Here is a 57671-nt window from a genome sequence, read left to right on the forward strand (position 1 = left end):
CCCCGGCGCCCGGCCCCGGGGCTGCTGACCGCGCAGCCAGCGGGCCACGGAGGTCTTGTCGTACCGGAGATCGAGTCCCCGTTCCGCGCCGACCATGTTGACCCGGCGGGCGAGGCCCGCGTTGGAACAGGCCGCCTCCTGGATGAGCGTCTGGAGCCGTTCGTTCGGCTGTCGGGCTACGAGTGGTCTGGCTGCCATTTGCTCCCCCTGGAGGACGCGGTGATAGGTGGTGGCATCACTGCCCGTCGTCGGCGCAAGCAATGCGCTCATTCCTCTGCAATCGGTACGAGCGGCGCGAGAGCTGCTGTTTTCGGCCACTTCACGCAAAAGACCCGTGCGTCCCGCTCCGTCGCCCCGGAACAGCCCGGAGGCCGGGCCGACGCACGGCCCTGCCGTTCCCTACCCGCACTTCGGTGCCCGGCCCCGCACGCGCCCCCGCCCGTGCACCCGTGCGCCCCGCATGCGGTGCCGGTGCACCGCCACGGCGGCCCGGCGCGGCCGTAACCCCCGGTGGTCCGAAGAGTTGTGCTGGACGTGGAAAAGCCGATCAAAGTCACGGGAAATGTCCCGCTCCCCCCGCAGCGCGGCGAGCAACTGCTCGACGCCGCCGTCCGTTACGCGGAGGAACGCCACTGGGACGTGTTCCCGGGCAGCTGGCTGGAGGCGGTGGACGGGCACGAGCGGTGCTGCTGCGGTGAGGCGCACTGTGCCCTGCCCGGCGCGCACGCCCTGCGGCCCGACTGGGCGGGCCAGGCGACCGGCAGCGGGGCGGCGGCCCGCCGGATGTGGTCCAAGCACCCGTCCTCCGCGATCCTGCTGCCGACCGGGCGGAGCTTCGACGTGATCGACGTGCCGGAGTCGGCGGGTTTCCTGGCGCTCGCGCGGATGGAGCGGATGGAGCTGACGCTCGGCCCGGCCACCTGCACCCCCGACCGTCGCATGCTCTTCTTCGTCGCCCCGGGTGCCGCGGCCAAGGTTCCCGATCTCGTCATGCATCTCGGCTGGAACGCCGCGTCGATCGACCTCGTCGCCCGGGGCGAGGGCCACTACATCGCGGCCCCGCCGACCCGGATCGGCGGCCGGGGGGCGGTCCAGTGGGCCCGTCGCCCCACCGCCGCCAACCGCTGGCTGCCCGAAGCCGAGGAACTCGTCAGCCCCTTGTCGTACGCCTGTGCGCGCGAAGCGGCAGACGCACGGACGCGCCTTTCGTAGGCTGGCCCCCTTGTGGGGACAGCGAGAGGTCGTGCCATGCCTGAGCGGACAGATGCCGAGAACGTCCTGGACGCCGGGCCGGGTGACGTCCCGGTCGGGCCGCCGCCCGCCGTGCGGGTCCGGGGGCTGTGGAAGCGGTTCGGACAGCAGGTGGCGGTCTCCGGGATCGATCTGGACCTGCCGGCGGGCCGCTTCATCGGCCTGGTGGGGCCGAACGGCGCGGGCAAGACGACCACCCTCTCCATGGTGACGGGGCTGCTCCGGCCCGACATGGGCACGGTCGAGATCGGCGGCCACGACGTGTGGACCGATCCGATCGCGGTGAAGTCGCGGATCGGGGTGCTGCCCGAAGGGCTGCGTCTCTTCGAACGGCTCTCGGGAGAGGAACTCCTCGCCTACAACGGCCGGTTGCGCGGGATCTCCGGCGCCGAGACCGACAAACGGGCCTCCCAGCTGCTGGACGTGCTCGATCTGAGCGGCGCGCGGCACAAGCTCGTCGTCGACTACTCGACCGGGATGCGGAAGAAGATCGGGCTGGCCGCGGCCCTGCTGCACAATCCCGAAGTGCTCTTCCTGGACGAGCCGTTCGAGGGCGTCGACCCGGTCTCCGCGCAGGCCATCCGGGGGGTGCTGGAGCGCTACACCCGGTCCGGGGCGACCGTCGTCTTCTCCAGCCACGTGATGGAGCTGGTCGAGTCGCTCTGCGACTGGGTGGCGGTGATGGCGGCGGGCCGGATCAAGGCACAGGGCCCGATCGCCGAGGTGCGCGGCGAGGCGTCCTCGTTGCAGCAGGCGTTCCTGGACCTGGTGGGCGCGCGGGCGGCGGACGGCGCGGACGGCCTCGACTGGCTGGGCGGCGGCCGATGAGCGTCCTCGACGACCGGCCCGCACCCCTCGTGAGCACGGGGGACGCGGGAGCCGACGGGCTCGTCCCCCTCTTCCTGCGGCTCAAACTGACGCTGCTCCGCAACGGGTTGCGGCAGTCGGCCGGGCGGCAGGCCGCGTTCGTGGTGACCCTGGTCGTGGTGGGTCTGATCGCGGTGGGGCTGCTGCTGGGGCTGGTGGCGCTGCGCGGCGAGGGGCGTGACGCGGCCACCGTGGCGGTGCTGGCCACCGGGGTGCTCGCCCTCGGGTGGGCCGTGCTGCCGCTCTTCTTCCCCAGCGGGGACGAGACCCTGGACCCGAGCCGACTGGTGATGCTGCCGCTCCGTCCGCGTCCGCTCGTCCGGGCGCTCCTTGCGGCCTCGCTCGTCGGTGTCGGGCCGCTCTTCGCGCTCTGCCTGCTGGTGGGATCGGTGCTCGCGGTGGCGCACGGGGCGGCCGCGGTGGTCGTCGGGGTGGTCGCCGTACCGCTGGCGGTGCTGATCTGTGTGGCGCTGGCGCGGTCGGTCACCACGGCCAACGTCCGGCTGCTGACCTCCCGCAAGGGCCGTGATCTCGCGGTGCTGAGCGGGCTGGTGATCGCGGTGGGCATGCAGTTCGTGAACTTCGGCGCCCAGCGCATCGGTGAGGCGGGCGGGCTCTCCTCCCTGGAGCCGGCCGCCGGGGTGGTGCGCTGGCTGCCCGCCGCCTCGGCGATCGGCGCGGTGGACTCCGCCTCGGGCGGGGCGTACGGCGAGGCAGCGCTGCAACTGCTCGTCTCCGCAGCGGCGTTGGCCGGCCTGCTGTGGTGGTGGCGGTCGGGTCTGGTGAAGCTGATGACGACGCCGGACGGTTCGACGATCGCCGTCGGCGGACCGTCGCGGACCCCGCGGGGGAAGGGCCGCGGCGCCGGGCGGAGCCGGCTGGGCGGGCTGCTGCCCGAGGGCCGGACGCGCACGGTGATGGGCCGGAGCCTGCGGTACGTCCTGCGGGACCCGAAGACGAAGGCCGCGTGGATCACCTCGCTGGCGGTCGGGCTGATCATCCCGGTGCTCAACGCCGTCCAGGGCGGCGGCTCGGTCTACTTCGCCTGCTTCGCGTCCGCGCTGCTGGGGATGCAGATGTTGAACCAGTTCGGTCAGGACAATTCCGCCTTCTGGATGGTGGCGCAGACCATCGCCACGCCCCGGGACGCGTACGAGGAACTGCGGGCGCGCGCCCTGGCGCTGGGCGCCGTCACCGTCCCGTACACGCTGCTGGTGGGCGTGCTGACCGCCGCGCTGCTGGACTCCTGGGGGTCGCTGACGGGGGTCGCCGGGGTATCCCTCGCGCTGCTCGGCGGGATGTTCGGCACGGGTGCGCTGGGGTCGGCGTTCTTCCCGTACTCGATCCCGCAGAAGGGCGGCTTCCAGAACGTGGCGCCCGGACAGGGCGGGCTGGCCGTGCTGTCGGCCATGGTCGGCATGGTGGGTTCGCTCGTGGTGACCGCGCCGGTGATCGTCCTGACGGTGGTGCTGACCCTGACCGACTACGGGTCGCTGTGGCTGGTGGTGCCGGTGGGGGCGGTGTACGGCGTGCTCGTCGCCTGGGCGGGGCTGCGGTTGGCGGCGTCGCGCACGGCGGCCCGGCTGCCGGAGATCCTGGCGGCGGTCAGCAAGGGGTGAGACGGCGGACCCGCCCGCCCGGGAGCAGTCCTCGGGCGGGCGGATCCGCCGTCCCTCAGGACACCACGCGCTCGGGGACGGTGCCGGCGAACTGCTCCAGGAAGGGTTCGACCGCCGCGCGCCAGGCGTCCGGCCGGTCGTAGTGGACGAGGTGGCCGGCGTCGGGGATCTCTGCGTACTGCCCGAGCGGCAGCACCCGGACCATCTCCTGTGCTTCGGCGCGGCCCAGTTGACCGTCTATCCCGCGCAGCACCAGCGTCGGGCAGCGGACCTGCGCCAGCTCCTCCCAGTGCGCGTCCAGGACCCAGGTCGCCCGGGACTCCAGCATCTGCCGGCGGGAGAAGACCGGCCGCCAGCCGTCGTCGCCCTCCGCCATCACCTCGGCGAAGAACTCGCCGCGCGCCGGGTCGGGGCACTCCACCCACGGATCGTCCTCGCCGAACCACTTGTGTACGTCGGCGAGGGTCGCGAAGGGCAACGGCCAGGAGTCGAACCAGTCGCTCCACTCGCGCTGGGTGGCGGCTCCGGGCGCGGAGGCCCGCATGTCGCAGACGACCAGGGCGCGCACCAGGTCGGGGCGCTTCGCGGCGAGCTGCCAGGCGGTGAGGGCGCCCATGGCGTGCCCGACGAGGGTCACCGGGCCCAGGCCGAGCTGTTCGACCGCGCTCTCGACGTCGTCCACGTACGCGTCGCGGGTGTACGGGCCACCCGCGGGCTTCTCGCTGCGACCGTGGCCGCGCTGGTCGAGCCCGACCACGCGGTACCGCTCCGAGAGCCAGCGGGCCTGGGCGGCCCAGTGGGTGGCGCGGCCCATCAGTCCGTGCAGCAGTAAGACCCCCGGCGCACTCGTCTCGTCCGCGCGCCCCTTGGGCGGATCGGTGAACTCCCAGGCCGCGAGCCGGACGCCGTCCGAGCCCGTCACATCGATGCGCCGCACCATATGTCCTGGCATCCCCTTCTGGTTCTCGATCACGGGTGGCCCCACCGCCCACACTATCGAACCTTTATTCGAAAACGGCGGGATGGACGTACAACACCGCTCGTTCGGGTGACGGGTTTCCATGATTGACCGCCGCCGACCTGGGGAGATGTTCAGCGGGGAGCGGGCCGCTCGGGGATGACGGTCCGCGGGAACGACCCTGGGAGCTCGGGGCTCCGGGTCGGCACCGGGGAAGACGGCCCCCGGCGGCCATGGGGTCCATGGCCGCCGGGGGCTCCGGTCTCCCCCGCACCGTCGCCACCGCGGCGGGGGCGGGGGCGCACACGTCGGCGCACGCCCCCTGGGTGGCGTGCGGGGTGACGTCCGGGGCGGCCTGCGGGGTGACGCGGGCCCGTGGGAGGGCGGCGAGGACGGCGCAGGCTCGTGGGGCCGCCCGGTGCCGCTGCCTCCGGCGGCCGGGCGTCGGGCCCCTGGCCGCCTCCGCCGCACCCCTGGCCGCCTGCCGGACGGCGTCCGGCGGAGTCGTACGTGGGCGCACGGGGGGCGCGTACCGCTGCACATGCTGGTGCGTCGGGCGCATTCCCTGCTCCCTCCCTTGCCGCGCGGCCCACTCGGCCGGCGACCTCAGGTCATATGCCTGGCTTCAGCCTGGCACGGGAGGCGCCCGGCCGCTGCACTTCCGTACGGAAAAGAGAAAGCGGGCATCACGGTTCGACTGCCGTGACGCCCGCTTCTCCGGCCCCGTACGGCGGGACGCGGAGCGTGGTGCGTGTTCCGTGCCTGGTCGGAGCACGGTCGGAGCCCGGTCGCCCGGCGTACGGCACCCTGCGACGCTCTCCCGCGCCTTCCCGGTGCTTTTGACCCCCGGGGCGCGAGCCCGTCGCGCGTGCTCCCCGCCGTGCGCGGGGCCGCTCCGGCGGATGCCCCCGCGCCCGGGAAGCGGGCCCGGGGGCGCGGGGCCCAGGGCGCGGGGCCCGGGACGCTCGGCGCGGGCGGTGGTGGCCGGGCGGGCGCGGTGGGGGCCGGGCGGGGGCTCAGCGCTTGGCGACGAAGACGTGCGAGGCGACGTCGCTGCCCAGCTCCGCAGCCTCACCGCCCGAGCCGACGAGCACGCCGCCCGCCGCCGCCGTCACGCTGACGACGGCTCCCGGCTGGACCCCGGCGCGCCGGAGCGTGTACATCAGCTGGGCGTCGGTCTGGATGGGCTCGCCGATCCGGCGCACCACGACGGTCTTCCCGTCGCTGCCCGGGTCCAGCTCGGCCAGGCTGACCATGCCCTGCCCCAGGAACGGATCGGCCTCGGCGTGCTCGCCCAGCTCCTCCAGACCCGGGATCGGGTTGCCGTACGGGGACTCCGTGGGGTGGCGCAGCAGCTCCAGCACCCGCCGCTCCACGGCCTCGCTCATCACGTGCTCCCAGCGGCAGGCCTCGGCGTGCACCTGCTCCCACTCCAGGCCGATCACGTCGACGAGCAGGCACTCGGCGAGGCGGTGCTTGCGCATGACCCGGGTCGCCAGCCGCCGGCCCTCCTCGGTCAGCTCCAGGTGGCGGTCCCCGGCGACCTGGACCAGTCCGTCGCGCTCCATCCGGGCCACCGTCTGACTGACCGTCGGACCGGACTGGTCCAGACGCTCAGCGATACGGGCGCGCATCGGGACCACGCCTTCCTCTTCGAGTTCGAGGATGGTGCGGAGATACATCTCCGTTGTGTCGATCAGTCCGGACATTCGTGCCCCTCATAACTGTGACGGTGAGACGTCATGCTGCCGTGTTGCCGCCGTGCTGTGGCCCTCGACCAATTCTGACGCATCGCGCCGTCAACCGTGCCGGGTCGTCCCGGACCCGGCCCGGGGCCGGGCGCCGCACGGCGGGAGTGGCTCTTGACAGTGCGGCGGTCCGGACCGCAACGTGATCGGCGGCATCAGGGGGCTTCCCTCCGGATCAGGTCGGACCGGGCCCCGGGAGCGCGGCACGATCCAGACGGAAGACCCCAGCATCCCCCCACGACGGAAGGCTCCCCGATGAGCGAGAGCAAGCTGGCCGGCCAGTTCTTCGACGCGGCCATCGGGCTGCTGGCCCGGGTCCGCGACGAGGAGTCCGCCTCGATCGCGGCAGCCGGTGCGGCCGTCGCCGACACCATCGCCGCGGGGGGCCGGCTCTTCGCCTTCGGCGCCGGCCACTCCTCGCTCGCCGCGCAGGACGTGGTGTACCGGGCGGGCGGCCCCGCCCTGATGAACCTCCTCGCCGTGCCGGGCACAGTGGGGGTCGACGTGATGCCCGCGACGCTCGGCTCGGCGCTGGAGCGGGTGGAGGGGCTCGCCACCACGGTGCTCGCGGCCAGCCCGGCCACCGCGGGCGACCTGCTGGTGATCATCTCGCTCTCCGGCCGCAACACCCTGCCCGTCGAGATGGCCCGCGAGGCCCGCGCGCGCGGTCTCACCGTGATCGGGGTGACTTCGGTGGCGTACGCGGCCGCCACCTCGTCCCGGGCCGCTTCGGGCGGCTTCCTGCTCGACCACTGCGACATCGTTCTCGACAGCAAGATCGCGGTGGGTGACGCGGAGCTGACCACCGGCGGGGTCGGAGCCCCGTTCGCCCCCGCCTCCACCGTCGTCACCAGCGCGCTGATGCAGGCGACGATGGCCGCCGCGGCCGAGCAGCTGGCCGCCCGCGGCATCGAGCCGCCGCTGCTGCGCTCGGGCAACGTGGACGGCGGCCACGAGTGGAACCGGCGGGTGTTCGAGGAGAACCGGGACCGGATCTTCTACCAGCACTGAAGTGCCGTTCCGCAAGTCCTGGCGGGTACGCGACGACAGCTACGACACCTCGCCGCATGGTCGGAACGTCCGCTTACATCCCGCATGCGGACGCCCCTCCGCCTCGCGAGGCACCGCATCCGACGCCGCGCGCTGATCCACCAGGAAATACGGGACAACCCTTGGCTACTGCCGCCACCTTGATGTTCGCCCCGCGAGGAGTCGTGGTCGGTGCGTGCGAACGCAAGGCGGCGGGAGGGGGCGCGAGACGAACCAGGAAGATGACTTTCCGGCTACCACCGCGCAAGCCGCTCCTGTCTCCCTCCACCCTCCCCACCCGCGGTGGCGGGAATCGCCGTCCGCGCTGCGTCGACGGCCGCCCCGCCCAGGGCGAACTCCGCGTCACACCGAGTGCGTACGCCCGCGTCGTGAGTCGCGATCACCACCGCGCAACCCTCCTCGGCCATCTCGCGAAGTAGACCGACGACCAGGGTGCTGTTGGCGTCGTCGAGCGCGCCGGTCGGTTCGTCCGCGAGAACCAGTGACGGCCCCTGGAGAAGGAGCCGGGCCAGGGCCACTCGTTGCTGCTCCCCACCGCTGAGCTGATGGACGGGCTCCTTCTCACGCCCGCTCAGGCCGACCCTTTCAAGAGCGTCGCCCAGAAGCCCGGTGGTCTTGCCGCGCATGCTCCGCCGCAGTCGTACGACCACGTCCAGGTTCTCGGCGACGGTCGCGTTCTCGATCAGGGCATAGCTCTGGAAAAGGTAACCGAGAGTGTCGCGGCGAAAACGAACGGTGTCGCGTCGGCCAAACCGGGTGATGTCGCGCCCTTCGCAACGGACGGTTCCCGCGCTGGGCCGGTCCAGCAGCCCGAGGCAGTTGAGGAGGGTCGACTTACCCGACCCGCTTGGTCCCACGAGGGCGAGCATGTCACCGCGGGCCACGGTGAAGTTGACTTCGCGCCACACCGTCCGGGCGCCGAACGTCTTCGAGAGGTCTTCGACTGTGATCACAGCAGGTTCCGCCTTGCTGGAGAGAGGTCCTACAGGGTGAGGGCAACTGGTCAGAGCGTGGCCGCCGCCGTCCTGATGACACGGCGGTGGAAGAAGGCGAGTGCCACGAGCACCGCGCCGAACTCGAAAACGACCAAGCCAGTGATGATGCCGACATCGAGCGCGGTGATGTGCAGGGGTTCGTAGGGGGCAGGGGCTCCCGCAGCCGCGTAATGCGCCGCTTCGCGATGCTGCTGCCAAGCCACGAACGGAACCCGTGTGGCGAAGATGACCGCGATGGCGACTTCTGCAGCCAACACGAAACGATGAGTCGCTGTGTAGCTCCAGCCGCTGATTTGCTTGACGAAGATCCCTTGAGCATTCTTCCGCGCATAGATGAGGCAGGCGCCTGCTCCTGCTACGAGAAGGACGAGCACTGCTAGCACGAGGTTGAATACTTGTAGCCGAAGTTTGCTGACTGCACCCCTGAGGTCCTTAGCCGTTTTCTGACCGACAGGACTCACAGCATTGACGTAGTCCTGGAGGTTCCGCCCCTCTATTCCGTTGAGCGCGTCATGAGGGTCGAGGAAAATCACGCCTGCCTGGGTGGCAAACGCCGTGTAGGCGTCGTCGGACAACAGGGTGGACCCATTGGGCACCACAATAAGAACAGGGTCGCGCACCTCCGACCGGTCCTCGTCCGGACTATGACCAGAATGATATGCGTAGGAACCGCTGTTGTACCCGAACAGATCCTGCCCGTTTCTACTTTCCAGCACTTCGACAGCAAGATGCCGGCTGCGTTCGGGGTCAATTATGTCGGCTGCCGCCTTCTTGATCGCCACACTCTGCGCGCCGAGATGCTGGGGAATAATCACTGCAACCGGATTATTTTTCTGCGTGCGCAGGTTCCCTGAACGGAAGTCCAAACGCTTGCCTGCCGGGTCAACGACCTTCTCCCGACTGAGGTAAGTATCGTTGACGATAAAAATTTCACCCGTTGGGAGGGGCGCACCTGGGGTGGAGATTTGAAGGTCTCTGCGGCCGGCGACGATCACCTCACCCAGCTTGTCTGCTTCTCGCAGCCAGGGACCGACATGCTCGTTCACCTGGTCCATGTGCGGAGCGAAGCCTCCATTGATACGGATGGTGACAGCCTCAGAAACAGGGAGATACGCTTCGCGGCTCTCCTCGCGCGTTACGACATCGCGGCCGGCGATGGCGACACTCGTAGCGATGCTGAGGGCAAGCAGCAGAGCTGGGATACGGACAACATAAACAGCGATCGATGCAGTCCTCGAGGGCAGTTCTCCCTTCAGCGCACCCAAGATTTTCACCTTGAATGTAAGTCCCAGGACAGCTGCGTGAGTCATGACTGCCACAAGAGTCAGCAGGAGGTAGATCCCTGCTGCGACGGCACCGAAAAGCCCCAGCCAAGCGAAATGATTGTAAAAGCCCAGAAAAGACAGAGCCACCGCCGTCACGATGGTGACCGATGCCGCCCAGAAGGGGGCGAGCTGCCGGAGATCGCGCAAAAGGATACTGGTGAAGGACATGCCCTGAAGCCGCAGCACCGCGTACCCGGTGCCTCCGAGCAGCACACTTGCGCCCGTGGTGGTGAGTACGGCCAACGCGATGATGGCCAGGGCGCGCACGAGCGGATCACCCTGCAACTGGTCTGATAATTCGGTTCGCGAGAGGGGGTGCGAGACGCTCGCCGTCAGCCCGAGGGAAGCGAACTCGACGCGGAGAGCGTCGGCATCCGGCGCCGAACCGTATATGAAGTACGGCCCTCGGGGGTCCCGCTGTGCGCTGTCCACGAACGGGTGCACATGCGTTTTGTATTCATCACTGAAGGACGGGTAGCCCTCCGTGAGCCATGCCGCTGCCGCTGACTCGCTGTTACCGGGCGTCACATAGAGGTTCCGTACACCGTCCGGATTCCTTAAGTCGGTCATGTCGCGTGCGATCGTCACCCGGTTCTCGGTTGCGAACTGCGCGACAGCCTGAGCCACCCGCGGCGCGCTCACCGATTCATCGGAGTCGAAAACGTCAACAAGCGCCGCATTCCCCAGGGGGGTGCTCTCGTCCAGACCTCGAATGAACAGGAAGGCAATCAGGGCCGAAAATACCAAAATGGCGGCGTGGACGTATCGAATTCCTCGATGCAACATTTGATTACCCATGTCGAGGACGCCCGTTCAGGTACGTCCGAGAAAGTAAAGCGACTGATGATGGGAGCGGGACGCCACCCGCACAGGGGAAACCCCCTGTGCGGGTGGGCTGCTTCACACCCGCACAGGCGGCGCCACCTGCACGGACGTGAATTTCACCCTGCTACTGGGTCCTCAGCAGGTGGACTTGTAGTAGTAGCTGATCGCTCCGCCGTTCTTCGAGCCGGAGGCGAGCGACCAGTTACCGGCGGAGGTGCAGCCGCTGGCGAAGGTGACGCTGCCGATCTTCACCGATGAGGCGTGCGACTTACTGGGGTGCGTGTAGTTCGACCAAGCAGTGTTGGCGCCCTGGTCGTAGCTCCACTTACCGCCCCCGACATCCACGGTGACAGCCAGCGCCGGCGTCGCTGCGGCGAAAAGGAGACCTGCGGTGATAACCGCAGCCTTGATACCGGTTCGCTTGTTCATTAGCGCTCCCTCATGACGAAGTTTGTCTGTGACGAGTGAGAATCTTTATTGACCGCAGCACCGTCGCGCAACCCGGCAACGGTGTGAGCTATTCAACGACAGAGAAAATGTGCGTCCCTTATTTTTCCGCACATCCGGGTGATATTCGCGCATGCAAGCGCAATTAAAGGAACGAGCCCGGCAGCGCCACCGGCATTCTGGCCAATTCACCGCCCGGGGGCCGAATCTAGTCGATCGGGGGGCGCCGGAAGTCGCGCAGGCAAGCGCATTTAAGGGAACGAGCCCGACAGTGCCACCGGCATTTCGGCCAATGCACCGGCCCCGAGGGCCGAAACTAGTCGATCGAGGAAAACTGTGTGACAGGAGTGCACGTTGGATGGCATCCTCGACGTGCTGGTGCTGACCAAGCCGGCCTTAGCAGGGACCACACATCCGGGGGAGCTTGTGCTGATGGTGCGCATGGCGTGAGGCGGCTTCGTCTGAGAGCCGTGCCGCAATCTGCGGCACATCGGCGCGCGGGTATCGCATACAGCGCGTCGCAGGTGGAAAGGCGCCCGTGCGTAATGGATGTGTGCGGGCGTCCTGACTACGCGGCGAGATCGCAGCTGCTGTCGCCCGACCCGCCACCACTACGGGACGATCCTTGGTCCGCCCCCTGTCCGTTTCCCCTTCTGGAAGCCTGCTTTCATGCCGTTCGTGCCGTCTCTCATTTCTTCTTCCCACCCATCGACCAGTGCATCGGCGCTGCGATTACCGCAGGGCTCCTCGCAGACCCCTGGCCCTCTGTCCTCCCTCGTCTGGCTCGTGCCTGCGGTATGGACCACTGCGCTCGGCTTATGGGGGCTTACCCGGCGCAACAGCATGTGGCGGGACGAGGCCGCGACGTGGCAGGTGGCCCGGCGGCCCGCGGATGAGATCTGGCACATGGTCGGCAATGTGGATGTTGTGCATGCCGCCTACTACCTGCTGATGCACGCACTTTTCGAGTGCTTCGGCGCCGGTATCACGACGCTTCGTCTCCCGTCGGTGCTGGCAACAGCCCTCGCCGCGGCGTCCATAGCGGTGGTCGGCAGCCGTCTGTCCGGGGCCCGGGTGGGACTGACGGCCGGCATGGCTTTCGGCCTGCTGCCTGCCGTGCAGTTCTATCTCCAGGAAGGCCGCCCCTACGCCCTGGTCGCTGCATGTGCCGGCGGCTCGACCCTGCTGCTCGTCAACGTGCTGATGGGACGCGACCGGCCGGTCACCTGGATCGCCTATGGCGGGAGCGTCCTGTTGGGCGGACTCCTGAACTGGCTCTCCCTGCTGATTCTCTCGGCGCACCTGGTGACTCTGCTGTGGGTACGCGCCGGACAGCGGGTGTGGCGAAAATGGGTCGTGGTGGCGGCACTGGCCGCACTCTGCGTCCTGCCCTTGATCCTTTTCAGTCGTGGCCAGTCGGCCCAGGTTTCCTGGATACCACCGCTGACATGGCACATGCTGATCGGCCCAGGCGTCCTTCTGGCGATCGGCGGTGCCGGGCTGCTGGTCGAGGGGCCACACCGGCGTCAGCTGTCGGTATCGGCGGTGGGTATGCCCCTCTTGGCGCTGCCGCAGCTGATCCTCGCCGGTCTCTCACTGGTCCAGCCGCTGTTCCTGGATCGCTATGTCCTCTTCAGTCTGCTGGGCCTTGCGCTGCTCATCGGTTCGGCTGTCGATCGGGGCATACGAGTGGTTGGGCACCGCCACCCGCGTACGGCACCGTGGATCCTTCCGCTGGTCATCCTCGTGGCGACCATGGCGCTGCTTCCCCAACTGCTTGCCAAACGCTCTCCCGCCAGCCGAGTGGACGACGTTCTGGCCATTGCCTCGGTCGTGCAGACAGTGAAGAAGCCCGGCGATGCAGTCCTCTTCCTCCCCGCGGCACGCCGGGACACCGAGTCCGTCTCGCCGGCGGCCTTTTCAGGCTTGCGGGACCTGGCCCTGGCAGTGAGCCCGCAGGCCTCAGGCACGCTCAAGGGCATCGAAGCAAGCCCGGAGCAGATACGTGCCTCGATGCTCGCCCAACGGCGGATCCTGCTGGTGACGGACACTCCCGAGGCCGGTAGGCCGGTCACCGCGCGGCGCGACAAGGTAAAGCTACGCGTGCTGGGGACGGACTTCGTCGTCGTGTCGGACAAGCAGGTCCGGGGACGGCGGGTCACCGTTTACGAGCGGCCCGCGCGACAGGCCGTACCGCGAGCCCGGCGGTAAGCCGTCTCGGCGGGAGCCGAACAGGGGTCTGAACGCCCACGCCCGGTCAGCCGCCCGCACCGCCCTCGAGCAGCAGGGCCAGGTCCACCGCGGAGGCGACCCGGACCGCCGCGCTCTCCGCATGGGCGGCGTCCTCCCGCTCGAAGGCGGGGCGGTCGGCCGTACGCAGGAAGGTCACGACCCCGAGGGTCCGGCCCCGGCTGCGGAGCGCCACGCAGAGGGCGTGCGCCGTCTGCCGGGGCCACTGGCGTTCGGCCGCCCAGGACCCCGGGGCGGCACCCGCGCTCACCCGGACCGGGGCGATCCGGTCCAGCGTCTGGAAGGCCGGGTGGCCGGGGCCGTACCGGGCCGGGAGGGAGCCGGCCACCCGCAGGCAGGGGCCCGGGGCGTCCGTCGGGGTGGCCGCGGTGGGGATCAGCCGTTCGCCGGCGACCAGGTCGAGCAGCGCGTGGTCGGCGAAGCCCGCCAACGAGAAGTCGAGGGTGGTCGTCGCCGCCTCCCACGGGTCCTCGCACTCGGCGGCGGCCCTGGCGGCGCGGTGCAACTGGGCGGAGCGGAACCGCAGCCGGGCCGCCGCCTGCTCGGCGGTGCGCGCCTCGGTGACGTCCTGGAAGAGCCAGGCGACCCCGAGCGGCACCGCCTCCTCGGTGAGGGGCGAGGTGAGCCGCAGGAAGCCACTGCGCCAGCAGCGCCGCCGCTCGCCCTCGCGGCTGCGCAGGGTCACCCAGAGTTCGGCGGGGGCCGGTGGCGCCCCGGCGGCGAGCACGTGGTGGAAGGCGCCTTCGAGGTCCTCGACGCCCTGGAGGAGGACCTCCCCGAGGGGGCGCCCGAGCAGGGAGGTCCGGCCGCCGCCGAGCGCCCGCGCCGCGTGCGCGTTGACGACGGTGGGCCGCAGGTCGGCGTCGACCAGGACCACGCCCCAGGGGCCGTCCTGGAAGAGCGCCTCGCTCAGCGCGATGGAGCGTTCCAGGTCGATCTGGGCGTGCGCCTCGCTGAACGCGCAGTACACCCCGGCCGGTCCGCCGTCCGCGCCGCGCATCCCGGCGGCCTGCATACGGACGAGGACCCGGCCGCCGTCCTTGCGGATCAGGGCGAACTCGTGGACCTGGCGGACCTCGGAGCCCTGGATCACCATCAACCGCCGGCGCACCTCGTCCGCGTCGGGTCCGCGCACCGCCCAGCCCGCGAAGCCGTCCCGGCCGACCACCTCGGCGGCGGTCCAGCCGAGGACGCGTTCGGCCTGGCGGTTCCAGTGGGTGACGGTGCCCCCGGCGTCGAGGGCGAAGAGCGCGGTGTCCATGCCGTCGAGGAGCGCGGCGAGGAGTTCGGGCCCGGGGCCGGTCCCGGCACGGGGCGCCGTGGCCTCCGGGGCGCCGGCGGCCCCTGCGGCGTCCGACGCGGACGCGTCCGCCGTACCGCTGCCCGTGGAAGGACTCATTCCGTACCCCCGCAGAACGTGCCGTCCCCGCCGTACGCACCGCTGCACCGGCGGTGCGCGGTTCCACCCGCGGTCCCGCGCCCGTCTCCGCGCGCGTTTGCGCATGTCAGAAACCCATTGAACTCGACCGTGACGCGGCGCACATCCTCTTCCGATAAATAGGTTGTGCGGCCCGGACGCGGTTCTTAGGCTGGTGGCACACGCTGAAAGGAGGTGATCCGAAAAGTGCAGTCTTATCGGATTCGTGAGGTGGCTGCGGGCTGACAGCCCGTCGTCGCACGTCGTGCACCTCGGCAGGCTGCCTGCCGAAAACCCAGCAGTCACCGACCCGCAGGCTCGCCGGTAGATCCGGCCGGCCCCTCCTCACGGAGGGACCCGAGCCTGCGGGTTCTGCTTTTTCCGTTCCCGGCGGGAACCGGGAGCCCCGGAACCCCTCAGGGGCAGAGCCGTTCCACGCGCCAGCCGGACTCCTGCGGCGCGAGGCGTACGTACCGCAGCCGGTCGTGCAGCCGGTTCTCGTGGCCCTGCCAGAACTCCACCGTCTCCGGCGCGACCCGGAAACCGCCCCAGTGCGGCGGGACGGGAACCTTCTCGCCGTCCGGGTAGCGGGCGGCGAGTTCCTCGTACCGCTCGGTGAGTTCCCGGCGGGAGCCGATGACCGTGGACTGCGCGCTCGCCCACGCGCCGAGCTGGGAGCCGTGCGGGCGGGTACGGAAGTACGCCACCGTCTCCTCGCGGCTCACGTGCTCCGCGACGCCGGTGACCACCACCTGGCGGGCGAGCGGGTGCCAGGGGAAGAGCAGCGAGACGTACGGGTTCGCGGCGATCTCACGGCCCTTGCGGGACTCGTGGTTGGTGTAGAAGACGAAACCGCGCGCGTCGAATCCCTTGAGCAGCACCGTGCGGGAGGACGGGCGGCCGTCCGGCGAGGCGGTGGAGACCACCATCGCGTTCGGCTCGTGGAGTGCGCCTTGGGCGGCGACCTGCCGGAACCAGCGGGCGAACTGGTCCATGGGTCCGGGGGCGAGATCCTGCTCGTCGAACGCCTCGGAACGGTACTGCTCGCGCATCGCCGCCGGATCGATGGTGCAATCGGATGCGGGGGACACGGCCGGACGGGAAGCGGACGGAGGTGTCGGGTCAGCTGTGGGCACGGGCCCATCCTGCCGCAGCGGGCGGGCCGCGCGGCCCGGTTCGGCCGGGCGGTGGCCTCCGTCCCACGACACGCGGGGTCCTGTGCGGGACATCACCCTTCCTTGCCCCGGGGGGAGCCGCCACTATCAGAGGTCAGGTCCCAGCGGAGGCCGTCCCGGGGCCTGCGCCCCGGAGGTCTTCGCCGACACAGCTCGCAGCCGCACAGAGGGAGCCGCCTGATGTCCGCATTCGTACCCGGGCTTGAGGGAGTCGTCGCGTTTGAAACGGAGATCGCCGAACCGGACAGGGAGGGCGGGGCGCTCCGGTATCGCGGGATCGACATCGAGAACCTCGTCGGCCAGGTGTCCTTCGGCAACGTCTGGGGGCTGCTGGTGGACGGGGCGTTCAACCCCGGTCTGCCGGCCGCCGAACCGTTCCCCATTCCGGTCCACTCCGGTGACATCCGGGTGGACGTGCAGTCGGCGCTGGCGATGCTCGCCCCGGTGTGGGGCCTGAAACCGCTGCTCGACATCGACGAGGCGACCGCCCGGGACGACCTCGCGCGGGCGGCCGTGATGGCCCTGTCGTACGTGGCGCAGTCGGCGCGGGGGCAGGGGCTCCCGATGGTGCCGCAGAGCGAGATCGACAAGGCGGAGTCCGTGGTGGAGCGGTTCATGATCCGCTGGCGCGGCGAGCCCGACCCCAAGCACGTCAAGGCCGTCGACGCCTACTGGACGTCGGCCGCCGAACACGGCATGAACGCCTCCACGTTCACCGCCCGGGTCATCGCCTCGACCGGCGCGGACGTGGCCGCGGCGCTGTCGGGCGCGGTGGGCGCCATGTCGGGCCCCCTGCACGGCGGCGCCCCGTCCCGGGTGCTCGGCATGATCGAGGAGATCGAGCGGACCGGGGACGCGACCGCGTACGTGAAGCAGGCGCTGGACAAGGGCGAGCGGCTGATGGGTTTCGGCCACCGCGTCTACCGCGCGGAGGACCCGCGCGCCCGGGTGCTGCGGCGCACCGCGCGCGAACTGGCCGCGCCCCGCTTCGAGGTGGCCGAGGCGCTGGAGAAGGCGGCGCTGGAGGAGCTGCACGCCCGGCGCCCGGACCGGGTGCTGGCGACGAACGTGGAGTTCTGGGCCGCGATCGTGCTGGACTTCGCGGAGGTCCCGGCGCACATGTTCACCTCGATGTTCACCTGCGCCCGTACGGCCGGCTGGTCGGCGCACATCCTGGAGCAGAAGCGCACGGGCCGGCTCGTGCGGCCTTCCGCCGAGTACGTGGGCCCGGCGTCCCGGGACCCGCGTGAGATCGAGGGGTACGACTCGATCACCCCGATCGTCGGCTGAGGGGCCGAGGGGCTGAGGACAGGGACTCGCAACCCGGACGCCTTCGGGCACACACCGCCGCCCGGCCCGCGAGGGTGCCGGGCGGCGGCCGGGCGAGGAGCGGTGTCGCCGTGGTCCATGCCCCCGTCCCGCCCACGCTCAGCCCAGCGCGCCGTCCACCAGCGCCGCCCACTGGGCCACGACCCTCCGGCGGCGGGCGGTGTCGTCGGTGAGGACGTTGGCGAGACCGAGGCCCCGGGCCATGTCCAGGAGGCCCTGGACCGTCTCGCGCACCCCCGGGCGGCTCTCGTCGGCGCGCAGCAGGGTGACCGCGATCCGGTGGGTCTCCCGGCCGACGCGCGCTTCGAGTTCGGTCACCCGGGGCCGGAGTTGGGGCTCGTTGGAGGCAGCCACCCAGAGCTGGAGCGCGGCGCGGAAGAGCGGCCCGGTGTACAGGTCCACCAGCGCGGCGACGACCTCCGCCCTGCCCTGGACCGGGAGGGCCCGCAGCGCGGCGGAGCGCTCCTCCGCGACGTACTCGACCGCCCCGGTGAACAGGTCCTCGCGGGTGGGAAAGTGGTGCTGCGCCGCACCTCGGGAGACCCCGGCCCGCTCGGCGACGACGGAGACCGTGGAGCCGGCCCAGCCGTGGGCGGCGAGGCAGGCCACGGCGGCCTCCAGGAGCCGCTGCCGGGTGGCCCGACTGCGGTCCTGCTTCGGCGACTTGGCGGCGGCATGCGGCGGCGTCCCGCCGGTGGGCGCGCCGCTCGGGGGGTCGCCGGTCGGGTGCGTGCCGGTCGGAGGCTCGCCGGCCGGGGGCGTGCTGTTGGGGGGCGTCACCACACCCATGCGGGGTCCCGTCGTTCGAGGAAGGCCGTCATCCCCTCCCGTGCGTCGTCGGAGGCGAAGAGCGCGGTGGACAGGGCGACGAGGTCTTCGGCGTGTTGGTCGAAACTCTCCAGCACGGTAGCCGTGACCAGCTGCTTCGATGCCATCAGCCCCTGCGGGGATGCCTTCCGCAGCCCGTCCAGTACGGGTTCGAGCGCCTTGTCCACCTCGTCCTCGGTGGCGAGGGTGATCAGGGAGATCCGGGCGGCCTCGGCCGCGTCGAAGCGCTCTCCGGTGAGGAAGTAGCGGGCCGCCGCCGAGCGTTCGAGGCGGGGCAGCAGCGTCAGGGAGATCACCGCCGGGGCGAGCCCGAGCCGTGATTCGGTGAGCGCGAAGCTCGCCCCGGGCCCGGCCACCGCGATGTCGCAGGCCCCGAGCAACCCGAGCCCACCGGCCCGGACATGGCCGGTGACCCGGCCCACCACCGGCTTGGGCAGCTCGACGATCTTCCGCAGCAGCGCGACGAACTCCCGTGGATCGGCGGGAGACTTGAGGTCGGCACCAGCGCAGAAGGTGGTGCCGGTGTGCGTCAGCACGACCGCGCGTACGGTGCGGTCGGCCGCGCAGGCGTCCAGCGCCGCCGCCAGCTCGCCCACCAGCTCGGCGGAGAGGGCGTTGCGGCGGGCGGGGGCGTCCAGGGTGAGCGTGGCGATGCCACGGTCGTGGGTGGGTGCGGCGAGACTGCTCATGCGGGGCTCCCCTCGGTGCCGGAGCCGGAGCCGGAGCCAGAGCCAGTGTGTGTGTCTGTGCCGGTGGCACCTGGGGTGCGTTCCCGGTCGCGGAGTTCGCGGCGCAGGATCTTGCCGGAGGTGGCGCGGGGCACCGCGTCGATGAACTCGACCCGTCGCACCTTCTTGTACGGGGAGACGCGCTCGGCGACGTACGCCATCACGCCCTCCGGCGTGAGCTTCTGCGCCTCCGGGGCCGGCGAGCGGACCAGGAACGCCTTGGGCACCTCGTTCCCGGTCTCGTCGTACACGCCGATGACGGCGGCGTCGGCGAGGTGCTCGTGGCCCAGCAGCAGCGCCTCCAGCTCGGCGGGGGCGACCTGGTACCCCTTGTACTTGATCAGCTCCTTGACCCGGTCCACGACGTACAGCCAGCCGTCCTCGTCGACCCGGCCGACGTCCCCGGTGTGCACCCAGCCGTCCGAGTCGATCATGGCGGCGGTGGCGTCCGGGCGGCCGAGGTACCCCTTCATCACCTGCGGGCCCCGGATGAGGATCTCGCCCTCGGCGCCGGGCTCCGTGTCCCGGGTGGGGTCGGCGAGGTCCACGATCCGCATCTCGGTACCGGGGATCAGCTTGCCGACCGTGCCGTCCGGCGGGTTCTCCTCGGAGAGCGGCACCACATGGGTGCCCGGGGAGAGCTCCGTCATGCCGTACGCCTGCCTTACCGGGGGCAGCCCGAGCCGCTCCGAGCAGGCGCGGGCGAGCTCCGCGTCGAGCGGGGCGGCGGCGGAGACGATGTAGCGGAGCGAGGAGAGGTCGTAGCGGGCGACGGCCGGGTGCTTGGCAAGGGCCAGCACGATCGGCGGGGCCACGTAGAGGCCCGCGATGCGGTGCTTCTCGATGGTGGCGAGGAACTGGTCGAGGTCGAAGCGGGGGAGGACGACGACGGTGGCGCCGTGCCGGAGCGGGCCGTTCATCAGGGCCGTCAGCCCGTAGATGTGAAAAAATGGCAACACCGCGAGGATCGGCTCGCCCCGCAGCAGCGGCACGAACGGCTGGAGCTGCTCCAGGTTGGTCGCGATGGACCGGTGGGTGAGCATCACGCCCTTGGGGGCGCCGGTGGTACCGGAGGAGTAGGGCAGGACGGCGACGTCCTCGCCCGGGTCGATCTCCACCTGCGGCTCGGGGGCGGTGGAGCCGAGCATGTCGAGCACCGAGGTGTACCCGTCGGCCGTGTCGCAGACGAAGATCTGCCGTACGCCGCCCGCGAGTCCGGCCGCCCTGACTGCGGTTTCCAGGAGCGGGGAGACGGTGACGATCCAGCTCGCGGAGGCGTCGGTGAGCTGCTTCGCGAACTCCTCCGCGGTGGCCAGCGGGTGGACCGTGGTGACGGAGGCGCCGGCCCGCGTCGCTCCGTAGAAGACGGGCGGGTAGGCGATGGTGTTGGGGCTGTGCAGGGCGAGGACGTCCCCCTTGCGGAGCCCGGCCTCGGCGAGTGCGGCGGCGATCCGCCGGTGGAAGTGGTCGAGTTGGGTGTAGGTGAGGGCCATCCCGTTGGTGCCGTCGATCAGTGCGACGGTCTCCCCGAACTCGGCGGCCCGGCCGAGGACCGCCTCGTGGATGGGTGTGCTGAGGATGGTGACGTCTGCGTACTCACTGCGGAACACCATGGCGGTCCCCTGTCGACGCGTGGGCGGCGGGTGCGGCGGCGCACCACCCGTCAGACGGGCGGTGCGCCGTACGTACAGGTGCTCGGCGGACCCGGTCAGTACGACTTGGGCAGGCCGAGCGACTGGTGCGAGACGTAGTTGAGGATCATCTCCCGGCTGACCGGGGCGATCCGGGCGACACGGGCCGCGGTGATGAGCGAGGCGAGCCCGTACTCGCGGGTGAGGCCGTTGCCGCCGAGGGTGTGCACCGCCTGGTCCACGGCCTTCACGCAGGCCTCCCCGGCCGCGTACTTGGCCATGTTGGCGGCCTCGCCCGCGCCGATGTCGTCGCCGGCGTCGTACAGGGCGGCGGCCTTCTGCATCATCAGCCGGGCCAGTTCCAGTTCGACGTGGGCGACGGCGAGCGGGTGGGCGATGGCCTGGTGGGCGCCGATCGGCGTCTTCCAGACCTGCCGGGTCTTGGCGTACTCGACGGCCTGCGCGAGCGCGTAGCGGCCCATGCCGATGCCGAAGGCGGCGGTCATGATGCGTTCGGGGTTGAGCCCGGCGAAGAGCTGGAGCAGCCCGGCGTCCTCGTCGCCGACGAGCGCCTCGGCGGGCAGCCGTACGTCGTCCAGCACCAGCTCGAACTGCTTCTCCGGGGCATGGAGTTCCATGTCGATCTGCGAGCGCCCGAAGCCGGGGGCGTCGCGCGGGACGATGAAGAGGCAGGGCTTGAGTGTGCCGGTGCGGGCGTCCTCGGTCCGGCCCACGATGAGGGTGGCGTCGGCGATGTCGACCCCGGAGACGAAAACCTTCCGGCCGGTGAGCAGCCAGTCGTCGCCGTCGCGGCGGGCGGTGGTGGTGATCCGGTGCGAGTTGGAGCCGGCGTCCGGCTCGGTGATCCCGAAGGCCATGGTGAGGCTGCCGTCGGCGAGCCCCGGGAGCCACTGCCGCTTCTGCGCCTCGGTGCCGAAGCGCGATATCACCGTGCCGCAGATCGCCGGGGAGACCACCATCATCAGCAGCGGGGCGCCGGCCGCGCCCAACTCCTCAAGCACGATGGAGAGTTCCGCCATTCCGGCGCCGCCCCCGCCGTACTCCTCCGGAAGGTTCACGCCGAGATAGCCGAACTTGGCTGCCTCTGCCCAGAGTTCGTCGGTGTGCCGGCCCTCCGCGATGACGGAGGCCATGTAGGCGCGCCCGTAGCGTTTGCCGAGTGCGGCGACGGCGGCGCGGAGCGCCTGGTGCTCAGCGGATTCGAGGACGGTGCTCATGGCTGCGGTTCCTCCTGGGCGTGGGGTGCGTCGGGTGGTTCGGGGGCGTCGGGCGCGGGGGACGCGTCGGGCGCGAGGGGTGCGTCCTGGACGACGGCGAGCAGGGCGCCGACCTCGACCTGAAGGCCCGGCGCGGCGTGGAGTGCGGTGAGGGTGCCGGTGGCGGGGGCGAGGATGCGGTGCTCCATCTTCATCGCCTCCAGCCAGATCAGCGGCTGCCCGGCCTCGACGGGTGCCCCGGGTGCCAGGCCCTCCGCGAGGCGGACGACCGTGCCGGGCATGGGGGCGAGCAGGGAGCCGGGTTCACTGCGGGTGGCGGGGTCGGTGAAGCGGGGCAGGGCGGTGAAGGCGTAGGAGCCGTCCGCCGCGTCCACGTACACCTGGTCGCCGTGGACCGTGACGGCGAACCGGCGGGTGACGCCGTCGAGTTCGAGGGTGACCCGGTCGGGGCGGACCTCCGTCACGCGGATGCCGGGAGCCCCTTGCGGGACGGGCCCGGTGCGGGTGGTGCGGTAGGCGATCTCGTACTCCCCGGCGTCGGGCTCGGCGCGGTAGCGCTTGGTCTGCGGCTGGGAGGGGAGGTTGCGCCAGGCGCCGAAGCGGGCGGGCGCGACGGCATCCGGTGCGGACGTGCGGGCCGCCGCGTCGGCGAGGGCCGCCGCCAGGGCGGCGCGGCGGACGGCGTCCTCGTCGGGGGCCGGGGTGAGGGCGGCGAGGTGGCGGTCGTAGAACCCGGTGTCGAGGCGCGCGGCGACGAAATCGGGGTGGCGCAGGGAGCGGACCAGCAGCTCGCGGTTGGTGACCGGGCCGTGGACGCGGGCGCGTTCCAGGACGCGGGCGAGCAGGCGTACGGCCTCGGTGCGGGTGGCCGCGTGGGCGACGACCTTGGCGAGCATCGGGTCGTAGTGCACCCCGATGGTGTCGCCGCCGGTGTACCCGGTGTCCAGGCGTACGCCCGGCTCCTCGGGCAGGTCCAGCGCGCGGAGGAGCCCGGTCTGCGGGCGCCAGTCGTGGGCGGGGTCCTCGGCGTAGAGCCGGGCCTCCACGGCGTGCCCCTCGGGGGCGGGCGGTGCCGGTGCGGGCAGCGGCTCGCCCTCGGCGGTCCGCAGCTGGAGGGCGACCAGGTCGAGCCCGAACACGGCTTCCGTGACGGGGTGTTCGACCTGGAGACGGGTGTTCATCTCCAGGAAGTACGGCCGGCCTTCGGCGGAGACCAGGAACTCCACGGTCCCGGCGCCCCGGTAGCCGACGGCCCGGGCGGCGGCCACCGCGGCGTCGTGGAGCCGGGTCCGCAGCTCCTCGTCGAGACCGGGCGCGGGGGCCTCCTCGATGACCTTCTGGTGGCGGCGCTGGAGGGAGCAATCGCGGGTGCCGAGCGCCCAGACGGTGCCGTGGTCGTCGGCCATCACCTGTACCTCGACGTGCCGGCCTCGTTCCACGTACGGTTCGGCGAACACCTCGCCGTCCCCGAACGCGGACTCGGCCTCCGCCCTGGCGGCCGTCAACTCGGCAGGTAGCGCGTCGAGTTCCCGTACGATCCGCATCCCGCGCCCGCCGCCGCCGGCCGACGCCTTGAGCAGCAGCGGCAGGTCGGCTCCGGTCGCGGTGGCCGGGTCGACGGGGGCGAGCAGCGGCACCTCGGCGGCGGCCATCAGCTCCTTGGCGCGGGTCTTCGACGCCATCTGCTCGATCGCCTTGACCGGCGGGCCCACCCAGAGCAGTCCGGCATCCTGCACCGCGGCGGCGAACGGGGCGTTCTCGGAGAGGAATCCGTACCCGGGGTGCACGGCGTCGGCCCCCGCCGCGAGCGCCGCCGCGACGAGCAGGTCACCGCGGAGATAGGTGTCGGCCGGTGTCGCCCCCGGCAGCCGGACGGCGAGGTCCGCCTCGCGGACGTGCAGGGCGCCGGCGTCCGGGTCGGAGTACACGGCGACGGTGGTGATGCCGAGCGCGCGGCAGGTGCGGAAGATCCGGCAGGCGATCTCGCCCCGGTTGGCGACGAGCAGGGAAGTGATCACGTGGGTCCTCTCGGTCCTCTCAGTCCTCTCGGCCGGCTCGGTCGGCGTGCTCGGCTCGGTCGGCGTGCTCGGCTCGGTCCTCGCGGGACTCTCCGCGCTCACGGCCCTCACATCCGGAAGATGCCGAAGCCGCCGCGGGCGCCTTCGACGGGAGCGGTGTGGATCGCGGACAGGCACATCCCGAGGACGGTCCTGGTGTCGCGCGGGTCGATGACCCCGTCGTCGTAGAGCCGCCCGGAGAGGAACACCGGCAGCGACTCGGCCTCGATCTGCTGCTCCACCAGGGCGCGCAGTCCGGCGTCGGCCTCGTCGTCGTAGGGGCGGCCCTTCGCGGCGGCGGAGGCGCGGGCCACGATGGAGAGCACACCCGCGAGCTGTTGCGGGCCCATCACGGCGGACTTGCTGCTGGGCCAGGCGAAGAGGAAGCGGGGGTCGTAGGCGCGCCCGCACATGCCGTAGTGGCCGGCCCCGTAGGAGGCGCCCATCAGCACGGAGAGGTGCGGGACCCTGGAGTTGGAGACCGCGTTGATCATCATCGCGCCGTGCTTGATGATGCCGCCCTGCTCGTACTCCTTGCCGACCATGTAGCCGGTGGTGTTGTGCAGGAAGATCAGCGGGATGTCACGCTGGTTGGCGAGCTGGATGAACTGTGCGGCCTTCTGCGACTCCGCGCTGAAGAGCACCCCCTGCGCGTTGGCGAGGATGCCGACGGGGTAGCCGTGCAGCCGGGCCCAGCCGGTGACCAGGCTGGTGCCGTAGAGCGGCTTGAAGGCGTCGAAGTCGGAGCCGTCGACCAGCCGGGCGATGACCTCGCGCGGATCGAACGGCACCTTGAGGTCGCCGGGCACGATGCCGAGCAGCTCGTCCTCGTCGTACTTCGGCGGTTCGGTGGGCCCCGGATCGGCGTGCGCCTTGCGCCAGTTGAGGCGGGTGACGATCCGCCGGGCCTGCCGCAGCGCGTCGTGCTCGTCCACCGCGAAGTGGTCGGCGAGACCCGAGGTGCGGGCGTGCATCCCGGCACCACCGAGGGACTCGTCGTCGCTCTCCTCGCCGGTGGCCATCTTCACCAGCGGCGGACCGCCGAGGAAGACCTTGGACCGGTCCTTGATCATGACGGTGTGGTCGGACATCCCGGGGACGTACGCGCCTCCGGCGGTGGAGTTGCCGAACACCACGGCCACGGTGGGGATTCCGGCGGCGGAGAGCCGGGTGATGTCACGGAAGAGCGCCCCGCCGGGGATGAAGATCTCCTTCTGCGAGGGCAGGTCCGCGCCCCCGGACTCCACCAGGCTGATGCAGGGCAGCCGGTTGGCGAAGGCGATCTCGTTGGCCCGCAGCGCCTTCTTCAGCGTCCAGGGGTTGGAGGCACCGCCGCGTACGGTCGGGTCGTTGGCGGTGATCAGACACTCGACGCCCTCCACCACCCCGATCCCGGTGACCAGCGAGGCGCCGACCGTGTAGTCGCTGCCCCAGCCGGCCAGCGGCGACAGCTCCAGGAACGGGGTGTCCGGGTCGATCAGCAACTCGATCCGCTCCCGCGCGGGCAGCTTCCCGCGCGAACGGTGGCGCTCCACGTACTTCTCGCCGCCACCGGCCAGCGCCTTCGCGTGCTCGGTCGCGAGATCGTCGAGCTTGGTGAGGAGGGCGGCGCGGTTGGCGGCGTATTCGGGTCCGGCGGTGTCGAGCCCGGTGGGCAGGACGGTCATGCGGTGCCTCCGGTCATGCGGTGCCTCCGGTACGGGAGTGGGCTGATGGGCCGCTGATCTGATGAGCCGGCGAGCTGATGGGCGGGTGATCCGGTGGTCCGCTGGCCTGGTGGACTGCTGGTCCGATGGGCCGCGGACCCGATGGCCCTCAGGCGGGTTCGGCCGGGTCGAGCAGGGAGATGGGTACGGCCAGATGGCGGGAGCGGAGCCACTCCCCCAGTGCCTTGGCCTGCGGGTCGAACCGCGCCTGGGCGGCGACCCCTTCGCCCAGGAGCCCACGGACGACGAAATTCACCGCCCTCAACCGCGGGAGCACATGCCGCTCGACCTCCAGCCCCGCGGTTTCCGGCAGGAGTTCACGGAAGCGCTCCACGGTCAGCTCATGGGCCAGCCACCGCCAGGCGTTGTCGTCACGCACCCACACCCCGACGTTCGCGTCCCCGCCCTTGTCGCCGCTGCGCGCCCCGGCGAGCAGCCCGAGCGGCGCGCTCCGGGTCACCTCCGGCTCCGGCGCGGGCGGCAGCGGCACCTCCAGCGGTACGAGGTCGAGCACCCGGGTCACCGTCGGCGCGGGCACGTCCTGCCGTGTCCCGTCCGGCAGCACCGCGGTGTGCGCCACCTCGGTCGCCGGTACGTGGACCGCCTCGAACACCCCGTACGGCGCGCCCTTCCCGGGCGGGGCCGTGACGTGGAACCCGGGATAGCTACCGAGGGCCAGCTCCACGGCCGCCCCGGAGACCGCCCTGCCCACCGCCTCCGCGTCCTGGTCGCGCACCACGAGCCGGAGCAGTGCGCTCGCGGTCTCCTCGGTGGCCGCGTCGGGGTGATCGGTGCGGGCCAGCTCCCAGCGGACCTCGGCGGGCGCCTTCCCGGACCGATCGAGCGCGTCGGCGAACTGCTCCTGCACGAGACGGGACTTTGCCTCGATGTCGAGTCCGGTGAGCACGAAGACGACCTCGTTGCGCCAGCCGCCGAGCCGGTTGAGCCCGACCTTCAGCGTGGGCGGCGGCGCTTCGCCGCGTACCCCGCTGATCCCGACCCGGTCCGGTCCCTCCTGGGTGAGCGAGACCGTGTCGAGCCGGGCGGTCACGTCGGGTCCCGGGTACCGGGCGCCCCCGGTCTCGTACAGCAACTGGGCGGTGACGGTCCCGAGATCGACCACTCCGCCGGTGCCCGGGTGCTTGGTGATGACGGACGATCCGTCGGCGTGGATCTCGGCGAGGGGGAAGCCGGGGCGGCGCACGTCGTGGCCGCCGAAGAAGGCGTAGTTCCCGCCGGTGGCCTGCGTACCGCACTCCAGGACGTGCCCGGCGACGACGGCCCCGGCAAGGGCGTCCAGGTCGTCCGGACCCCAGCCGAAGTGGGCGGCGGCGGGCCCGGTGACCAGGGCGGCGTCGGTGACCCGGCCGGTGACGACGATGTCCGCGCCCGCCTTCAGGCAGGCGGCGATCCCGGCGCCCCCGAGGTACGCGTTGGCGGTGAGGAACCCCTCCGGGACGGGCCGGCTGTCGCCCTCCACATGGGCGACCCGCACCGCGATGCCGAGCTTCTCCGCCAACTCCCTTACCGCGTCGGCGAGTCCGGCCGTGTTGAGGCCGCCCGCGTTGGTGACGATCTTCACCCCCCGGTCGACGGCCAGCCCGAGGCTCTCTTCGAGCTGGCGCAGGAAGGTGGAGGCGTAACCGCGCGAGGGGTCCTTGAGGCGGCTCCGGCCGAGGATGAGCATGGTGAGCTCGGCGAGGTAGTCCCCGGTCAGGACGTCGAGCGGGCCTCCGGTCAGCATCTCCCGCATCGCGTCGAACCGGTCGCCGTAGAAGCCGGAGGCGTTGCCGATGCGCAGGGGCGTCGGCGCGGGCGGATCGAGCGGGTGCGACCGGGCGGGCTCGGGCTCGGTGACGGAGACGGGGATCGTGACGGGAGGGGACGGGAGGAGGGGGGCGGGGGCGGTGGGAACGGCGCCCGCCAGGGTCCCGGGCCGTACGACGGGGGTCTGCGCGGACACGGACCGCGCACGGGCGGGCTGCGCGGGGGCCGGCTGGGCGAGGGTCGGCTGCGCGGGTGTGGGCTGTGCGGGCGGGATGGTCATATGGCGTCACTCCCAGGGGCGCTCGAAGGGCCGGTCTCTCCTTCGCTCCTGCCCCCGCGAGGCGCACGCCCCGCACCCGGCAGACCCGCGAACGCCTGCGCGATGTCCAGCCAGCCATCGGCCTCGATGCCGACCGCACGGAGGGCGAGGTCGTCGCGGTGGGCGCGCTGGGTCACCAGCAGGCAGAAGTCCAGCAGCGGCCCGGTAACCCGCTGCCCCGCACCCTCGGGTCCGAAGGCGATCGCCCCGCCGTCCGGAGTGGCGAGTTCCACCCGGAACTCCTCCGCCGGCGGGGTGGCACCCCGCACGAAGTACGCGTAGTCGCGGGCCCGTACGCCGATCCTGGCGACATGCCGCAGCCGGTCGGTCGGGGCGCGTACGACCCCGAGGGCGTCGGCCACGTCCTGCCCGTGCGCCCAGGTCTCCATGAGCCGGGCGGTCGCCATCGAGGCCAGGCTCATCGGGGGGCCGTACCAGGGGATGCGGGTACCGGGGACGGCCCCCCGCAACACGTCCTGGAGCCGTTCCCGTCCGGCCCGCCACCCTCGCAGCAGCTCCCCCGGTGAGGCGGCGGCGACGGCGGCCCCGGCCGCCTCGTCCACAAAGGTCTCCGGCGCGGCGAGCGCGGCCTCCACCTCCGCCCGGAACGCCTCGGGGTCCGTCGCGGCCGTCACCGCGACCCCGTCGGTCCAGGCCAGGTGGGCGATCTGGTGCGCGACGGTCCAGCCGGGCGCGGGGGTCGCCCTCGCCCACTCCTCGTCACTCAACTCGGCTACCAGAGCGTCGAGTTCTTCGCTCTCGTCACGCAGATCGTCGATCACGGCGATGGCATCGGACACGTGCGCTCCCCTCGGGGCATGGCGTGGTGCCCCGGAGCATTCCAGCGACCGGAGAAACAAGCAAGCGTGCTTGCATGATTTTCTCCACCGGGCTCTTCGGGTTCTCCGGGCAGCCCCGAAGTGTGCGCGGGAGACCCCGTACGGGAGAGGAGGGGTACGGGCCACAAGGGTGCAGGTCGGATCCATAACTCCCGGGCCACTCATAGCCCTTCGGCCGTCATGGCCGACTCGCTCCCTCCGTTCCCCCGCTGTGGTTAGGGTCGGGCCATGACTTCCCTCGATGTCTCCCTGCGCCCCGTGCACCCCAGCGATCTGCCGGTGTTCTTCCGCCACATGAGCGACCCGGAGTCGAATCGGATGGCCGCCTTCACCGCCGAGGACCCGACGGACCGGGACCACTTCGACGCGCACTGGAAGCGCATCCTCGCCTCGCCCGACACCGTCACCCGCACCGTGCTCGCGGACGGCGACGTGGTCGGGCACGTGGCCGTGTACGGCGAGCCGGGCGAGCGGGAGGTCACGTATGTCGTCGACCGCTACTACTGGGGGCGGGGCATCGCGACCACGGCCCTGCGGGGGCTGCTCGCCGAGGTCCCCGAACGCCCCGTGCACGCCAGGGCGGCTGCGGACAACACCGGTTCGGTGCGGGTCCTGGAGAAGTGCGGCTTCGAGGTCGTCGGCGAGGAACGGGGCTTCGCGAACGCGCGGGGAGCAGAGATCGACGAGCTGCTGCTGCGGTTGGAAGAATGAGGAGCAGGGTCTCGGTCGACCAGCCCGGCGTGTCGTGGGGGGCGGTCGCCCGGTCGGGATATGCGCTGGTCGCCGCTTGCTGCGAGAGGCCAAACTGCCGCGATGGATCCGGTGGCGCTGGAGACCGACCGCCTGGTGCTGCGGGCCTTCACCCTGGCCGACGCGGATGCGGTGTACGAAGCCTGCCAGGACGAGGCAATCCAGTTCCACACCCCGGTGCCGGTGCCGTACCTGCGGGCCGACGCGGTGGTGGGCCATGGCCGGGAACACCGGCTCGCGTGCTGTCGCCGCCAAACTCGGCTTCACCGTCGAAGGGACACTGCGCAATCGCGGTATCGCCAACGACGGCAAGCCGCACGACTGGTGGGTGGGCGGGCTGCTGAGGCCCTGACGTGCGGGCCGATGCTTCGCCGGCGGGAGGTGTGAGGGGACAGCACGAGGTCTGCGGCGGATTCTCCGTGGACCCCTCGCTGCCTTCCGGCCCCGCATCCCTCAGGCCGGCCGGTACACGCCCTCCGGGTCCTCGCCCGCGGCCTCGGCGAGCTCCGGGAAGCTCACGTTCCCGACGGCCAGGCACAGCTGGAGGGCGTGGACCTGGCCGGGCACCGTGCGGAACTCCCGGGCCGGCGGGTTGTCGATCAGCTCCTGGTAGTACTCGTGATCGAGCTCCTCGTCCTCGTCGGCACACAGGTCCAGGGCGAGGAGTGGCCGGGAGGAGGACCGCATGGTGACGGCGTCGGCGAGGAACACCGCCGAGAGGTTCTCCACCGCGCCGGCCGCGCGTACGAGTTCCTCGGTGGTCGCACCGTCCCAGCGTGGATCGTCGATCAGGTGGAACCGCGCTTCCGCCCCGCTCTCCCCGTCCCACGCGCTGCGCAGGGCAGCCACCGTGGCCCGCCACGCGACATCGTCCGTGTAGTCGGTCCGCACGATCACGGGGTCGAAGTCGTCGGCCGGATCGCGTCCGGTCAGCTCGAGCGCGGGCAGGATTCGCACGCCGTCTCCCTCACTCCCCGGTGCCGGGCGCGGCACCAGCCATCGGTCTACGGGCATCCTCACACCCCGCACCGACAACGAACCGGGCGCCCGCCGGGGTGCCACCGCACCCCTCGGACGCCCGGCCCGGTCCCGCGCCACGCCGAACAGCTACGCCTCGCGGCGCTTCTTCCTTTCCTTCCGATCCCCGCCGACCTGGCCGCGTACCGCACCGACGCTCGCGCCGATGACCAGCGCGATGGCGAGGGCGTCCGTGGTGGAGAGGGCTTGGTCCAGGATGAGGAACCCTGCGAGGGCGGCGATGGCCGGTTCGAGGCTCATCATCACGGCGAAGGTGGAGGCGGGCAGGCGGCGGAGCGCCATCAGTTCCAGGGTGTAAGGGAGTACGGAGCTGAGCAGGGCCACCGCGGCGCCGAGCAGGACGGTGCTCGGGACGACCAGTTTGGCACCGGACTCCGCGATGCCGAGGGGGAGCGAGAGGAGGGCGGCGACGGCCATGGCGAGGGCCAGGCCGTCCGCCTTCGGGAAGCGGCGGCCGGTGCGGGCGCTGAAGACGATGTACAGCGCCCACATCGCGCCGGCCGCGACGGCGAGCCCGGCCCCCAGCAGGTCGAGCCGGCCGAAGCCGCCCGCGCCGCCGAGCAGGGCCACTCCGACGAGGGCGAGCCCCGCCCAGAGGAGGTTGACCAGGCGGCGGGAGGCGATGACGGAGAGGGCGAGCGGGCCGAGCACCTCCAGGGTGACCGCGATGCCGAGGGGGATGCGGTCGAGTGCCTGGTAGAAGAGGTTGTTCATCGCGCCCATCGTGACGCCGAAGGCCAGCACGGTCCCCCAGTCGGCGCGGCTGTGGCCGCGCAGCGTGGGGCGGCAGACGGCCAGCAGGACCACCGCGGCCACCAGCAGCCGCAGCGTCACCACCCCGAACGCTCCGGCGCGGGGCATCAGCAGCGCGGCCACCGCCGCACCGAACTGGACCGAGACCACACCTCCGATGACGAGGGCGACCGGTACGAGGGCGGCCCCGCGCCCCGCCGGGCGCCCGGAGCCGTGCGGGCCGGTGACGGTGTCGGGCGCTCCGTCCAGGGCGGTCACCGCCTCGGGGACGGTGACGGCTGCGGCCGGCTCTACGGCGCTGCGCGGGTCGTTCACTGCTGGGCCTTCCGAACGTGGTGGTGCGAGGGGGGCGACGCGCGACGAAGAGTGCGACGGGACGGCCGACGGCGACGGTGATGGAGCCGTACCGGACCGGGCTCGGCCCCCTGCGGCCGAGCACTCCCCTCGTACAACGTACTGCGCTGCCCGGAGCACCCCGCTGGACCACCCCCGGTACCCCTGCGGCACCCCTGCGGCTCCCCGCCGGGGTGCGGGGGTGGCCGCCGCCCGCTCCTGGCCGGCCCACGGCCCGAACAGCGGTGCGGCCCACGCCACTTCACGCGTACGCCCGCTCCCGCGCCCCTCCCTCAGACGGTCGGCGGCACCGGCGGGACCAGCTCGGGCATGTCCTGTTCGTCGAGGACCACCAGCTGGGCCTCCACCGGGGAGGTCAGCTCGGTGATCCGCATCGCTTGCCGCTCCGTCATGGCCTGGAAGACCTGTCGGGCGGTACGGCCGTTGCCGAAGCGGGCGTCACGCGGGACGCCGTCGAAGTACCGGCCGAGCGCTCCGCGGGCACCGTCGCTCAGCTCGTAGCGGTGGCGCTGCGCGTGGTGCTCCACGATGCGGACCAGCTCGGTGGAGCTGTAGTCGGCGAAGACGAGGCTGCGGGTGAAGCGGGAGGCGAGGCCCGGGTTGGAGGAGACGAAGCGTTCCATGTCGCCGGGGTAGCCGGCGGCGATGACGACGACCTCGTCGCGGTGGTCCTCCATGAGCTTGACCAGGGTGGCCACCGCCTCCAGGCCGAAGTCGTTGGAGACCCCGGCCGGGACCAGCGCGTACGCCTCGTCGATGAAGAGGACGCCGCCGCGGGCCCGGTTGAAGGACTCGGTGGTCTTTGGACCGGTGTGGCCCACGTACTCGCCGACCAGGGCGCTGCGGTCGACCTCCACCAGGTGCCCGCGCTCCAGCAGGCCGAGGGCCTTCAGCAGCCTGCCGTAGAGGCGGGCCACGGTGGTCTTGCCGGTGCCGGGGTTTCCGGCGAAGACCAGGTGGCGGCTGAGCGGCGGCGCGGGGAGCCCCGCCTGCTGGCGCAGCCGTACGGTCTGCATCAGCTTGACCATGCCGCCGACGTTCTGCTTGACCCCGTCGAGCCCGACCAGCTCGTCCAGTTCGGCGAGCAGCTCCTCCAGGGTCTCCGGCTCCGGTTCGGGCTCGCCGAGTTCGGAGAGATCGGAGAGGGAGGCGAAGGTGCCGCCGGCCACTGCGGTGCCTCCGGCGGCGGGACGGGCGCCGGCCGGGGACCCCGGTCCTCCTGCGGCCCCGCCCGGGGCAGCGGGCTTCTTGGGCGGGGCGCCCGGAGCGGGTCCGGTGGCGGTGACCCCCGGCAGGAGGGGGCTCTTGACGCGGATCGAGACGCAGTCCTCGAAGACGGGAGCGGCCTCGTCGGCCAGGGCGACGTCCTGGCCGCAGTCCAGGACCCGGCAGCCGGTGAAGCGGGGGTCGGCCTTCGCGCCGATGTGCAGGGCGGGGAAGGTGCCGCCGGTCAGGTCGCAGTATTCGAAGGCGCCGCCCGCGCCGGGCCCGAACAGGATGCCGTTCTTCGCGGCCCGGTCGATCCGCAGGCCGCTCACCTCGGGCTCGGCGCCGGCCGAGACGACCATCCCGCTCCCGCCGGGGGCCTCGATGGTGCACCCCTCCATGGCGAGCCGGGCCCCGGCGGCGAGGACCACGCCGGCGCTGCCGGTGGCTCCGATCCGTACGCCCTCCAGGGTGGTACGGGCGTGCGGGCCGAGTTCCACACCCGCCTTGCTGGGGCCGCTCACGGTGGTGCCCCGTACCGATGCCTCGGCCGTGGAACGCAGCCGCAGCCCGGTCTCGCCCCGCTCGATCCGGCCGCCGGTCAGCTCCAGGCGGGCCCTTCCGTCGGTGTGCACCCCGGCCACGGCCGCGTCCGAGAGCGTGGTGTCGGCCACCTCGGCGTGGGCGGCGTCGGTGACGGTCAGCCCGTGCTCCCCGGTGACGCCGATCCGGCAGCCGTTCAGGGATGCCCGGGCCAGCTCGGAGACGCGTACGGCGGCCGCTCCGCTGCGCGCGATCAGGGTGTCCCCGGCCAGGACCACCGCCTCGCCGGTCACCAGGACGCCGTGGCCGGCCGAGTCCAGGAGCCAGCAGCCGTGGACGGTGAGCTGGGCCGCTCCCCCCACGGCCAGCGCGTCGGTCCCGGCGCCGGCGAGACGGCAGTCGGCCAGGCCCACCGTGGCCGAGCCACCGGCCTGGACGGCGGCCCGGGCGGGACCGCTGATCCGGCAGTCCTCCAGGAGGCCCTCGGCCTCGTCCTCGATGAGCAGGCCGTGGCGGCCGGGGCCGCTGAGGCGGCTGTCGCGCAGCAGTACCCGGGAGGAGCCGCGGGCGCGCAGCGAGGAGCCGGCGGTACCGCTGACGCGCAGCCGCTCGGCGAGCACTACGGCGCTGCCACCGAGAGCCACTCCGAGCCCGTCGACGGTGTCGATGGCGGTGTCCACCAGCCGGGCCCGGGCGTCCCCTTCGAGGTGGACGGCGGCGTGCCGGGCATCGTGCAGCCGGCTGCCGCGTACCAGCAGCACCCCGCCGCCGACCGGGTCGCGCAGCGCCCGGGACAGGGTGTCGGCGAAGGTGAGGGCGGAGTTCGCGGCGGCTCCGGTGCCGTCCCGGGAGCCGAGCACGTCGATCCGGCCCCTGCCGAGGTCGCACTCGGCGAGGGTCAGGCCGGCCGCGTCGGCGACCCGCACGGCGGGTTCGGCGGGATCGCTGCCGCGCAGTTCGAGCCCGTACACCTCGCACCCGGGGGCGGCGACGTCGAGCACGGGGCCGCCGGGGGAGCGCAGGTGGACGGTCCCGGAGCCGTACTCCGGCTCCAGCAGCACCCGTCGCTCCAGGCGCAGGGACTCGGTGTAGACACCGGGGGCGATGGTGATCACGGCCCCGGCGGGGGCGGCGGCGAGGGCGGAGGCGATGGTGCGGTGACCGCCCCACCCCTTGGCCGCCACGCGCAGCGGTGGGGTGCCGGCGGTGGTGGTCGTCATGTGCCTGCTCCTTGCGGAAGGTTGTCGACGTTGGGCTGACCGCCCGGCACGCCGTCCAGGTACCAGCTCGGCTGGAACCAGTCCCGGACGGCACCACCCATGAAGAAGGCCGAGAAGGACTTGTCGATGAGCTTTCCGAGGGCCGGCGCCACGTAGATGTCGACCATGCCGGCGCGGTGGTACCAGCGGCCGGCCAGGTTGAGGTGGATCATGCTGCGGGCCGCGCCGATGGTGAGCCCGCCGAGGGTGCCGCCGACCGAGCTGATCAGACCGGCGATGGCGGCGTCCGCCTTGGAGAGGTGGATCAGCTGACCGCTCGCGGTCTTCACGCCGAAGACCGAGGCGGAGGCGGCTCCGGAGGCGAATCCGCCGAGGACGCCGGTGGCGACCCCGACGCCGAAGTCGTAGGTGCCGCCGCGCCAGCGGGTGACCTTGTCGTGGCCCGCCCACTCGCCGCCCCAGTCGTCGTCGCTGGGGTGGCGCTGGTAGGCGTAGCCGTAGTCGACGTGGCCCCAGCCGTTCTTCCACGGGGTGCCGCGCCCGGCCGCGTGGTGCAGGCCGGAGACGAAGCTCTTGACGACGGAGCCCATCATGGCGCCGAAGGCGGCCTTGGCGAGGTCGGTCGCGGTGAACTTCGCCCCGGTGACCAGGGCGGCGATGCCGAGCACGGTCAGGCTGAGGACGAAGTCGACGATGAACTCGTGTCCCGCGTCGAGGGCGATCTGCTGCATCGCCTTGGTGAGGTAGGGCCGGTAGACGGACTCGCCGCCGACGCTGGCGCCGAACTCCCAGCGGTTGGCGTCCTTCCACATGCGGTTGTAGCCGCGGTACTGGTTGGCCCAGTCGATGAAGTTGGTCTCCCGGCCGACCAGTTTCAGCTGGCCGAAGGCGTTGGTCTCGTAGATCCAGCCGGAGATGGACCGCTCGGCGAGGAGGTTGGTGCCGTTCGGCGCGTAGAGGCGCCAGTGCTTCTGCCAGCTCTCGCTCTCCAGGAATTTCCCGTCGAGCAGTTCCTTCTTCTGGCGGACGACCGTGCCGCCGTCGAACTCCTTCCACGCGTGGGCGTTGAAGGTGTCGCCCGGGTTCGCGACGTACTCGCGGACGCGGAAGGGGGCGTCGCCGAAGGTGTTCTGGAAGGCGCCGGCGCTGGGCCTGGCGGGGACCTCCTGGACCTTCATGTTGCCGAGGCTGGTGACGTGTTCGGACCAGCGGGCGCCCTCCGCCCAGCCGGGGAGGGGGTTGCCCCGGGCGTCGAACCAGTGGCGGACCTGGTCGCCGGCACCGCTGCCGAAGACCTGGATGTTGCCGTGGGCGTCGATCTTGTTCCAGTGCCAGACCTCGTTGCCTGCGGCGTCGCGGCTGACGCGCCAGGAGTCGACGGTGGTGCCGTCGGCGAGGAGGCGGTGGTCGCGGATCATGCGTTTGTCGGCGCCGAAGTCCTGGTACGACTCGCGGTCCCAGCCGTAGTGGTTGATGTCGCGGCCGTGGGCGGTGAGGCGGACGCCGCTGATGTGGGGGTTGTTGGCGTCGACCCAGGTCATGGTCCCGGTGGCCGGGCCGTGGGCGGTGATCCGCAGGTCGGGGCTGCCCTGGACGCCGGGCCAGGTGTCGGAGCGGGCCACGACGAAGCCGTGGTGGTCGTAGCGCGTCCAGTCACCTTGGTTCATGTGGAAGTTCTGCCGGAAGGTGGCGCCCCCGTCGCCCGCCGCGGCGCCGGCGCGGACCGCCGGGTTCGGCCGGTACTCGATCACCGTGCCGTCGTTCAGGCCGGTGCGCGCGATCTGCCACTGCTTGGCGGCGTTGGGGCTGAACCAGTCGCCGTCGCCCAGGTTGGTGGTGAACCGGTCGTGCCAGATGACCTGGTTGACGTTCACACCCGTCCCGGGCGGGGCCTGGAAGTCGGCGTGGTGGAAGGTGCGGTGCCCCTGCAGGTTGCCCACCCCCTCCGACCAGGGCAGGTACTGGGCGGGGATGTGTACCGGCGCCCCCGTGGGGCCGTCCGGCACCTTGACGTTGCCGACGGTCAGGTCGTTGCCGTGGAACAGCTTGCGGGTCTCGCGTACGAGTTGCCCGGTGCTGGAGATGTCGGTGATGGCGGCGTTCTGGGTGAGCAGCCGGATGCCGTGGTCGCCGACGGGCCCGCCGGGCGTGGGCCGGACCCGCCATTCGTTGAGCTGCGGCAGGTTGTCGGCCTTCAGCCAGGGGAACGGGCTCAGGTCCGTCGTGCGGTATTCGCTGCTGATGAGGTAGCGGAACCAGTTCGGCGGGCGCTGCTCGGCCACCCTCCGGACTTCCAGGTAGCCGCCGTTGTTCTCCAGCTGCCGGAGGCTGTCGATCTCCTTGCCGGGTGCGGAGAGCGACACCGAGGTGGTCTTGGGCACCCCGTCGGCGCCCATCTCCCGCTGGAAGAGCCTGCGTACGTCGTGGGGGTCGGTCTGGAAACGGCCGAACTTCTCGTGGACGACGAGGTTCTCGCCGGTGAGCGGGTGGTCCATCGTGTCGGTGAAGCCGCGGCCGAGGCCCGGACCGTAGGCGCGGGTGCCCTGGGCGATCAACTTGAAGTCGGCGTCGAAGCGGAACCAGGTTCCACTGCCCGCGCTCTGGGTGATCACGTTGCGGTCGAGGGTTCCCAGGACGTGGCCGCCGTCCGGGAGCTGCTGGAAGTGCAGGACCCGGTCGACCCCGCTGGTGCCGGTCGAGTCCCACCAGCTGCGTCCGCTCTCGCCCCAGTGCCGCCGGCCGTTGCGCACGAGCGTGCCCTGCGGGTCGATCTCGTGCCATTCACCGCGCTGGTTGCCCATCGAGAAGGTGGAGACCTCGGCGCTGGCGCTGGAGTGGAAGGAGTGGAGGGTGTTGCCGCCGGGCAGCGGCCGCGACTCGAAGACGGTGACGCCGGAGTGGGTGGTGAGGTGGATGCGGCCCTGCGGGATGCCCTTCGCGGTGATCAGGCCGTGTCCGAACCACTTGCCGCCCACCCCGGGGAGCGGGACGCCCGCGCCGTCGGTACGGATCAGCTTCCAGGTGCCGGCCGGGTTCCCGCCGGCGCCGCCGGTGGCCACGTGGTAGAGCTCCAGGTGGTTGTTGGCCTTGATCCGCCCCTGGGTGACGATGTTGATCCGCTGGAGGGTGAGCGTGCCGTCGGCGGCGTACTCCGTGAACTCGCCGAGCCGGAGGTTGCCCGGCGGGTCGACGCGCCAGCCGCCGGCCGCCGTGGGGGCCACGGTGTGGCCCGGCACGACGGTGAGGTGGCCGTCGAGGACCCGCGGAGCGCCCGCGGTGATGTCGACGAACCGGGACAGGCTCGCGTCGGTGAGCTTCACGGCGTCGCCGAGCGGGACGACGGTGAAGGCGGTGCCGCCCGTCGGGGTGACGGTGAGGGCGTGGGGGGTGCCGCCCGCGACCGGGACGGCCCGGAAGTCCAGGCGTCCGCCGGCGTTGTACAGGTCGAACTCGCCGGTCGCCTTCTCGACCCGGAACCCGCCGCCCGGCCGGACGGTGACCACGGACCCGTCGATCACGTTCTCGTGCTGGTCCAGGAAGCGGATACCGCCCGCTCCGTACACCCGTACGGTCTCCGGCAGGTGGGCGCCGGCCGCGTCGACGAGGCGGAAGAGGCTGAACCGGAAGGCCCCGTCGGTGGCGTCGTGGACGCGGATCGTCCCGGCGCCGGTGACCTGGAGGTCGCCGTCCGGGCGGGCGGTGACGGTGTCCGGCAGGTCGGCGCCGGTACCGTCCTTGACCTGCGGGTGCGGGGCCGCGCCGCCGCCCGCCGCGGGGTGGAAGACGTACTGTCCGGTTCCGCCCGCGGCGCCGGGGGCCCGGAGCTCGACGGCGGTGTGGGTGTGCGCGCCCCGGGGGTCGACCACCAGATGCGTGCCGCCCTGGTCGAGGCGGAAGCCGCCGCCCGCCGTGCCCGGCTGCGGGGTGGCCCGCAGGCCGGGGGCGGCGCTGAGGTCGGCACGTACGACGGTGACGGCCCCGGCCGCGTCGGTCCGGACGAAGTGGCCGTCGAGCGCCGTGCCGCCGCTGACGGGGACGTCGGTGCGGAGGTGGGCGCCGGTCGCGGGGTCGAACACGTTCACGGTGCCGTGGCCGTCGGTGAGCCGGAACTCGCCGCCGGTCCGCTGGACGGTGACCGTGGTGTCGACGGCCCCGTTGCCGGCCCGCGGGTGCCCGACCGGGACGTTCGGGGTGGCGACCGGGGTGAACACGTACTGGCCGGCCCCCGGGCCCTGGAGGGCGACGGTGTCGTGGGTGTGGGCGCCGGTGGGGCTGACGGTGATGTGCTGGTTGTTGTGGGTGATGCGGAAGTCCCCGCCCACCTGGGGGTGGACCGTGGCGCCGGGGACGGGTGTGCCGTCGCCCCGCGTCAGCAGGGAGCCGCCCGGGTTGGCCGGGTCGGCCCGCAGGAAGGTGCCGCCGGGCGGGGCGACGGTCAGGCCGCCCACGGCGAGGGCCTGGTGCGCGTAGGCGCCGGCCGGGGTGTGGACGGAGAACTGGTTCCCGCCCAGGGCCACGTGGTACGTGCCGTCCACCCATGCCACCTGGGCGCCGGGGGCGCCGCCCTGGTCGTGCAGGCGCGCGAGGGGCAGGTGGGGAGTGCCGGGAGGGCTGAACACGAACTGGCCGGTGGCCGGGACGCCCGGCCCCTGGAGGGAGACCACGCTGTGGGTGTGCAGACCGGCCGGGCTGACGACGAGGTGCTGACCGTTCTGGTCGATACGGAAGCCGAGCGAGCCGTTGACGCCCTGCGGGTGGACGGTGGCCCCGGCGACGCCCGTACCGTCCGCGTGGACGAGCGAGGGCAGCCCGCCGGCGCTGTCCGGGAGGCGGACGAAGGCCGGGCCCGCTCCCCCGGCCGGGGTGACGGACGGGACCGGCAGGGCGTGGTGGGAGAAGGTGCCGTCGGCCCGGTGGACGCTGAGGTGCGGGACGGCCGCGGCGCCCGGCGCGGGTGTGGGCCGTACGTGGAACACGCCGCCCCCGTGGGCGGGGACGGTGACCGTACCGAGCTGGGTCGCCCCGTCGGCGCCGGTGAGCTGGAGCGGCGCCGCGGCCCCGCCGGCGGCCGGGGTGTGCGGGGTGAGCACGTGCAGGGGGGTGGGGGCGCCGTGGGCGTCGACCAGGGTGAGACCGGTGTGGGTCTGCCGGCCGGTGGTGGGGTCGTAGAGGTGGAAGCCGTGGGTGGAGGGGATGTTGAGGGAGGTCGGGCTGATCTGGATGGGCCGCCCGCCGGTGGTCCGCAGGGCGCCGGTGCTGTCCAGGTGACGGACGGTGGGGACCCCGGCCGCGAGGTCGACACTGATGACGCCGCCGCCCAGGGCGCCGTCGTTGAGCGGGAAGATCCGCTCGTCGGCGACGAGCCGGTTACCGGTGTGGTCGGCGGTGAAGTCCCAGCGGCGGATCTCGGCGCCCGCGATGACGGTCTGCTCGACGCGTACGACGTCGCCGCCGCCGGGACCGCTCCCGACGAGGTGCTGGACGGTGACCGGCGTGCCCCCGGCGACGGGACGGGCGTGCACGATCTGGCCGGTGGCATCGGTCCGGATGGTGACGTTGGTGCCCGTCAGACCCGGTAGCGGCACCACGTGCACGACGGGGGCGGGCAGCGGCGCGACGATGCCGCCGGCGCTCCCGCCCGCGACTCCCCCGGCCCCGGTGCTCCCGGCCCCCGAGGAGTCGGCGCCGGTGTCCGGGCGGAAGGTCTCCATCTCGATGCCGTCGCCGGTGACGTGGGCGGGGGTGATGGTCCGGCTGTCGAGCAGCTGGTGGTCGTTGGCGGCGCTCAACTCGAAGTCGAGGCGCTGGATCGTCCCGTCCAGCTGGGTGTGCTCGACGCGCAGCACGTCCTGGCCGTTCACGGGGACGTGGGTGGCGGTCACCGACCCCGGTGTGCCGGCCGGGGTGGTCACGTGGACGTCCACCAACTGCCCGGCCGTGCCGGGGGTGACCTGGACCTGGACACCGGCGGGCATCTGGGGGAGGTGGGTGAAGGTGTGGTGGAAGTCGTAGGTGACGTGCGGGGCCATGAAGACGGTGAGGGGCTCGCGGTTCATCGCCGCGATCAGACCGGCGAAGAACTGGCTGCTCGGCGGGGTGAGGGCCGAGCTGTTGAGCAGGGGTGCGGTGTTCGGCGTGGTGATCAGCGAGCCGTTGCCGGGCAGGACGGTCGGGATGTCCACGAGCCTGCCGTTGATGCCCGGGGTGGAGAGGGCGCCGGGGGCCAGGTGCGCGGTGGGCGGCGGGACGGAGAGCGTCAGGTCGGTCTGGCCGAGCCCCGGCAGCTGCACGGCCCCGGTGTGGCTGGTGGGCAGGTCCGTATCGATCAGGCCGGTGTGCGCGTTCGGGGTCTCCACGTGTCCCGTACCCAGGTTCACGTTCGGCAGGTCGGTGTGGCCCAGGACCGTGCCGGTGCCGGGCAGCTCGATCTGGCCGAGGTGGGTGTCGGCGTGCGGGGCGGCGGCGTCGCCGAAGGCGGGGCTCAGGTTCGGGGAGGCGAAGTCGCCGCCCGGCGCGGTGTTGATCTGCGTCGCGGAGAAGTGGGGCGTGCTCAGGCCGAGCGACGCCACGTTCACGCTGCCGAGCTGGACCTGCCCCAGCGGGCCGCCGGTGCTGCCCACCGACGGGAGGTCCACGATCTGCGCGTGGACCGACGGCATGTCGGTACGGATGAGGCCGAGGTGGCCCGCACCGGCCGTGCCCAGGGAGGGCACGTTGATGTGTCCGAGCGCGGGCAGCGAGGGGGCGTTGACCGTGACCTGGCCGAGCCCGGCGAGGTTGCCGTCGACGGACGGGGTGCCCACCGTCATCGACGGCATCTGCGTCGGCGAGAAGCCGAGGTGCGGGATGTTGACCTGGCCGAGGGCCGGCATCGTCTGCGGGAGGCTTTCGAGACTGGGCAGGCCCGCGAGGTTGCCGTCGACGGACGGGGTGCCCAGCGTCATCGACGGCATCTGCGTCGGCGAGAAGCCGAGGTGCGGGATGTTGACCTGGCCGAGGGCCGGCATCGTCTGCGGGAGGTTCTCGAGGCTGGGCAGGCCCGCGAGGCCGCCGGGCAGGTCGATCCGGGTGACGGCGCCGAGGGTGGGCAGCGCCTGGTCGCCGGTCATTCCCAGGGAGGGGAGATCGGCGATGCGGGCGTCGATGGAGGGCAGGTTGATCTGGCCGAGGTTGGCGAAGCCGCCCTGTTCCCCGAGGTGGATCGAGAGGTCGGCCGGCATCGTCAGGGAGATGCCGGGGGGTGGTGCGGCGAACCGGCCGGGCGGTACGAGGCCGCCGGGGGCGGAGAGCCCGCCGGGTCCGCCGATGTTGCCGAAGGTCCCGGGGGCGAAGTGGAAGTCACCCGCCTTGACCAGGCCCATGCCGGCACCGTTGCCGGCGTCGAAGAAGTTGGAGACGCCCGCGCCGACCCCGGATGCCTTGCTGCCGGCGCCGATGAAGGAACCGTTGACGAAGGCCCCGTACTTGTACATGCCGAAGATGCCGCGGTCGATGAAGCCGATCTTGAAGGCCAGGAAGAGGCCCTGGCCCATCTCGTCGGCGGCCACCGGCAGGAAGAGCCGCAGCCCCTTGACACCGGAGAGGCCGTTGGCGATCGCTCCGGCGCCCATCTTGATGCCGTTCAGGCCGACGATCACGCTGTGCAGCCCGAAGAAGCCCTTGGCGCCGATGGTGTTGATGACACCGAGCTGCACGCCGAGCGGGAAGAACTGGAAGCCCTTGCCGGAGCCGCCCCCCAGGAGGGTGACGCCCTCCAGCCCCTTGATCTTGTTGAACTTGATCGCGTCGCCCAGACCGCCCTTGAGCCAGGAGCTCGTGGCACCGAACGTGTCGTCGATGCCCAGGCCCAGCCGCGTGAAGAGGCCGAGGGAGTTCGGGCCGCCCAGGACCAGGTTCTTGGTGCCCTTGATGCCCTGTGCGCCGAATCCCTTGATGGATTTCCACGCCTGGCCCACGTTCAGGCCCTTGGTGGTCGGCGCGAGCACTCCCACGATCGACAGGAGGAGCTCGGTCAGACTGGCGTCGCCGCGGGAGAAGTCGATCGCCGTCTTGATCATGATGGCGAGGTTCAGGCCGAACGCCAGCAGGGCGATCGGGCCACCGACGAGGATCGCGGGGATGATCAGGATGATCGCGATCCAGGTCAGGGCCTTCCACAGGTCCTCGCACTCGTCCACCGGCGAGGAGATCGACTCCGCGGCTGTCGCGATGGCGGTGGCCGCGGTGTCGGCCGCGGTCTCCATGGTGTCCCCGGCGGACTTCGCCGTCGCCTTGTGGGCTTCGCGGCCCTCGGTGTCGTCCTCCGGCAGGGCCGCCGCCGCGGTCAGCGCGTCGTCGGCGATCCGCTGTTGGGCGCGCATCACTCCGACGTAGGTGAGCAGGGCGGTGCGGACGTCTTCGTGGGCGGTCTTGAAGGTGGTGACGAAGCCCCGGATCCGGCCGTCGATCTTGCCGCGCAGGGCGTCGGCGGTCTTGCCCTTGAACGCCTCGGACGCCTTGTTGGAGACCTCCGCCAGCCCGCTGTCGATGGTCCGTGCCAGCTCGATCAGCGTGTACTGCGAGACGATGACCCGGTCGAGCTCGTCGGGATCACCCGGAGTCGGGTCCTCGGACAGTCCCAGCGCACTCCAGTCAGTGGGACGGGCCATGCCCGGCCACCCCCTCCGTCGTCCGGCGTCGAGTCCTCATCCCGACCACGCACCGGCCACCCGTCAGGTTCAAGGCGTCCGCCGTGCAATGTGCGACCCGGTTGAACCGAAGCGGAGTCCGGAGCGTGGTCGAAGCAAGGTACGAGCAGGAAGGAGGTGGCCGTGGCCGACATCACCTCGGACTTCGCCATCGACTACGGGATGCTCCACGAGGTTCAGTCGAAGCTCCGTGACATGGCGTCCCAGGCGGGAGCGGGTGCCGGCGAGGGCTCCTACCAGAGCCTGGGCGACGCGAAGTCCAGCGAGCGCCGCAGGATCCTCGGGAACGCGAATCTGTCGGCGGAGTTCAACTACTTCTACTCCTTCTCGAAGAGGCGCCAGGGAAAGGCCAAGGACGGCCTGAACGAACTGGCCGACCTCTTCAAGAGCGTCTCCGACGTGTTCTTCGACGCCGACTCCCAGATCAGCGGCAGCGCCGGGGTCATGGGCAAGTCGATCGGGCTGGAGGACTGGAAGAACAAGAAGGAGGCCTACGACGACTGGGTGCAGGACAAGAAGGAGTGGGACGACTTCCTGAAGAGCATCGGTGCTTCCGACTACTTCGAGAAGAACCCGGACGCGAGCATCCGCATGGTCTGCACCGCCGATGACGCACCGGGCTGGTGCCAGGGGTGGCTCACTGCGGACGACCCGCCGTTGAAGCCCGGCGACGCGCCGCCCAAGCCGCCGGACACCCCGCCGACCCACTACCACTCCGAGACGACGACCGGCTCCGTCGACGTCGATCTGGTCCTCGACAAGGACAACAACGTCATCACGGAGACGTCCACCGTCAAGACCAACGGGCAGACGTTCACCACGTCCACCACCTACGAGCAGGGCGCGCCGAAGATGGTGGACCCGCCCGGCGACGGCAAGCCGTACGACACCCGCGACTACACGGTGACCACCACCGGCGGCGACGGCAAGACCAGCACCTCGACGGTCGTGATCAACGACGACGGCTCCGGGACGATGAAGGTCGTCCAGGACGACGAGACCACCCAGTACACGCGCTCGGGCCCCACCGCCGAGTGGGAGGAGGTCGTCGAGGAGGAGGACGACTCGTACACCTACTACGGCTGACCGCGCACCGCGGATCCGCCGGCAGCACCTACCGAAGCTCCGACCGACAGAGGGAGAACCACTCGTGGTAGCCAACATCCGCCTTTCCTACTCCGAGATCGACCGGGTGGCCGGGATGCTCAACACCAGCGTCGACGTCACCCTGGTGCCCCGGATGACGGAGGCCAAGAAGGAGGTGGACAGTCTGCTGTCCACCTTCCTCGTCCTGGAGAAGAGCAGCCCCGCACTCCAGCAGCAGTACGAGAAGTTCAACACCGCCCTGACGCAGGCGACGGAGTCCATCAAGGGCTACGCCAAGCAGTTCCAGGCGATCAAGGAGTCGGTCCAGGGCATGGACGCCGACCTGGCCGAGAAGGTCAACAGCAGCGGCAACTGACCGTGCCTGGGACGTGTCCGACCAACCATTGCCGCCCGCCCGGCGGGAATGGTCGGACACGGCCCAGCGCCTCGTACGACGCAGGGACACTCAACAGAAGGGGCTGTCAGGATGCCTGTCGGCAATGACGATGTCGTATTCGACTACGACGAGATCTTCAGCGGCTGTACCACCATGGGCAACAAGCTCACGGACATATCGAACGAGCTGACCTCGCTGGAGGGGACCGTCAGCGGTCTGCTCCAGAACGGCCTGGTCTTCGAGAAGGCGAGCCCCGTCATGCGGGACGCCTACAACGAGTTCAGCAAGCAGATGAAGACCTCCGCGGCCAACATCGCCTCGTACGCGGACAACTTCAAGAAGATCGCCGAGTCGATGGGGCAGTCCGACTCGCAGATCGTCGAGGAGATCAAGAAGGCGCAGGCCGAGGCCGCCGCGCAGAAGTGACGCTCCCCGGGTGAGACGTACGGCGAAGGGCCGGGCCAGGTGGCCCGGCCCTTCGAAAACCGACGCGGTCCTCAGGCGTCCAGGACCGTCAGCGGCACCTGTACGGCGATGGCGTTGCCGTTCTCGCCCGCCGTCCAGCCGCGTCCGGCCCCCAGCTGTGTACGGATCTGGTCGCCGGAGATGCGGGACCCGATGAGGTCGCCCTCGCCGGGGCTCTTGGGGCCGAGGAGCAGCCCGCGCCGGGCCCGGCGGGCCGTACCCACCCAGCCCAGCGAGTGCATCGACTCCGGCAGGCCGGCCAGCAGCAGGCCCTGCATGTGGTCCCGCCCGGACGTGGCCACCTGCCGCAGGGTGCGGTCGGCGTCCGCCGCCAGCAGCAGGTCCGCGTCGTCCACGACCACCACCACCGGCTGTCCCGCGACGGCGTTCAGCGCCTCGGTGAGCGCCTCGTTCGAGGGGTCCGCCTCGCGGAACACGTGGGCCAGGTCGTGCGCGGCGAGGCGGCGCAGCTGCGACTCGCGTGGGGTGATCACGATCAGTCGGGTGCCGCCGAGCAGCAGGGAGACCGCCATCGCGGCGAGCGCGGTGCTGCGGCCGGTGCGCGGCGGACCGGCGACGACGAAGGAGCCGCCGCCCTCCTGGAAGTCGTAGCCGATCGGTCCGACCGCGTCGCCGCCCACGCCCATCAGCGCCCAGAGCGGGCGCAGTCGGGCCTTGGGGACCTGGTCGACGGCTTCCTGGAAGCCGATCAGGGTGGGCATCTCGCCGATCTTGAACGGCCGCTTCTGCTCCGGCACTTCGCTCTCCCGCGCCCATGCCTGCTTACCGATGGCGCGCAGCGCGTCACCCTGGTCGGGCCGCTCGGGCGAGACGGTCGGCAGCAGCGCGATCTGCGCCTCGATGCCGCCCGGGGCGTGCCAGCCGCGGCCCGGTGCCACGTGGGAGGGGACCCGGTCCCGGCCCATGCCGACGACGTTGTAGTCGCTGGGGTCGGTCTGCCGGAGCACGAGGCGCTTGTCGTTGTGCGCGGCCAGACGGCCCCCGAGCAGGACGCGCTCGGAGGTGGCGATGACGTGGATGCCCGCCGCGACGCCCTCGCGGAGCAGCCGTACCACGTCGGAGTAGACCCGCCCGCCGTCGTAGTCGTCGAGGAGCTGGCTCAGCGCGTCCCAGCCGTCGATGAAGAGGACCAGGTGCGCGGGGCGCCTGGCCGCGGAGAGTTTGGCGCGCAGTTCGTTGATGCCCGCGCAGTCGTGCTGGGAGAGTAGCCGCTGACGAATCGTCAACTCCGCGACCAGGCGGTTGATCAGCCGCTCCATCCGCTCGGTGTCGTGGCGGGAGACCACGCCCCCGCAGTGCGGCAGGGCCTCCAGCGCCGCGAGGCCGCCACCGGCCGCGTCGATCGCGTACATGTGCAGGTCACTGCTGTCGATGCACAGCGCGGTGGAGCCGGCGATGGTGCGCAGCACCTGGGTGCGGCCCGAGCGCGGGGCGCCGATGACGTAGAGGTGCCCGAAGGCGGACCACTGGATGGCGCCGAGGCGCCGCTGCTGGAGCGAGGGGATGTCGAGGAGTGCGTACGGGACCGCCGGGAGCTCGCCCTCCGCGGGCTCCGGGGGTGCGGGCAGCTCCTCCAGGGCGATGTGCTCGTCCAGGGGCGGCAGCCAGGGCCTGGGCTGCCGGGTGAAGTCCTCCAGCCGCTCAGTGGCCTCGATCAGGCTGTCGACCAGGGCCTTCAGGTCGGTGGGGAGCTCCTCCGGGGCGGGTCCCGGCATGGCGTCCGGGTCGTCGTCGGGGTGTTCGGGCAGGGCCGGGGGCCGGCCCAGGCGCTGCCAGGTCAGTTCGGAACTCCGGATCGGCCGGAGCGGACGGTCGGGGACGGCCGCCGGGTCGGGGGCGGCGCCTCCGCGCTCGGCGCCCACGTAGGCCGTCTGGAAGGGCACCGGGGCGGCCGAACCGCGCCGGACCAGGGCCCGGCCGGGGTGGTTCGCCGAGATGCCGGCGGCGTCCGGGGCGTCGATGATGTCCTGGCTCTCGGAGCGGTCGGTGACCCGCAGGGAGATCCGCAGGTTGGTGTTGGCGCGGATCTCGTTGCTCACCGATCCGCCGGGCCGCTGGGTGGCGAGGACCAGGTGCAGGCCCAGCGAACGGCCGCGCTGCGCCAGGCTGATCAAGCCGGGTACGAACTCGGGGAGTTCGCGCACCACGGTGGCGAACTCGTCGATGATGATGAGCAGGCGGGGCAGCGCGGGAAGCCTCGGGTCACGGGACCGCTTGGCCCGGTACTCCGTGTGGTCCTTGGCCTCCACCTCGTTGAGCAGGATCTCCCGGCGCCGCAGCTCGGCGTCGAGCGAGGCCAGGGCCCGGCGGACCAGGTGCCCGTCCAGGTCGGTGATCATGCCGAGGGTGTGCGGCAGCCGGTCGCATTCGCGGAAGGCGCTGCCGCCCTTGTAGTCGACCAGGACGAAGGCGAGTTCGTCGGGCCGGTTGCCGGCGGCCAGCGAGGCGATCATGGTCTGGAGCAGCTCGGACTTGCCGGAGCCGGTGGTGCCGCCGATCAGGCCGTGCGGCCCGTCGCGGACCAGGTCGATGGTGAGCGGGCCGTCGTATCCGGAGCCCACCACGAAGGAGCTGGTGGCGGGCCGGCGGGCCCACGCCCGGACGAAGGCGGCCGGGTCCGGTGGCTCGTGGCCGATCAGCGGCAGCAGCTGGACGTCCTCCGGCAGCCCGGAGTCGCTGTCGACGGTGACGTCGCGCAGCGGCGCGAGGGCACGCCCGACCTCCTCGCACCACTCTGCGTCGACCTGGTCGGCCCGGACGTCCTCCACGGCCGGCACGCCGGAGGTACGGACGGTCAGCCGGTTGCCGGTGGTGGTGACGACGGCCGTGCACTCCTCGGGGAGCAGCCGCTCGCGCTCGTCGACGCAGAGGCTGAACACCCGGGCGGCAGGCCCGGCGGTGAGCAGGTGGACCACGCCCGGGACGTCGCGGAGCCGGCGTGCACCGTCCAGGACGACCATGATGTCGGGTTCCCGCTGGAGCGAGCGGCTCAGGGCGGAGGTGTTGTTGTCCGAGCGGTTCTGGATCTCGCCGATCAGCTCGTTCACCCGGTGCGCGGTGCTCTCCGGGTCATTGCCGAGGCTGACGACCGCGGCGCCGGGACGGGTGGAGCGCAGGTGCGGGAGCCAGCGCACCCAGTTCCATGCCTCCGCGTGCTCGCGGTCGGTGAGGACGACGATCCGCAGGTCGCGGGGGCTGTGCAGGACGGCCGCCTGGGCGACGGCCCAGGCGGCCAGGGTGCGCGGCGCGGCGCCGGGACCGCTGATGCCGACGACCCCGTGTTCGGCCAGTTCGATGCCGAAGGGAGCGTCGGCGATCCGCCAGTGCACCTGGCGGTGGTTGGCGTCCCGGGCGCCGTCGTCGATGCGTTTGAGCGAGGGCCGGGTCAGGGTGCCGACGCGCAGGGTGAGGTGGTCGGGGTCGCGGCGCCGCCGCTGCCACAGCCCCTTGCCGGGCCCGGAGGCGGTGAGCAGCACGGAGGCCGGGTCGGGGAAGGTGTCGGCCCGCAGCTTCCGCTCGTCGATGGTCGCCTGCCGCATCTCCAGCTCCGTCCAGGAGCGGCGGACCAGGTAGATCCGGAGGTTCTCCTCGTACTGCTTGCGGCCGGTGCGCCGGCCGGAGACCCAGTTGCCGACGGCCATCAGCGGCGTCAGCAGGATGAAGACGACGAAGTAGAGGCTGCGGAAGAGGAACATCATGACCAGGCCCATGACCAGCGGCGAGATCATCATCAGGAACGGGAAGGGCCGCTTGGTGTTGTCGGCGGGCGGGCCCTGCATGGACATCGACTCGGTGTCCAGGTGCGGGACGATCCGCGGCGGCCGGTTGTACTCGATGCCCACGCCGTCGGCGGCCCGGTTCACGGCCGCGTCCGCCTCGAACGGCGGGCTCAGGCGCAGCAGGTGGTCGCCGAAGGAGAGGTCGGCGTACGGGGGCCACTCGACGGAGCCGTCGTCCGGCACCGGCAGCTTCCCGACGGGAGGGGGCGGCGGCGGGACGGGGTGGCCGTCGGGGCCCGGCGGTGCGGGCTCCGGCGTGTGACCGCCGGGGCCGCCGTCCTGCGGACCGGCGGGCTCCTCGGTGGTGAGCGGGGTGCCGGTGGTCGGGTCGACCGGCGGGGGCGGGGTGAGGCTGCGCAGCCCGCAGTCGGCGTCCGCGCCGGGGCCGAGCCGCAGGGTCACCCGCCCGTCGGTGCCCACGGTGATCCAGGTGCCCTGGGCGGGCGCTCCGCCGCCGTCGAGGCGGAGTACGCAGCCGCGGTCGGTACCGGCCTCGTGGTCACCGGGGCCGAGCCGCCAGACCCGGCCCGCGCCGGGGCCGCCGACGTGACGGATCTCGACGAGGGCCGGGTCGGACGCGGGCGGTCGCCATGCCTCGGAGGCCCCTGCCGGGGAGGGCACCGGGATGCCGAGGCCGACCACCGAGCCCTCGCGCAGTCCGCTGCCCCGGACGGGGAGGTCCGGGTGGAGCGGACTGCTCCCCAGGTACAGCTCGCGGGCTCCCAGGGCCTCGCCGAGGGAGGCGAGGTCGGCGCCCTCGGGGAGGTCGAGCATGTGGTCCGCGCGGTGGCCCCGGGCGTCGACGGTGGAGAGGGTGAGTCTCACGGCACTCCTAAGGGTTGTCCCGCACTTCGTGGTGGATCAGTCCGCGGCGTCGGATGTGGTGCATCGCACGGCGGAGGGGCGTCCGCATACGGGATGTACGGGGACGTTCCGGCAACGCGGCGAGGTGCCGTAGCTGTCGTCGCGCACCCGCCGGGAAGCGCGGGACAGCCCTTGGCGGTGGCTTTCAGCGGTGTCGTGGGGGCGGGGCGGCGGGCACCCCGGCATCCGGATCGGGCTCGTCACCGGGCTCCCCGCCCGGCCCGTTCCGTGCGCGGCCGCCCGGTCCGGGAGATTCCGCCGGTCCGTGGGGCCCGTCCGGTCCGCCGGGGCCGCCGACCAGCCCGGACCAGCCTCCCGGGTCGGGGTCGGAGCCGGCCCAGATGACGGGCGGTTCCGGGCCGTCGGCGCCGGGCTCCGGGGGGCGCCGAGACCCGCCGGGCGCGAGTTCCGGTGCCGGCGCGAGTTCCGGTGCCAACGCGGGTTCCGGTGCGGGCACGGGAGGGTGCGCGGGTTCCGGGCCGGGGCCTGTCGGAGTCCCGGGCGACAGGTGCGCCGCCGGGCCGGCGGCGGCCTGCGTCCCCGGCTGCGGGGCGGGCCGAAGGGTGGGCCGCGATTCGGGCAGCGAGGGGGGCAGCGGGACGTCGGCCGGGACGGGGGTGGACCCGGCCGACGCCCCGCCGGTCTTCGGCACGGCGCGCCGCTTCTCCCGGGCGGCGGGGGCGGCGGTCGGCACACCCTCGTCCGGGTCGGACTCGGTCAGCACCGCGGCGACGGCCTCGTCCTCCTCCTCGAAGAGCGGCCGTACCCCGTCCGCCGAGGGGGCGGGCGGATGCACCGGCGGAATCCGCTTCAGGGTGCGGGAGACCGCGCGCGGCAGGGCGTGCGCCAGCAGCAGCAACGGCGTTCCGGGGAGCGAGAGCTGCCCGTACCGGTCGGCGTGGAGCCGCCGTACGTACCCGCGTCCGGAGCCCAGGACGAGCACCCGCAGCGCCGGGACCGCTTCCGGGGGCCCCGCCATCTCGGGCGGCAGCGGGTCCGGCAGCTCGCGCGCCGCCAGGAACGGCGGCGTTCCCAGCCGGGGCGGGATGTCCCGGGCCCTGCGGTACGCCTCGCGCACCGGTTCGCCCGGGAAGCCGCGCAGCACGCCTTCGGCCACCACCGTCTGCCCGGCCGGCAGCCGCCGGCCCACCTGGGCCGCGAGAGTGGGCAGCAGAGCCGCGCGGGCCCGCTCGTCCCCGTCGAGTGCCAGGGTCGGCGGTCCGGTCGCCAGGTCCAGGAAGGCACACCGGCCGGCGGACCCGTCCTCGGCACCGATCGCCACCACGACGGGCCGGTTCAGCCCCGCCTCCGGCACCACGGCGGGGAGGTCCGACCGCAGGGCCGTCCAGCGCACCGGATGGTTCTCGTCGGCCTCTTCGACCCAGGGTTCCGGCGCCCGGGGGACCCCCCGCCCGGCCAGCAGGACGGTGACCGCCCCGTCGTCGACGAGGACCGCGTACGGCACGGCGGGCGCGGCCGCGAGCCGCGCCGCGGCGAGGGCCCGTTCGGCGTCGTGCCAGCTGTCGGGAGAGCGGAGCCGCCGCACCAGGGTGCGCAGCACCCGGCGGTAGCGCAGCCAGGCCCGCGCCGGGGAGGCGAACGCCGCGCCGGTGAGGGCGATCTCGCGCGCCACACGGCGGCCGGCCGTCTTCCAGCCGCCCAGCTTCATGGCGAAGTGCCGGACCAGCAGGAACAGCAGGAGGGCCACGCACACCACGACGATCCACCGGATGATGCCGTCCCGGTGGTCGGAGATCCAGCGGACCGGGTCGACGCCGTTCACGCGGCCAGCTCTCTGCGCAGGGCCCGCAGGGCGTAGTGCGTACGGGACTTGACCGTTCCCGGGGGTATCCCTATCTCGCGGGCGGTCTCGTCCCGGGGCCGGTCGCAGAGGTGGACGCGCACGACCACCTCGCGGTGCTCCTGCGACAGCCGGGCCAGCGCCTTGCGCACCACGTGCCGGTCGACCACCCGCTCCGCCAGGTCGCACTCTCCGGGGCGGCTCAGCAGCTGCTGCGGCAACGCGCCCACGGGCACGGCGCGGTCGCGCCGGTGCATGTCGATGGCCAGGTTGCGGGCCACCGTGTACAGCCAGGCGAGCAGCCGCTCGTCGTCGTCGGCCGGCACGGTGGCCGGCGGCCGGTTCCAGGCGCGCAGGAGGGTCTCCTGGACGATGTCCTCGGCCCGGTAGGGGTCTTGGGTGAGCCGGTTCGCGAACCTCATGAGCAGCGCCCGGTGGCGCTCGGCCGAGGCAGGACGAGAGGACGAATCTGATGTGCCGTGAGCATCAATCACTGTTTCGCTCCACATCGCCCGGGGGCGGAGAATCAAGGGCACGGGGGAATGCCCTTTCATGTTCTTTCTGTTCACGGTGACGTTCAGTCAACGTAGATCTTAAGACGGCCGTTGATGCTCAGTAAAAGCTCAGAAGATTGCGGATCTCGAAACTCGCTGCTACAAACCCGCGTTAGGGTGGCGTCCCGGGCCGACCCCCGGCCGGCGGACATCCCGACAGCGGGGGACCGATCCGCTCATGCCCGCTCCGCGACCGTCGACTGGAGCCAAGCACGCCATGAACTCGCAGTCCGAGAACTCCAAGCAGCCCCTGGAATCCCGGAAGTCCCTGGACGCGCCGTCGCCGGCCGGGCCGGACTTCGCCGACACCTTCCGCCGCCGACGGGTCCGCGGGCCCCGGGGCATGGCCCCCGGACGCCGCGTCTGGATCACCCTGGGATGGACGGCCGCGGCGGTGGCGGTGCCACTCGCGCTCACCGCCGCGCTCGCCGGTGACGGCGCCGGAGCCGGCGACCTCGGCGACAGCCAGGAAGCGGCGGCCGCCCGCGCACTCCCGCCGCCCCCGGCCCTCGTCCTCTCCCCCACCCCGAAGGCGTCTCCCACCCCGACGGCCTCCCCCACCCCGAAGGTCTCCCCCACCCCGAAGGCGGCGCCGCTGCCCGCCGCCCCCGCGCAGGCCTACCAGCCCGCGCTGCCGGCCGCGCCCGCCGCGCCCGCCGCACCCTCCCCGCAGAAGACGGTGGCCGCCACCCCGAAGCCGTCCACGGCCGCACCCAAGGCCGCCCTCGCCTCCGTGCCGGAGACCGCGGCCGTGACCGTGTCGCGCCTCGCGGCCCGGCAGCCCGGTCGGCACATCTGCTACCGCGCCTACGTCGAGGGCCGCGGCTGGCAGAGCGTGGTGTGCGACGGCGGTACGACCGGCATCACGGGAAAGAAGATCAAGGCCCTCAACATCGCGGTGTCCGGTACGAAGGGCACCGCCGGCAACGCCTTCGTACACAACGACGAGTGGAAGACGCCCTGGAACGGTGTGGCCGACGGCAACGACAACTACATCGGCAGCACGGCCAAGAACTACCCCTACATGCTCGGCTTCGTCATCAACGTCGGTGACGGCGCGGTCTGCCAGACCGCCCGGGTGCGCTCGGGCTGGGGCGGCCTCGCCTGCGACAAGCCGCTCGGGCAGGCCGGCGGCAACTACATATTCGGCGGCACCCTGAACAACGACTCCTGGCTGGAAGCCGTCCGTTTCACGGTGTGAGGTCAGGGTGCGCGGGGCCGCCGGTGCGAGTACGGCGGCCCCGCGTCCCCGTCAGGCGCCCCGGGACGCCCGTACCACCGCGTCCACCAGGCGCGCGTTCTCCGGTGCCTCACCGCCCGGGTAGGCGTACCGGCGGCGGGTGTACCCGTACGCGATGCCCTGCTCCGGGTCGGCGAACGCCTGCGAGCCGGCCGCGCCGGAGTGGCCGAACGCGCTGTCGCTCAGGGCGGGGTGCTGGCCCGAAGTCCGCCGGAAGCCGAGCCCGAAGGCGTCCTGTGCGCCCGTCACCAGGTCGGTCCCGGGCCAGGAGAGGCGCGCGAACTCGGCTGCGGTGCCCGGTGTCAGCAGCGGGGCCGCGCCGTCCACCCCGGACACGGCCGCCGCGTACATCCGGGCGAGCCCGCGTGCGGACCCCACGCCCCCCGCCGACGCCGAGCCGAGCGCGCGCACCACCGGAAGGTTGCCCCAACCGGCGAGGTCGGTGGGGAGGTTGAAGGCGGCGGCGAACACGCCCTCCGGGTCCGGCGGGAAGGCGGTCAGCGTCGCGGCCTGCTCCGGGGTCGGCGCCATCGGCAGGATCGGCACAAAACGCGGTTCGAGGGCCTCGGGCAGGCCGAGGTAGAGCTCCACTCCGTACGGCGCCCTGACCCGCTCCTCGTACAGCTCCTGGATCGGCCGGCCGGTGGCCCGCCGCACCACCTCGCCGGTCAGCGCGCCGATCACCACGGCGTGGTAGCCGTACGCGGTGCCCGGCTTCCAGAACGGCTCCTGCCGCACGAGGCGTTCGGCCACCAGACGGTCGTCGGCCAGCTCCTCGTCGGTGAACCGGGGTCTCGCGCCGACCAGACCGCTGCGGTGCGCCAGCAGCTCCCGGAGGGTCAGCGTGTCCGTGCCGTTGGCGGCGAACCCCGGCCAGTACGAGGCGACCGTGCGGTCCAGATCGAGGGTTCCGTCCTGCACCAGCAACGCCACGACCAGGTGCGCCGCCCCCTTGGTGGACGAGAAGACGGGGAGCAGCGAGGTCGCCCCGATGCCTTCACCCGCCCACAGGTCCACCACGGTGCGGCCTCGCAGACGCACGGAGAGCTGGGAACCCGGCTCGGTGGTGTCCTCGGCGAGCACCTCCCCGAAGGTGTCGCGTACGCCCTCGAAGCCCGGTGCGACGGTGCCGTGCACAGTGATGCCGTGCGTCATGCGATGGCCCCTGAGGTCGGCCGCCCCGCCCGGTCGTGGCGGGCCGCGTTCAGCCTCTCCCGGGCGCCGCGAGAGGTAAAGGAGTCCTTCCGGCCCCGTGCTCCCCGGGGCCGCCCCCGCACCCTCACTGTTCCAGCCCCTCCCGCTCCTCCAGCCTCTCCAGCCCTTCCGCCAGCATTTCCGCCAGGTGCTTCGCCCGTACGCCCGCCAGCTGCTCCAGTTGGGTACGGCAGGAGAAGCCGTCCGCCAGGATCTCCGTACCGGGGGCGGCCGACCGTACGGCGGGCAGCAGCTGCTCCTCCGCGCAGGCCACCGAGACGTCCCAGTGGCCCTTTTCGAAGCCGAAGTTGCCCGCGAGGCCGCAGCATCCGCCGGACAACTCGCCGGTCAGAGCTGCCCGTTCCCGCAACCGGCGGTCCGCCGCGTCGCCGAGGACGGCATGCTGGTGGCAGTGGGTCTGGCCGGTCACCGCACGGTCCAGCCGGGGCGGCTCCCAGCCGGGGGCGTACTCCTCCAGGTACTCGGCCAAGGTCCGCACCGACGAGCCGAGTTCGGCCGCCCGCGGGTCGTCGGGGAGGAGTTCGGGGAGGTCGCTCCGGAGGGCGGCGGCGCAGCTCGGTTCGAGGACGACGACGGGCTCACCGAGTGAGGCTCCCATCCGGTCCAGGGTGCGCCGCATGACCGTACGGGCGCGGTCGAGCCGGCCCGTGGAGACGTAGGTCAGTCCGCAGCACAGCCCCGCCCCCGGGAGGCGCACGGTCCGGCCGCCTGCCTCCGCCGCGGATTCCAGGACGCGCACCGCCGCGCGCCCCACCTGCGGGGAGAGGTACGTGGTGAAGGTGTCCGGCCACAGCAGGACCGGACCGGCGGCAGCATCGACCGCCCCGGACCCCGCACCGGACCGGCCCCGCCGCTCCGCCGACCACCGGGTGAAGGTCTCCCGCGCCAGCACCGGGACCGGGCGCTCCGGGGCGATGCCCGCCAGCCGTTTGGCGAGCGCGGCGAGCGGGCGCACCCGGGCGAGGGCGTTCAGCGCGGGGGCGAAGGGGGCGGCGAGGCGCAGCCAGCGGGGCAGCGAGCCCATCGCGTAATGCGCGGCGGGGCGCAGCCGGCCCCGGTAGTGGTGGTGGAGGAACTCCGCCTTGTACGTGGCCATGTCGACGCCGACCGGGCAGTCGCTGCGGCAGCCCTTGCAGGAGAGGCAGAGGTCGAGCGCGTCGCGGACCTCCGTCGAGCGCCAGCCGTCGGTGACGATCTCGCCCGCGAGCATCTCGTGCAGCAGCCGGGCCCGGCCGCGCGTGGAGTGCCGCTCCTCGCCGGTGGCGCGGAAAGAGGGGCACATGACGCCCGCGCCGGGCGCCGCCGTCGTACGGCACTTGGCGACGCCCACGCAGCGGCTGACGGCCGCCGTGAAGTCGCCGCCGTCCTCGGGGTATCCGAAGGCGACGTCGACCGGGCGGCGGGGCAGGACGTCGAAGCGGAGGTTGGTGTCGAGCGGGTCGGGGCGGACCAGCATGCCGGGGTTCATCCCACCGTCCGGGTCCCACAAGTCCTTGAAATCGGCGAAGAGGCGGACGAGTTCGTCGCCGTACATGAGCGGGAGGAGCTCGGCGCGGGCCTGTCCGTCGCCGTGTTCGCCGCTGAGCGATCCGCCGTGGGCGACGACGAGGCGTGCCTGGTCCTCGGAGAAGCGGCGGAAGCGGGTGATGCCGTCCGGGGTGCGCAGGTCGAAGTCGACGCGGACGTGGATGCAGCCGTCGCCGAAGTGGCCGTAGGGGGTTCCGCGCAGGCCGTGGGCGGCGAGCAGGGCGCGGAACTCGCGCAGGTACGCACCGAGGCGGGCGGGCGGTACCGCGCAGTCCTCCCAGCCGGGCCACGCCTCGGTGCCGTCGGGCATCCGGGTGGCGGTTCCGGCGGCGTCCTCGCGGACGCGCCACAGGGCGCGTTGTCCGACGGGGTCGGTGACGACGGCCGCGTCGAGCGCGTCGGCGGCGCGGACGATCCGGGTGGCCCGGTCGCGCGCCTCGGCAGGGGTGGCGCCGCCGGTCTCCACGAAGAGCCAGGCACCGCCGCGCGGCAGCCCGGCGGACCCGCGGGCGAGTCCGGCGGCTCCACGGGCGCTCCCGGCGGGCTCGCGGACGAGGTCGGCGGCCATGCCCTCGACGGTGAGCGGCCCGTACGGCAGGAGCCCGGCGGCTGCTTCGGCGGCGGCCGGCTCGTCCGCGTACCCGAGGACCGCGAGGGCGCGGGCGGGGGGCGACTCGACCAGCCGGACGGTGGCCTCGGTGACGACGGCGAGGGTGCCTTCGCTGCCGCAGAAGGCGCGGGCGAGGTCGGGGCCGCCGGGGTGTTCGGGGAGCAGGGCGTCGAGCGCGTACCCGGAGATGCGGCGCGGGAGGTCCGGGAAGCCGGTGCGGAGCGGGGCGAGGTGGCGGTCGACGAACTCCCGCAGCCCCGCCGGGGCTCCCCCGGCACCGGCAGGCCCCCAGCCGCGGCCGAGGCGCAGGGTGCCGCCGCCGTAGCGGGCGACGGTGAGGGCGTGGACGTTGTCGGCGGTGGTGCCCCAGGCGACGGAGTGCGCGCCGCAGGAGTTGTTGCCGATCATGCCGCCGAGGGTGCAGCGGCCGTGCGTGGAGGGGTCGGGGCCGAAGGTCAGTCCGTGCGGTGCGGCGGCGGCCCGCAGATCGTCCAGGACGAGACCGGGCTGGACGACGGCCGTCCGGGACCCGGGGTCCAGTGCCACGAGGGCGTTCAGGTGCCGGGTGAGGTCGAGGACGATGCCGGTGCCGGTCGCCTGGCCCGCGATGGAGGTGCCGCCGCCGCGCGGTACGACGGGTACTCCGTGGGCGCGGCAGACGGCGAGGGCGGCGGTGACGTCGTCGGCGTCGCGCGGGGCGACGACTCCGAGGGGGACCCGCCGGTAGTTGGAGGCGTCCATGGTGGTGAGCGCCCGGGAGGTCACGTCGAAGGAGGTCTCCCCCCGGACCTCGGAGCGGAGGTCCCGGGCCAGGGCGTCGCTGGGGGCGTGCGGTTCGGCCATGGCACCAGCATGCCGGGCGGGGGCGTGCACTCTTCGGACAACACCGCCCGCACAGTCACATACGCAACACGGAACGAACAGAGAACACCACCATCACTTCCCAAAAGGACCCTCAATTCTCCTATAGTGAGCACGACTTGCGCTGGACCAATCAGCTCCGGTCGTTACGGCCCACTCACTCTGCGCGACGAAGGCCGTGTGTCCCGCCCACCCCCACCCGCAGCGTCCGCCGCGCCGCCCCATCAGCCGGCGCCCCGACCAGTGGCGCCGCCAGATCAGCGAGCGTCGCCCCACCCGTCGGCGCCGCCCGTGCCGTCCGCCCCGAGGACTCCGATTGCGCCCCTCAACC

At 72.3% G+C, this 57671-nt stretch carries 38 protein-coding genes (2 of these 38 running past the window's edge); 13 read left to right on the forward strand and 25 right to left on the reverse strand.

Annotated features, from left to right (window positions below; translation table 11 throughout):
- Window positions 1-198: the 5' portion of a transcriptional regulator gene (locus ACFYPN_RS11375; RefSeq protein WP_358755662.1), read on the reverse strand. The gene continues 1185 nt to the left of window position 1, outside the view; the window shows 198 of its 1383 coding nt (coding positions 1-198); its start codon is at window positions 196-198; its stop codon lies beyond the left edge, outside the window.
- A gap of 327 nt (window positions 199-525) precedes the next feature.
- On the opposite strand from ACFYPN_RS11375, the gene ACFYPN_RS11380 reads away from it, so the two are divergent.
- The 3 genes from ACFYPN_RS11380 to ACFYPN_RS11390 are packed head-to-tail and all read left to right on the forward strand — an operon-like array spanning window position 526 to window position 3737.
- Window positions 526-1212: a bifunctional DNA primase/polymerase gene (locus ACFYPN_RS11380; protein WP_389297777.1), complete on the forward strand. Its 687-nt coding sequence runs from the start codon at window positions 526-528 to the stop codon at window positions 1210-1212.
- Between the two features lie 36 nt (window positions 1213-1248).
- Window positions 1249-2079, forward strand: coding sequence for an ABC transporter ATP-binding protein (locus ACFYPN_RS11385; protein WP_358755658.1), 831 nt, complete (start codon window positions 1249-1251; stop codon window positions 2077-2079).
- Entirely contained in the window at window positions 2076-3737 is a 1662-nt protein-coding gene (locus ACFYPN_RS11390) for a transporter (protein WP_358755656.1), read from the forward strand. The genes ACFYPN_RS11385 and ACFYPN_RS11390 overlap by 4 nt, the downstream gene beginning before the upstream one ends.
- Before the next feature lie 55 nt (window positions 3738-3792).
- Here the strand turns inward: ACFYPN_RS11390 and ACFYPN_RS11395 are convergent, their stop codons facing one another.
- Both ACFYPN_RS11395 and ACFYPN_RS11400 read right to left on the reverse strand, forming a co-directional pair.
- On the reverse strand, window positions 3793-4677 hold the full coding sequence (locus ACFYPN_RS11395; protein WP_389297930.1) for an alpha/beta fold hydrolase: 885 nt from the start codon (window positions 4675-4677) through the stop codon (window positions 3793-3795).
- Between the two features lie 1034 nt (window positions 4678-5711).
- Window positions 5712-6404, reverse strand: coding sequence for a metal-dependent transcriptional regulator (locus tag ACFYPN_RS11400; RefSeq protein ID WP_389297780.1), 693 nt, complete (start codon window positions 6402-6404; stop codon window positions 5712-5714).
- A gap of 294 nt (window positions 6405-6698) precedes the next feature.
- On the opposite strand from ACFYPN_RS11400, the gene ACFYPN_RS11405 reads away from it, so the two are divergent.
- Window positions 6699-7454 carry an SIS domain-containing protein gene (locus tag ACFYPN_RS11405; protein WP_358762463.1) on the forward strand — a complete coding sequence of 252 codons (756 nt, stop codon included), beginning with the start codon at window positions 6699-6701 and terminating at the stop codon, window positions 7452-7454.
- Window positions 7455-7726: 272 nt separating this feature from the next.
- Here the strand turns inward: ACFYPN_RS11405 and ACFYPN_RS11410 are convergent, their stop codons facing one another.
- The 3 genes from ACFYPN_RS11410 to ACFYPN_RS11420 all read right to left on the reverse strand — a co-directional run bounded on the left by ACFYPN_RS11410 (window position 7727) and on the right by ACFYPN_RS11420 (window position 11067).
- Window positions 7727-8446 carry an ABC transporter ATP-binding protein gene (locus ACFYPN_RS11410; RefSeq protein ID WP_358762465.1) on the reverse strand — a complete coding sequence of 240 codons (720 nt, stop codon included), beginning with the start codon at window positions 8444-8446 and terminating at the stop codon, window positions 7727-7729.
- Between the two features lie 50 nt (window positions 8447-8496).
- A complete protein-coding gene (locus ACFYPN_RS11415; RefSeq protein WP_389297782.1) occupies window positions 8497-10611 on the reverse strand; it encodes a hypothetical protein in 2115 nt (704 codons plus the stop codon).
- Window positions 10612-10773: 162 nt separating this feature from the next.
- A complete protein-coding gene (locus ACFYPN_RS11420) occupies window positions 10774-11067 on the reverse strand; it encodes a lactococcin 972 family bacteriocin (RefSeq protein WP_358762469.1) in 294 nt (97 codons plus the stop codon).
- A 687-nt stretch (window positions 11068-11754) separates the two neighbouring features.
- On the opposite strand from ACFYPN_RS11420, the gene ACFYPN_RS11425 reads away from it, so the two are divergent.
- Window positions 11755-13296: a hypothetical protein gene (locus ACFYPN_RS11425; RefSeq protein WP_389297784.1), complete on the forward strand. Its 1542-nt coding sequence runs from the start codon at window positions 11755-11757 to the stop codon at window positions 13294-13296.
- 46 nt (window positions 13297-13342) lie between these two features.
- Here ACFYPN_RS11425 and ACFYPN_RS11430 read toward each other — a convergent pair whose 3' ends face one another.
- The gene (locus ACFYPN_RS11430; protein ID WP_389297786.1) at window positions 13343-14734 is read right to left on the reverse strand and encodes a PAS domain S-box protein; all 1392 of its coding nucleotides are present in this window, start codon (window positions 14732-14734) and stop codon (window positions 13343-13345) included.
- Window positions 14735-15168: 434 nt separating this feature from the next.
- A complete protein-coding gene (gene pdxH / locus ACFYPN_RS11435) occupies window positions 15169-15804 on the reverse strand; it encodes a pyridoxamine 5'-phosphate oxidase (RefSeq protein WP_389297932.1) in 636 nt (211 codons plus the stop codon).
- Between the two features lie 303 nt (window positions 15805-16107).
- On the opposite strand from pdxH, the gene ACFYPN_RS11440 reads away from it, so the two are divergent.
- A complete protein-coding gene (locus ACFYPN_RS11440; RefSeq protein ID WP_358762474.1) occupies window positions 16108-17217 on the forward strand; it encodes a citrate synthase 2 in 1110 nt (369 codons plus the stop codon).
- Between the two features lie 138 nt (window positions 17218-17355).
- On the opposite strand, the gene ACFYPN_RS11445 is transcribed toward ACFYPN_RS11440, so the two are convergent.
- The 8 genes from ACFYPN_RS11445 to ACFYPN_RS11480 all read right to left on the reverse strand — a co-directional run bounded on the left by ACFYPN_RS11445 (window position 17356) and on the right by ACFYPN_RS11480 (window position 28330).
- Window positions 17356-18045, reverse strand: coding sequence for a TetR/AcrR family transcriptional regulator (locus ACFYPN_RS11445; RefSeq protein WP_389297788.1), 690 nt, complete (start codon window positions 18043-18045; stop codon window positions 17356-17358).
- Window positions 18033-18773, reverse strand: coding sequence for an enoyl-CoA hydratase family protein (locus ACFYPN_RS11450; RefSeq protein WP_358762478.1), 741 nt, complete (start codon window positions 18771-18773; stop codon window positions 18033-18035). Before ACFYPN_RS11450 ends, ACFYPN_RS11445 begins: the two co-directional genes overlap by 13 nt.
- Window positions 18770-20425, reverse strand: coding sequence for a 4-coumarate--CoA ligase family protein (locus ACFYPN_RS11455; protein WP_389297790.1), 1656 nt, complete (start codon window positions 20423-20425; stop codon window positions 18770-18772). Before ACFYPN_RS11455 ends, ACFYPN_RS11450 begins: the two co-directional genes overlap by 4 nt.
- Before the next feature lie 95 nt (window positions 20426-20520).
- Window positions 20521-21681: an acyl-CoA dehydrogenase family protein gene (locus ACFYPN_RS11460; protein ID WP_358762482.1), complete on the reverse strand. Its 1161-nt coding sequence runs from the start codon at window positions 21679-21681 to the stop codon at window positions 20521-20523.
- The gene (locus tag ACFYPN_RS11465; protein ID WP_389297793.1) at window positions 21678-23699 is read right to left on the reverse strand and encodes a biotin carboxylase N-terminal domain-containing protein; all 2022 of its coding nucleotides are present in this window, start codon (window positions 23697-23699) and stop codon (window positions 21678-21680) included. The genes ACFYPN_RS11460 and ACFYPN_RS11465 overlap by 4 nt, the downstream gene beginning before the upstream one ends.
- Before the next feature lie 107 nt (window positions 23700-23806).
- The gene (locus tag ACFYPN_RS11470; protein ID WP_389297795.1) at window positions 23807-25405 is read right to left on the reverse strand and encodes an acyl-CoA carboxylase subunit beta; all 1599 of its coding nucleotides are present in this window, start codon (window positions 25403-25405) and stop codon (window positions 23807-23809) included.
- 148 nt (window positions 25406-25553) lie between these two features.
- Window positions 25554-27491: an acyclic terpene utilization AtuA family protein gene (locus ACFYPN_RS11475; RefSeq protein ID WP_389297797.1), complete on the reverse strand. Its 1938-nt coding sequence runs from the start codon at window positions 27489-27491 to the stop codon at window positions 25554-25556.
- Window positions 27488-28330, reverse strand: coding sequence for a TIGR03084 family metal-binding protein (locus ACFYPN_RS11480; protein ID WP_389297799.1), 843 nt, complete (start codon window positions 28328-28330; stop codon window positions 27488-27490). The genes ACFYPN_RS11475 and ACFYPN_RS11480 overlap by 4 nt, the downstream gene beginning before the upstream one ends.
- A gap of 267 nt (window positions 28331-28597) precedes the next feature.
- Here ACFYPN_RS11480 and ACFYPN_RS11485 point away from each other — a divergent pair, with 267 nt between their 5' ends.
- Together ACFYPN_RS11485 and ACFYPN_RS11490 are read left to right on the forward strand one after the other, a co-directional pair.
- Window positions 28598-29080 (forward strand): GNAT family N-acetyltransferase, encoded by a 483-nt coding sequence (locus tag ACFYPN_RS11485; protein WP_389297801.1) that lies wholly within the window; start codon window positions 28598-28600, stop codon window positions 29078-29080.
- Between the two features lie 256 nt (window positions 29081-29336).
- Complete coding sequence (locus ACFYPN_RS11490; protein WP_389297803.1) at window positions 29337-29471, forward strand: GNAT family N-acetyltransferase; 135 nt, start codon at window positions 29337-29339, stop codon at window positions 29469-29471.
- A 101-nt stretch (window positions 29472-29572) separates the two neighbouring features.
- Here ACFYPN_RS11490 and ACFYPN_RS11495 read toward each other — a convergent pair whose 3' ends face one another.
- The 4 genes from ACFYPN_RS11495 to ACFYPN_RS11510 all read right to left on the reverse strand — a co-directional run bounded on the left by ACFYPN_RS11495 (window position 29573) and on the right by ACFYPN_RS11510 (window position 42881).
- Window positions 29573-30076 (reverse strand): DUF6924 domain-containing protein, encoded by a 504-nt coding sequence (locus ACFYPN_RS11495; protein ID WP_389297805.1) that lies wholly within the window; start codon window positions 30074-30076, stop codon window positions 29573-29575.
- 150 nt (window positions 30077-30226) lie between these two features.
- Window positions 30227-31225: a DMT family transporter gene (locus ACFYPN_RS11500; RefSeq protein ID WP_389297807.1), complete on the reverse strand. Its 999-nt coding sequence runs from the start codon at window positions 31223-31225 to the stop codon at window positions 30227-30229.
- Between the two features lie 311 nt (window positions 31226-31536).
- On the reverse strand, window positions 31537-34233 hold the full coding sequence (locus tag ACFYPN_RS11505) for a right-handed parallel beta-helix repeat-containing protein (protein WP_389297809.1): 2697 nt from the start codon (window positions 34231-34233) through the stop codon (window positions 31537-31539).
- Complete coding sequence (locus ACFYPN_RS11510) at window positions 34230-42881, reverse strand: hypothetical protein (RefSeq protein WP_389297811.1); 8652 nt, start codon at window positions 42879-42881, stop codon at window positions 34230-34232. Before ACFYPN_RS11510 ends, ACFYPN_RS11505 begins: the two co-directional genes overlap by 4 nt.
- A 162-nt stretch (window positions 42882-43043) precedes the next feature.
- Here ACFYPN_RS11510 and ACFYPN_RS11515 point away from each other — a divergent pair, with 162 nt between their 5' ends.
- The 3 genes from ACFYPN_RS11515 (at window position 43044) to ACFYPN_RS11525 (ending at window position 44829) form a co-directional block, all read left to right on the forward strand.
- On the forward strand, window positions 43044-44006 hold the full coding sequence (locus tag ACFYPN_RS11515) for a serine/arginine repetitive matrix protein 2 (RefSeq protein ID WP_358762500.1): 963 nt from the start codon (window positions 43044-43046) through the stop codon (window positions 44004-44006).
- Window positions 44007-44070: 64 nt separating this feature from the next.
- Window positions 44071-44382 (forward strand): hypothetical protein, encoded by a 312-nt coding sequence (locus ACFYPN_RS11520; RefSeq protein WP_266712148.1) that lies wholly within the window; start codon window positions 44071-44073, stop codon window positions 44380-44382.
- Window positions 44383-44493: 111 nt separating this feature from the next.
- On the forward strand, window positions 44494-44829 hold the full coding sequence (locus tag ACFYPN_RS11525) for a hypothetical protein (protein ID WP_266712146.1): 336 nt from the start codon (window positions 44494-44496) through the stop codon (window positions 44827-44829).
- A 71-nt stretch (window positions 44830-44900) separates the two neighbouring features.
- Here ACFYPN_RS11525 and ACFYPN_RS11530 read toward each other — a convergent pair whose 3' ends face one another.
- The 3 genes from ACFYPN_RS11530 to ACFYPN_RS11540 form a co-directional block, all read right to left on the reverse strand.
- Window positions 44901-49493, reverse strand: coding sequence for an FtsK/SpoIIIE domain-containing protein (locus tag ACFYPN_RS11530; protein ID WP_389297814.1), 4593 nt, complete (start codon window positions 49491-49493; stop codon window positions 44901-44903).
- A 184-nt stretch (window positions 49494-49677) separates the two neighbouring features.
- The gene (locus tag ACFYPN_RS11535; RefSeq protein WP_389297816.1) at window positions 49678-51315 is read right to left on the reverse strand and encodes a hypothetical protein; all 1638 of its coding nucleotides are present in this window, start codon (window positions 51313-51315) and stop codon (window positions 49678-49680) included.
- On the reverse strand, window positions 51312-51842 hold the full coding sequence (locus tag ACFYPN_RS11540; protein ID WP_389297933.1) for a sigma-70 family RNA polymerase sigma factor: 531 nt from the start codon (window positions 51840-51842) through the stop codon (window positions 51312-51314). The genes ACFYPN_RS11535 and ACFYPN_RS11540 overlap by 4 nt, the downstream gene beginning before the upstream one ends.
- 262 nt (window positions 51843-52104) lie before the next feature.
- On the opposite strand from ACFYPN_RS11540, the gene ACFYPN_RS11545 reads away from it, so the two are divergent.
- Window positions 52105-53088, forward strand: coding sequence for a hypothetical protein (locus tag ACFYPN_RS11545; RefSeq protein ID WP_358762508.1), 984 nt, complete (start codon window positions 52105-52107; stop codon window positions 53086-53088).
- A 51-nt stretch (window positions 53089-53139) separates the two neighbouring features.
- On the opposite strand, the gene ACFYPN_RS11550 is transcribed toward ACFYPN_RS11545, so the two are convergent.
- A complete protein-coding gene (locus tag ACFYPN_RS11550) occupies window positions 53140-54282 on the reverse strand; it encodes a serine hydrolase domain-containing protein (protein ID WP_358762510.1) in 1143 nt (380 codons plus the stop codon).
- 124 nt (window positions 54283-54406) lie between these two features.
- Entirely contained in the window at window positions 54407-57322 is a 2916-nt protein-coding gene (locus tag ACFYPN_RS11555; protein WP_358762512.1) for an FAD-binding and (Fe-S)-binding domain-containing protein, read from the reverse strand.
- Window positions 57323-57656: 334 nt separating this feature from the next.
- On the opposite strand from ACFYPN_RS11555, the gene ACFYPN_RS11560 reads away from it, so the two are divergent.
- Window positions 57657-57671: the start of an ATP-binding protein gene (locus ACFYPN_RS11560; RefSeq protein WP_358762514.1), read on the forward strand. The gene runs 1725 nt beyond the window's last position; the window shows 15 of its 1740 coding nt (coding positions 1-15); its start codon is at window positions 57657-57659; its stop codon lies off the right edge, out of view.

This window comes from Streptomyces sp. NPDC005576 (genome assembly GCF_042871745.1).
GTDB lineage: Bacteria > Actinomycetota > Actinomycetes > Streptomycetales > Streptomycetaceae > Streptomyces.

What these genes read in the sequence shown, in the direction of transcription:
- ACFYPN_RS11385 (WP_358755658.1), top strand. Translation starts at nt 1,249, where the DNA reads ATGCCTGAGCGGACAGATGCCGAGAACGTCCTGGACGCCGGGCCGGGT.
- ACFYPN_RS11390 (WP_358755656.1), top strand. Translation starts at nt 2,076, where the DNA reads ATGAGCGTCCTCGACGACCGGCCCGCACCCCTCGTGAGCACGGGGGAC.
- ACFYPN_RS11395 (WP_389297930.1), bottom strand. Translation starts at nt 4,677, where the DNA reads ATGGTGCGGCGCATCGATGTGACGGGCTCGGACGGCGTCCGGCTCGCG.
- ACFYPN_RS11400 (WP_389297780.1), bottom strand. Translation starts at nt 6,404, where the DNA reads ATGTCCGGACTGATCGACACAACGGAGATGTATCTCCGCACCATCCTC.
- ACFYPN_RS11405 (WP_358762463.1), top strand. Translation starts at nt 6,699, where the DNA reads ATGAGCGAGAGCAAGCTGGCCGGCCAGTTCTTCGACGCGGCCATCGGG.
- ACFYPN_RS11415 (WP_389297782.1), bottom strand. Translation starts at nt 10,611, where the DNA reads ATGGGTAATCAAATGTTGCATCGAGGAATTCGATACGTCCACGCCGCC.
- ACFYPN_RS11420 (WP_358762469.1), bottom strand. Translation starts at nt 11,067, where the DNA reads ATGAACAAGCGAACCGGTATCAAGGCTGCGGTTATCACCGCAGGTCTC.
- ACFYPN_RS11425 (WP_389297784.1), top strand. Translation starts at nt 11,755, where the DNA reads ATGCCGTTCGTGCCGTCTCTCATTTCTTCTTCCCACCCATCGACCAGT.
- ACFYPN_RS11430 (WP_389297786.1), bottom strand. Translation starts at nt 14,734, where the DNA reads ATGAGTCCTTCCACGGGCAGCGGTACGGCGGACGCGTCCGCGTCGGAC.
- pdxH (WP_389297932.1), bottom strand. Translation starts at nt 15,804, where the DNA reads ATGCGCGAGCAGTACCGTTCCGAGGCGTTCGACGAGCAGGATCTCGCC.
- ACFYPN_RS11440 (WP_358762474.1), top strand. Translation starts at nt 16,108, where the DNA reads ATGTCCGCATTCGTACCCGGGCTTGAGGGAGTCGTCGCGTTTGAAACG.
- ACFYPN_RS11445 (WP_389297788.1), bottom strand. Translation starts at nt 18,045, where the DNA reads ATGGGTGTGGTGACGCCCCCCAACAGCACGCCCCCGGCCGGCGAGCCT.
- ACFYPN_RS11450 (WP_358762478.1), bottom strand. Translation starts at nt 18,773, where the DNA reads ATGAGCAGTCTCGCCGCACCCACCCACGACCGTGGCATCGCCACGCTC.
- ACFYPN_RS11455 (WP_389297790.1), bottom strand. Translation starts at nt 20,425, where the DNA reads ATGGTGTTCCGCAGTGAGTACGCAGACGTCACCATCCTCAGCACACCC.
- ACFYPN_RS11460 (WP_358762482.1), bottom strand. Translation starts at nt 21,681, where the DNA reads ATGAGCACCGTCCTCGAATCCGCTGAGCACCAGGCGCTCCGCGCCGCC.
- ACFYPN_RS11470 (WP_389297795.1), bottom strand. Translation starts at nt 25,405, where the DNA reads ATGACCGTCCTGCCCACCGGGCTCGACACCGCCGGACCCGAATACGCC.
- ACFYPN_RS11475 (WP_389297797.1), bottom strand. Translation starts at nt 27,491, where the DNA reads ATGACCATCCCGCCCGCACAGCCCACACCCGCGCAGCCGACCCTCGCC.
- ACFYPN_RS11485 (WP_389297801.1), top strand. Translation starts at nt 28,598, where the DNA reads ATGACTTCCCTCGATGTCTCCCTGCGCCCCGTGCACCCCAGCGATCTG.
- ACFYPN_RS11490 (WP_389297803.1), top strand. Translation starts at nt 29,337, where the DNA reads ATGGCCGGGAACACCGGCTCGCGTGCTGTCGCCGCCAAACTCGGCTTC.
- ACFYPN_RS11505 (WP_389297809.1), bottom strand. Translation starts at nt 34,233, where the DNA reads ATGACGACCACCACCGCCGGCACCCCACCGCTGCGCGTGGCGGCCAAG.
- ACFYPN_RS11510 (WP_389297811.1), bottom strand. Translation starts at nt 42,881, where the DNA reads ATGGCCCGTCCCACTGACTGGAGTGCGCTGGGACTGTCCGAGGACCCG.
- ACFYPN_RS11525 (WP_266712146.1), top strand. Translation starts at nt 44,494, where the DNA reads ATGCCTGTCGGCAATGACGATGTCGTATTCGACTACGACGAGATCTTC.
- ACFYPN_RS11540 (WP_389297933.1), bottom strand. Translation starts at nt 51,842, where the DNA reads ATGTGGAGCGAAACAGTGATTGATGCTCACGGCACATCAGATTCGTCC.
- ACFYPN_RS11545 (WP_358762508.1), top strand. Translation starts at nt 52,105, where the DNA reads ATGAACTCGCAGTCCGAGAACTCCAAGCAGCCCCTGGAATCCCGGAAG.
- ACFYPN_RS11550 (WP_358762510.1), bottom strand. Translation starts at nt 54,282, where the DNA reads ATGACGCACGGCATCACTGTGCACGGCACCGTCGCACCGGGCTTCGAG.
- ACFYPN_RS11555 (WP_358762512.1), bottom strand. Translation starts at nt 57,322, where the DNA reads ATGGCCGAACCGCACGCCCCCAGCGACGCCCTGGCCCGGGACCTCCGC.